53 protein-coding genes and 1 tRNA gene (1 of these 54 cut by a window edge) are annotated in these 55,852 nt (G+C 69.8%); 39 read left to right on the forward strand and 15 right to left on the reverse strand.

All coding sequences use genetic code 11. The annotated features are described in order from the left end of the window. The 3 genes from ACSDR0_RS29660 to ACSDR0_RS29670 all read left to right on the forward strand — a co-directional run. On the forward strand, positions 1 to 491 hold a 491-nt coding region (locus tag ACSDR0_RS29660; RefSeq protein ID WP_435292200.1), incomplete at its 5' end, for a tyrosine-type recombinase/integrase. 1,072 nt (positions 492 to 1,563) lie between these two features. Beyond that, entirely contained in the window at positions 1,564 to 2,151 is a 588-nt protein-coding gene (locus tag ACSDR0_RS29665; protein WP_435292201.1) for a DUF6461 domain-containing protein, read from the forward strand. Between the two features lie 28 nt (positions 2,152 to 2,179). Beyond that, positions 2,180 to 2,437, forward strand: coding sequence for a DUF6221 family protein (locus ACSDR0_RS29670; RefSeq protein ID WP_350911119.1), 258 nt, complete (start codon positions 2,180 to 2,182; stop codon positions 2,435 to 2,437). Between the two features lie 752 nt (positions 2,438 to 3,189). Here the strand turns inward: ACSDR0_RS29670 and ACSDR0_RS29675 are convergent. Continuing rightward, complete coding sequence (locus ACSDR0_RS29675) at positions 3,190 to 4,482, reverse strand: hypothetical protein (RefSeq protein WP_435292202.1); 1,293 nt, start codon at positions 4,480 to 4,482, stop codon at positions 3,190 to 3,192. Positions 4,483 to 4,829: 347 nt separating this feature from the next. Here ACSDR0_RS29675 and ACSDR0_RS29680 point away from each other — a divergent pair, with 347 nt between their 5' ends. Continuing rightward, entirely contained in the window at positions 4,830 to 5,120 is a 291-nt protein-coding gene (locus ACSDR0_RS29680; protein ID WP_435292203.1) for a hypothetical protein, read from the forward strand. A gap of 282 nt (positions 5,121 to 5,402) precedes the next feature. Further along, on the forward strand, positions 5,403 to 6,119 hold the full coding sequence (locus ACSDR0_RS29685; protein WP_435292204.1) for a GntR family transcriptional regulator: 717 nt from the start codon (positions 5,403 to 5,405) through the stop codon (positions 6,117 to 6,119). A 98-nt stretch (positions 6,120 to 6,217) separates the two neighbouring features. Here ACSDR0_RS29685 and ACSDR0_RS29690 read toward each other — a convergent pair whose 3' ends face one another. After that, positions 6,218 to 6,478: a hypothetical protein gene (locus ACSDR0_RS29690; RefSeq protein ID WP_435292205.1), complete on the reverse strand. Its 261-nt coding sequence runs from the start codon at positions 6,476 to 6,478 to the stop codon at positions 6,218 to 6,220. A 234-nt stretch (positions 6,479 to 6,712) separates the two neighbouring features. Between ACSDR0_RS29690 and ACSDR0_RS29695 the strand changes: the two genes are divergently transcribed. The 7 genes from ACSDR0_RS29695 to ACSDR0_RS29725 all read left to right on the forward strand — a co-directional run bounded on the left by ACSDR0_RS29695 (position 6,713) and on the right by ACSDR0_RS29725 (position 12,305). Then, positions 6,713 to 7,153, forward strand: coding sequence for a plasmid replication, integration and excision activator (locus ACSDR0_RS29695; RefSeq protein ID WP_435292206.1), 441 nt, complete (start codon positions 6,713 to 6,715; stop codon positions 7,151 to 7,153). After that, positions 7,153 to 7,437: a hypothetical protein gene (locus ACSDR0_RS29700; protein ID WP_435292207.1), complete on the forward strand. Its 285-nt coding sequence runs from the start codon at positions 7,153 to 7,155 to the stop codon at positions 7,435 to 7,437. Before ACSDR0_RS29695 ends, ACSDR0_RS29700 begins: the two co-directional genes overlap by 1 nt. An 81-nt stretch (positions 7,438 to 7,518) precedes the next feature. Further along, positions 7,519 to 8,958: an FtsK/SpoIIIE domain-containing protein gene (locus ACSDR0_RS29705; RefSeq protein WP_435292208.1), complete on the forward strand. Its 1,440-nt coding sequence runs from the start codon at positions 7,519 to 7,521 to the stop codon at positions 8,956 to 8,958. Then, positions 8,958 to 9,152, forward strand: a complete 195-nt coding sequence (locus ACSDR0_RS29710; RefSeq protein ID WP_435292209.1) for a hypothetical protein — start codon at positions 8,958 to 8,960, stop codon at positions 9,150 to 9,152. Before ACSDR0_RS29705 ends, ACSDR0_RS29710 begins: the two co-directional genes overlap by 1 nt. After that, positions 9,149 to 10,867 (forward strand): replication initiator, encoded by a 1,719-nt coding sequence (locus ACSDR0_RS29715; RefSeq protein ID WP_435292210.1) that lies wholly within the window; start codon positions 9,149 to 9,151, stop codon positions 10,865 to 10,867. The genes ACSDR0_RS29710 and ACSDR0_RS29715 overlap by 4 nt, the downstream gene beginning before the upstream one ends. Continuing rightward, entirely contained in the window at positions 10,864 to 11,118 is a 255-nt protein-coding gene (locus ACSDR0_RS29720; RefSeq protein ID WP_344890434.1) for an excisionase family DNA-binding protein, read from the forward strand. The genes ACSDR0_RS29715 and ACSDR0_RS29720 overlap by 4 nt, the downstream gene beginning before the upstream one ends. Further along, complete coding sequence (locus tag ACSDR0_RS29725) at positions 11,118 to 12,305, forward strand: tyrosine-type recombinase/integrase (protein ID WP_435292211.1); 1,188 nt, start codon at positions 11,118 to 11,120, stop codon at positions 12,303 to 12,305. The genes ACSDR0_RS29720 and ACSDR0_RS29725 overlap by 1 nt, the downstream gene beginning before the upstream one ends. A gap of 80 nt (positions 12,306 to 12,385) precedes the next feature. Here ACSDR0_RS29725 and ACSDR0_RS29730 read toward each other — a convergent pair. After that, a tRNA-Gly gene (locus ACSDR0_RS29730) sits at positions 12,386 to 12,459 on the reverse strand. Between the two features lie 125 nt (positions 12,460 to 12,584). Here ACSDR0_RS29730 and dcd point away from each other — a divergent pair. The 3 genes from dcd to ACSDR0_RS29745 all read left to right on the forward strand — a co-directional run bounded on the left by dcd (position 12,585) and on the right by ACSDR0_RS29745 (position 15,211). Next, positions 12,585 to 13,160 (forward strand): dCTP deaminase, encoded by a 576-nt coding sequence (dcd, locus tag ACSDR0_RS29735; protein WP_435292212.1) that lies wholly within the window; start codon positions 12,585 to 12,587, stop codon positions 13,158 to 13,160. Positions 13,161 to 13,588: 428 nt separating this feature from the next. Further along, positions 13,589 to 14,206: a DUF47 domain-containing protein gene (locus ACSDR0_RS29740; protein ID WP_030924556.1), complete on the forward strand. Its 618-nt coding sequence runs from the start codon at positions 13,589 to 13,591 to the stop codon at positions 14,204 to 14,206. After that, complete coding sequence (locus tag ACSDR0_RS29745) at positions 14,207 to 15,211, forward strand: anion permease (RefSeq protein WP_435292213.1); 1,005 nt, start codon at positions 14,207 to 14,209, stop codon at positions 15,209 to 15,211. A gap of 195 nt (positions 15,212 to 15,406) precedes the next feature. Here the strand turns inward: ACSDR0_RS29745 and mshD are convergent, their stop codons facing one another. Then, a complete protein-coding gene (mshD, locus tag ACSDR0_RS29750; protein ID WP_435292214.1) occupies positions 15,407 to 16,330 on the reverse strand; it encodes a mycothiol synthase in 924 nt (307 codons plus the stop codon). A 131-nt stretch (positions 16,331 to 16,461) separates the two neighbouring features. Here mshD and ACSDR0_RS29755 point away from each other — a divergent pair, with 131 nt between their 5' ends. Further along, entirely contained in the window at positions 16,462 to 18,267 is a 1,806-nt protein-coding gene (locus ACSDR0_RS29755; protein WP_435292215.1) for a bifunctional metallophosphatase/5'-nucleotidase, read from the forward strand. A gap of 285 nt (positions 18,268 to 18,552) precedes the next feature. Here ACSDR0_RS29755 and ACSDR0_RS29760 read toward each other — a convergent pair whose 3' ends face one another. Continuing rightward, on the reverse strand, positions 18,553 to 19,266 hold the full coding sequence (locus ACSDR0_RS29760) for a response regulator transcription factor (RefSeq protein WP_435292216.1): 714 nt from the start codon (positions 19,264 to 19,266) through the stop codon (positions 18,553 to 18,555). Between the two features lie 206 nt (positions 19,267 to 19,472). Between ACSDR0_RS29760 and ACSDR0_RS29765 the strand changes: the two genes are divergently transcribed. From ACSDR0_RS29765 to ACSDR0_RS29805, 9 genes are all read left to right on the forward strand, one after another. Continuing rightward, positions 19,473 to 19,724 carry a MoaD/ThiS family protein gene (locus tag ACSDR0_RS29765; protein WP_435292217.1) on the forward strand — a complete coding sequence of 84 codons (252 nt, stop codon included), beginning with the start codon at positions 19,473 to 19,475 and terminating at the stop codon, positions 19,722 to 19,724. A gap of 101 nt (positions 19,725 to 19,825) precedes the next feature. Beyond that, a complete protein-coding gene (locus ACSDR0_RS29770) occupies positions 19,826 to 20,506 on the forward strand; it encodes an LmeA family phospholipid-binding protein (RefSeq protein WP_435292218.1) in 681 nt (226 codons plus the stop codon). A gap of 48 nt (positions 20,507 to 20,554) precedes the next feature. Beyond that, the gene (locus ACSDR0_RS29775; RefSeq protein ID WP_350969222.1) at positions 20,555 to 21,067 is read left to right on the forward strand and encodes a sigma-70 family RNA polymerase sigma factor; all 513 of its coding nucleotides are present in this window, start codon (positions 20,555 to 20,557) and stop codon (positions 21,065 to 21,067) included. A gap of 2 nt (positions 21,068 to 21,069) precedes the next feature. Continuing rightward, positions 21,070 to 21,966, forward strand: coding sequence for an anti-sigma factor family protein (locus tag ACSDR0_RS29780; RefSeq protein ID WP_435292280.1), 897 nt, complete (start codon positions 21,070 to 21,072; stop codon positions 21,964 to 21,966). A 162-nt stretch (positions 21,967 to 22,128) separates the two neighbouring features. Next, on the forward strand, positions 22,129 to 22,485 hold the full coding sequence (locus tag ACSDR0_RS29785) for a TlpA family protein disulfide reductase (protein WP_435292281.1): 357 nt from the start codon (positions 22,129 to 22,131) through the stop codon (positions 22,483 to 22,485). A 91-nt stretch (positions 22,486 to 22,576) separates the two neighbouring features. Then, entirely contained in the window at positions 22,577 to 22,660 is an 84-nt protein-coding gene (locus ACSDR0_RS29790) for a putative leader peptide (RefSeq protein WP_350943563.1), read from the forward strand. Positions 22,661 to 22,722: 62 nt separating this feature from the next. Continuing rightward, entirely contained in the window at positions 22,723 to 23,121 is a 399-nt protein-coding gene (locus ACSDR0_RS29795; protein WP_435292219.1) for a DUF4395 domain-containing protein, read from the forward strand. Positions 23,122 to 23,136: 15 nt separating this feature from the next. After that, entirely contained in the window at positions 23,137 to 23,976 is an 840-nt protein-coding gene (locus tag ACSDR0_RS29800; RefSeq protein WP_435292220.1) for a sulfurtransferase, read from the forward strand. Further along, positions 23,976 to 24,272 carry a DUF1416 domain-containing protein gene (locus ACSDR0_RS29805; RefSeq protein WP_329089613.1) on the forward strand — a complete coding sequence of 99 codons (297 nt, stop codon included), beginning with the start codon at positions 23,976 to 23,978 and terminating at the stop codon, positions 24,270 to 24,272. The genes ACSDR0_RS29800 and ACSDR0_RS29805 overlap by 1 nt, the downstream gene beginning before the upstream one ends. Positions 24,273 to 24,489: 217 nt before the next feature. On the opposite strand, the gene ACSDR0_RS29810 is transcribed toward ACSDR0_RS29805, so the two are convergent. Continuing rightward, entirely contained in the window at positions 24,490 to 25,530 is a 1,041-nt protein-coding gene (locus tag ACSDR0_RS29810; protein ID WP_435292221.1) for a DsbA family protein, read from the reverse strand. A gap of 318 nt (positions 25,531 to 25,848) precedes the next feature. Between ACSDR0_RS29810 and ACSDR0_RS29815 the strand changes: the two genes are divergently transcribed. Next, positions 25,849 to 27,063 carry a hypothetical protein gene (locus ACSDR0_RS29815; protein WP_435292222.1) on the forward strand — a complete coding sequence of 405 codons (1,215 nt, stop codon included), beginning with the start codon at positions 25,849 to 25,851 and terminating at the stop codon, positions 27,061 to 27,063. Here the strand turns inward: ACSDR0_RS29815 and ACSDR0_RS29820 are convergent. The 3 genes from ACSDR0_RS29820 to ACSDR0_RS29830 form a co-directional block, all read right to left on the reverse strand. Then, positions 27,053 to 28,606: a hypothetical protein gene (locus ACSDR0_RS29820; RefSeq protein WP_435292223.1), complete on the reverse strand. Its 1,554-nt coding sequence runs from the start codon at positions 28,604 to 28,606 to the stop codon at positions 27,053 to 27,055. The two genes, ACSDR0_RS29815 and ACSDR0_RS29820, sit on opposite strands and share 11 nt — an antisense overlap. Further along, complete coding sequence (locus ACSDR0_RS29825; protein WP_435292224.1) at positions 28,606 to 29,175, reverse strand: hypothetical protein; 570 nt, start codon at positions 29,173 to 29,175, stop codon at positions 28,606 to 28,608. Before ACSDR0_RS29825 ends, ACSDR0_RS29820 begins: the two co-directional genes overlap by 1 nt. A 173-nt stretch (positions 29,176 to 29,348) precedes the next feature. Next, entirely contained in the window at positions 29,349 to 29,996 is a 648-nt protein-coding gene (locus tag ACSDR0_RS29830) for a hypothetical protein (RefSeq protein WP_435292225.1), read from the reverse strand. A 167-nt stretch (positions 29,997 to 30,163) separates the two neighbouring features. On the opposite strand from ACSDR0_RS29830, the gene ACSDR0_RS29835 reads away from it, so the two are divergent. The 4 genes from ACSDR0_RS29835 (at position 30,164) to ACSDR0_RS29850 (ending at position 37,664) form a co-directional block, all read left to right on the forward strand. Further along, entirely contained in the window at positions 30,164 to 32,110 is a 1,947-nt protein-coding gene (locus ACSDR0_RS29835; RefSeq protein ID WP_435292226.1) for a hypothetical protein, read from the forward strand. 343 nt (positions 32,111 to 32,453) lie between these two features. Then, positions 32,454 to 35,426, forward strand: coding sequence for an ATP-binding protein (locus ACSDR0_RS29840; RefSeq protein WP_435292227.1), 2,973 nt, complete (start codon positions 32,454 to 32,456; stop codon positions 35,424 to 35,426). A 245-nt stretch (positions 35,427 to 35,671) separates the two neighbouring features. Further along, positions 35,672 to 36,958, forward strand: coding sequence for a MurT ligase domain-containing protein (locus ACSDR0_RS29845; protein WP_435292228.1), 1,287 nt, complete (start codon positions 35,672 to 35,674; stop codon positions 36,956 to 36,958). Beyond that, positions 36,948 to 37,664, forward strand: a complete 717-nt coding sequence (locus ACSDR0_RS29850) for a type 1 glutamine amidotransferase (RefSeq protein WP_435292229.1) — start codon at positions 36,948 to 36,950, stop codon at positions 37,662 to 37,664. The genes ACSDR0_RS29845 and ACSDR0_RS29850 overlap by 11 nt, the downstream gene beginning before the upstream one ends. A 265-nt stretch (positions 37,665 to 37,929) precedes the next feature. On the opposite strand, the gene ACSDR0_RS29855 is transcribed toward ACSDR0_RS29850, so the two are convergent. Then, positions 37,930 to 38,292: a DsrE family protein gene (locus ACSDR0_RS29855; RefSeq protein WP_435292230.1), complete on the reverse strand. Its 363-nt coding sequence runs from the start codon at positions 38,290 to 38,292 to the stop codon at positions 37,930 to 37,932. 67 nt (positions 38,293 to 38,359) lie between these two features. Here ACSDR0_RS29855 and ACSDR0_RS29860 point away from each other — a divergent pair, with 67 nt between their 5' ends. The 4 genes from ACSDR0_RS29860 to ACSDR0_RS29875 all read left to right on the forward strand — a co-directional run bounded on the left by ACSDR0_RS29860 (position 38,360) and on the right by ACSDR0_RS29875 (position 41,568). Beyond that, positions 38,360 to 38,869 (forward strand): FABP family protein, encoded by a 510-nt coding sequence (locus ACSDR0_RS29860; protein ID WP_435292231.1) that lies wholly within the window; start codon positions 38,360 to 38,362, stop codon positions 38,867 to 38,869. Between the two features lie 156 nt (positions 38,870 to 39,025). After that, positions 39,026 to 39,331, forward strand: a complete 306-nt coding sequence (locus tag ACSDR0_RS29865; RefSeq protein ID WP_329089631.1) for a DUF2470 domain-containing protein — start codon at positions 39,026 to 39,028, stop codon at positions 39,329 to 39,331. A 264-nt stretch (positions 39,332 to 39,595) separates the two neighbouring features. Then, entirely contained in the window at positions 39,596 to 40,531 is a 936-nt protein-coding gene (locus ACSDR0_RS29870) for an NAD(P)-dependent oxidoreductase (RefSeq protein WP_435292232.1), read from the forward strand. 620 nt (positions 40,532 to 41,151) lie between these two features. After that, positions 41,152 to 41,568 (forward strand): Fur family transcriptional regulator, encoded by a 417-nt coding sequence (locus tag ACSDR0_RS29875; protein WP_435292233.1) that lies wholly within the window; start codon positions 41,152 to 41,154, stop codon positions 41,566 to 41,568. 156 nt (positions 41,569 to 41,724) lie between these two features. Here the strand turns inward: ACSDR0_RS29875 and ACSDR0_RS29880 are convergent, their stop codons facing one another. Further along, positions 41,725 to 44,940, reverse strand: coding sequence for a poly(A) polymerase (locus ACSDR0_RS29880; protein ID WP_435292234.1), 3,216 nt, complete (start codon positions 44,938 to 44,940; stop codon positions 41,725 to 41,727). A 2-nt stretch (positions 44,941 to 44,942) separates the two neighbouring features. After that, positions 44,943 to 46,859, reverse strand: coding sequence for an RNA ligase family protein (locus tag ACSDR0_RS29885; protein ID WP_435292235.1), 1,917 nt, complete (start codon positions 46,857 to 46,859; stop codon positions 44,943 to 44,945). A 341-nt stretch (positions 46,860 to 47,200) separates the two neighbouring features. On the opposite strand from ACSDR0_RS29885, the gene ACSDR0_RS29890 reads away from it, so the two are divergent. Then, on the forward strand, positions 47,201 to 48,184 hold the full coding sequence (locus ACSDR0_RS29890; protein WP_435292236.1) for a YgfZ/GcvT domain-containing protein: 984 nt from the start codon (positions 47,201 to 47,203) through the stop codon (positions 48,182 to 48,184). A gap of 317 nt (positions 48,185 to 48,501) precedes the next feature. On the opposite strand, the gene dtd is transcribed toward ACSDR0_RS29890, so the two are convergent. Further along, positions 48,502 to 48,927, reverse strand: a complete 426-nt coding sequence (gene dtd / locus ACSDR0_RS29895) for a D-aminoacyl-tRNA deacylase (RefSeq protein WP_435292237.1) — start codon at positions 48,925 to 48,927, stop codon at positions 48,502 to 48,504. Positions 48,928 to 48,984: 57 nt separating this feature from the next. Between dtd and ACSDR0_RS29900 the strand changes: the two genes are divergently transcribed. Beyond that, a complete protein-coding gene (locus ACSDR0_RS29900; RefSeq protein WP_435292238.1) occupies positions 48,985 to 49,935 on the forward strand; it encodes an asparaginase in 951 nt (316 codons plus the stop codon). A gap of 29 nt (positions 49,936 to 49,964) precedes the next feature. Here the strand turns inward: ACSDR0_RS29900 and ACSDR0_RS29905 are convergent, their stop codons facing one another. Further along, positions 49,965 to 51,782, reverse strand: a complete 1,818-nt coding sequence (locus ACSDR0_RS29905) for a DUF2207 domain-containing protein (RefSeq protein ID WP_435292239.1) — start codon at positions 51,780 to 51,782, stop codon at positions 49,965 to 49,967. Positions 51,783 to 51,976: 194 nt separating this feature from the next. On the opposite strand from ACSDR0_RS29905, the gene ACSDR0_RS29910 reads away from it, so the two are divergent. The 3 genes from ACSDR0_RS29910 to ACSDR0_RS29920 all read left to right on the forward strand — a co-directional run bounded on the left by ACSDR0_RS29910 (position 51,977) and on the right by ACSDR0_RS29920 (position 54,629). Continuing rightward, positions 51,977 to 53,005: a neutral zinc metallopeptidase gene (locus ACSDR0_RS29910; RefSeq protein WP_435292240.1), complete on the forward strand. Its 1,029-nt coding sequence runs from the start codon at positions 51,977 to 51,979 to the stop codon at positions 53,003 to 53,005. Between the two features lie 337 nt (positions 53,006 to 53,342). Further along, the gene (locus ACSDR0_RS29915; protein ID WP_435292241.1) at positions 53,343 to 53,969 is read left to right on the forward strand and encodes an SGNH/GDSL hydrolase family protein; all 627 of its coding nucleotides are present in this window, start codon (positions 53,343 to 53,345) and stop codon (positions 53,967 to 53,969) included. Between the two features lie 327 nt (positions 53,970 to 54,296). Further along, a complete protein-coding gene (locus ACSDR0_RS29920; protein WP_435292242.1) occupies positions 54,297 to 54,629 on the forward strand; it encodes a hypothetical protein in 333 nt (110 codons plus the stop codon). 176 nt (positions 54,630 to 54,805) lie between these two features. Here the strand turns inward: ACSDR0_RS29920 and ACSDR0_RS29925 are convergent, their stop codons facing one another. Then, a protein-coding gene (locus tag ACSDR0_RS29925) for a cellulase family glycosylhydrolase (protein ID WP_435292243.1) crosses the window boundary here: on the reverse strand, positions 54,806 to 55,852 show its 3' portion. It continues 513 nt past the right edge of the window; only the last 1,047 of its 1,560 coding nucleotides appear in the window; its start codon lies beyond the right edge, outside the window; it ends in the stop codon at positions 54,806 to 54,808.

A 55,852-nucleotide genomic window follows, 5' to 3' on the forward strand; every position in this document is an offset into this window, starting at 1 on the left:
TCGACATGCCGACCTCTCCAAGGGGGCGGAGGCATGTAAGTCAACCAAAGCGACTCCACGAAAGCCGGAGTACATCAAAGTCTCCACGAAACTCGGCGCGGTTCATTTCGGCGCTGCGGGAGCACCTGGCCACCTATGTCCAGGAGGATCCCGGCGCGCTCGTCTTCCCCGGTGCCAAGGGCGGCCCGCTTCGGCGCAGTGGGTTCAACACCCGCACGCGCTGGGTGGATGTGGTCAGAGAGATGGGTCTTCCCGGTCTCCACTTCCATGATCTCCGTCACACGGGCAACATGCTCGCCGCAGAGTCCGGCGCGGGGCTCAAGGATCTGATGGCCCGGATGGGTCATGACAACGTGCGCGCCGCGATGATCTATCAGCACGCCGTGCGGGGTGCCGACAGAACGATCACGGACGCGATAGACCGGCAGATCATTGGGCGCTACGACGAGGAGAAGGACGGCCCGGCGGGGATGCTGATCCCGGTGCGCTGATCGAGAGCTAATGGCACGCTAATGGCACGCGAAGATCAAATAGCTTTAGAAACAAACAAGGCCCGGGTCGGGAATCCATCCCTGACCTGGGCCTTCGCTCTTGGAGCGGGTGACGGGAATCGAACCCGCGCTGTCAGCTTGGGAAGTCTCTAACGCACCTGGCCGCTGAGCTGGGGAGACGCTGACCTGCGGGGGAGTGCTTCGGTTACCCGTGAGTCCCCCTTGCTCCCTCTGCTGACGGGCACGCAACGGGCACGGCCTGAGAACCCCGTGCGGACGCACCCACCCCGCCCGCCGGATCTTCCCGTCTGCCTCGTCCCACCCCGGAGGGGCAACAGCTCGGGGACGGAGGATCAAGGCCGTCTTCGCGTGTACGCCGGCCGGTAGACGTTCCTCGGCCATGGGATGCCAACGGTCACAGACGGCCTTGATCCGGAGGAGTCGAGATGTTGGGCTTGCCTGGGACGTGGCAGGCGGGAAGATCCGGCTTCCACCTCAACCATCTACGGCCTTCATGGTGCGACGTCGATCATCCCGGAGCCGAAGTGCCCCCGCCGGAGGCTTAGCGGTTTTCAAGACCGCCAGGAGCTATCAGAACAGCAGCCCATGACCTGGACTTATTGCCCTGCGATCAGCCTCGAAGCGGAGATCATCGCGTAGATATCGCGCAACCCGCGCATGACCCCTCGACTGCCGCGCCTTCCCACATCGATGCGCGCGCAAAGACACCGGGTTTAGGAAGCGCACCCTCACACGTCCGGAGAAAAGTCTCTGACCAGCGGATACGTCATTCGTAATCGGCCCTTGGCTGTCGGTTGGGCGAGCATTGGGCAGAGACACACTTGGGGCGAGATCTTCCTCCAAGGTGACAAGCCTGTGACCTGTCGGCTGTGATGGTTACAGGCGCCTTCTGATGGCTGCAGTCGGCCCCGTGCGCTCCTACTGTCGGTGCCTCGATGAGCAGGTCACGGGGGCGGAAATGCGAGCGTGTGCAGCACAGGTCGCTATGGATAAGTTGATCGCGCTCCCGGAGCGGCACGTTTCTGTCGGCGGCGACTGCCACCATGACGACATGATCATGCAGCCCATCGATGTCTCCTGGCTCTGCGGCGAATACGGCGAGGAGTGCTACGGCTTCATCTACCTCCGCACCACACCCGAACAGGCCATTGCCCGCCTCGGCGGCCACTACGCAGACTTCGAACCCGCCCGCCTGCCCGACGAACCCGACGACTGGCCACGCCCGGGGGAACCCCTCGGAGTCGCCTCCGTAGGTGACTGGAGCATCATCTTCTACCCCGATTGGATCGGCATCGAGGAAAAACTGATCACCCGGCTCTCCGAAGGCACCCGCCTCGTCTTCCACACCGCCCTCGGCGTCGAGGACACCGACGACTTCTACTGGTGCGAAGACGGCGAGATCAAATACCTCTACGGAGGCGACGACGCCTTCGTCATGGATCCCCCGGACGAACTCGCCGACGCCATGGAGGAGATCGACAAGCTCTATCCGTCGATTCCCCGTTTCTACAGAGGGCCGGCATTCCTCCTCATCGAATACCTGACCGGAATCAGGCCGACCGAGGAACTCCTGAAAAGCCTCACCTTCAGGTGGGGCACCGTGAAGCGGTCCGGGTCTGATGGAGGCTTGATCCCCTGAGAGGATCGAGTCATACGAAAATCAGCTCATGATCGACCTCCTACAATTTCTCCACGCCCGTAACCAGGCGGACAACCACGCCTATGCCGAGGTGGCCTACCGCTTCGGCGGTGACGCTCTCCTCGACAGCCACCTGCCGATGCTCGACCTGATCGACATGCTGGCACGGGAGTACGCGGCAATGGATCCCGCAGACGCGCGCTTCGCCGGTCTCACATACACCCTTCGAGTGCTCGCCCAGTCGTACTTTGAGCACCCTGAATACCGTGAGGAGTGGCGACCCTAGAACCTGTTCATTGCCACGGCTGTCTTGGTGATGCGATCCCTGTGCCGATAGGTAAGCCGTGCTTATCGGTGAGCCGGGGTGAGGAACGAATCCCGGATCTTCGATCGCCCCCGACCACGGCAGACTCGGCCACCCCGTGGCGATCGTCGTGCTGCATGAGGGCGGCGGCGCGACCAGTGGCCGGCGGATGACGTGGGTGCGGCGCAGCGGGCGTGCGGCGACGGCCCGGAGTCCTGCGCGCGTGCCGGGACCGGCCCCCAGGCCGCATGCCCGGCATGCGCTGGTAGGCGCAGGGCCGGGCGACGGCGCGCAGCGCCGCCGCCTCTTGATACCTACAAGAACAATTCGGCAACCTCTTTTCAGAGGCCGGTTTGTCTGAATGGCGAAGGAGCTGATCTGGATGGATCTCAGAGTGACGCAGGTAATTCTGTTGGGGGTCTCATGCCTGATTGCTGCGCTTGGCGTCTATACGTTGGTGGCCAATCGGGTGCCTCGTCTGCCCTTCCTTCCCCGTGACCCCCGTAAGCCTCGACGCTATGGGTGGGGAGTGATTCTGATAGCGGCCTTTGGCGTCACGGGAGCGCTGGGTCAAGACGTGATGGAGTCGGGATCTGGGCCGGACCTGGCATTGCTCGTACTGTCGTGTGTATTTTTTGTGTTGGGAATAGTGCTGGTGATGCTTTCGGTGAAGCGGTCTAGGTAGCCTTCGTGACTTTCGGAAGTAAACATCGGTCGGCTTCACCAGGTAAGCGTTAATCGAGTAGCTCGGGGCGGTGTGCGATAAGCGCTCTGCGGGCTGTGATGTACCGTTCGTGGAATTCCTCGGCCAGAGCCTCGCGTCGGTAGCGCCAGCGTAGTACTCGGTCGAGGTCTGCGGCACGGTTGACGAGGTCAGTGAGGGACTTGCGTTCGATGTCGAATGCGGCCATGCCTTGTTCCACTGCGGCGTCAAGGTCGCCGCGTCGGGCGTGGACGATGCCGAGGTCGATGTGTGCGTCGGCGACCCGCATGGGGGCGTTGGACGTGCCGTCCGGGCGGGTGTGCATCTGGATGGTTTCCCGCGCGTGTTCTTCGGCTCGGTCGTTGTCCTCAAGCCAGGTGTAGGCGGTGGCGGCGTAGAAGACCCACTTGGCGTGATCGAACACGAAGTGATGGTCGGGGTTGCCGGGGAGCGGGAGTGTGGCGAGTGCGTCGGCTCCGCGGGTGAGTGCCTTGTCGGCTTCGCGGCGGTCGCCGATTCGGGCCAGTCCGCGGGCCTCTTGCAAGGTGAGCTGAACCTGGGCGCTGGATTGGCCGGCGACAGCCTGGCCCATGCGGGCGGAGGTAACCACGTCCTCATAGCGGCCCTCGACCAGGGCGAACCACGCGGACATCTCGTGTGCCCATCCCATGAGTTCACCGTGCCCAACCTGGCGGCCCATCTCGTAAGCGGCACGTCGGGCGGTCTCGGCCTCTTCGCGTTCTCCCAGGTCGTAGTGAACGCACCCGAGCAAGGCCGTCAGCCATCCGGTGATGACGAGGAGTTCCCGGTGCTGAGCAAGGGTGATGCGTCCGCCGAGTAGGCCATTGACCTGGGAAAGACGCTTCTGGGTCCGGTCGCGCAACGTGGCGGCCGAAACGACGGGGTAGGCACGGCAGAGCAGGTCGACGGCCTCGGCGAGAGCTTCGAGCGTGCCGGTTCCGACGTCGGACGCCTGGAGCTGCTGGGCGAGTTCCATGGTGCCGTACAGGTCGGCCTCGGCCCGCAACGCGTCCATGGGAATGATGCTGGTGGCCTCGATGAGCTGGCCGGCCCCGCGTCTGTTCGGCCGGAATCCCAGGTCTTCGGGTTGAAGTCCGGTCAACTGGGTGATGGCGAGCCGGTACGGCGAATGGGGCCACCTGACCTCTCCGGCCTCCCAGCGCCGAATGCGCTCCTCATCGCACGCCAGGGACTCCCTGATGCCGGTCGGCGTCGCGTTGATCCGGTCGGCCAGTTCGGCGCGCGTCAGGCGGTGCTCGTTACGCCACGCTCGGAGCTGGACGTTGGGGATGTTGTCGGGCATCTAGGGCCTTCCTCCCGGCTGGGGGCTCAAGAGGGGGGATTCAGGGGGGCCGTTTGGGGGTCCTGCCGTTCTCGAATTGCCGGTGGACTTGCCATCAAGCAACACGGTACGTCAGCCCGCTTTCCGCCGCAGGGAACGCGGATCAAATTCGAGGAGATGGCGACGGTGACCCGGCCAGAGGAGACCAGCGAGACACGCCCCTGCCCCGCGTGCCGGGGACGTGGAACCAAGCTGCGCAGCTCGCGCCGTGCCCTTCTCGTCGGCGAGAGCGGTGGTGATCCCGAGACGCAGGGAGAACAGGAATGTCTCGACTGCCTCGCAACCGGCCGGGTCGAAAGGAACGTGAGATGAACCCGATCATGCAGACCGCTGCGGCCTGCCTTCAGCAGGAACGCCAGGAGAACGAGGCGCATGCCCTTACCCGGCTGCGGAACGCGCTGCTGCGGCTCGGCGTACGGGCCGAACTGCGCGACAACGACAGTGCGCTGATGATTCCCCGTCCACAGGTCGGCCTGCCGGTGTGGGTGTTCGTCGGCTACGGCGGTGCCTTCTACTCCTGGCAGTCGGCCGAGAAGCGCCACTCGATCAGCGACGTGGTGGGCGCTGCCCAAGTTCTGGCCGATTACGTCGGTCGATAGGCGGGCGCGGCGGGGTGGTGTCCTTTGGTGCGGAGGGCACCGAAGAGCGTTGCCGCTGCCCCGTCGCGTCTGATCACGTCCCGGCAGGTAGCAGAGACGGCGTATGCGGCCCCACCCGTGTAACCGCGGCGCCCTTCTTCCCTCTCTCTGCCTGCCGGGACCTTCTCTGCTCTCGCTCCCCTTGCCTTCCGGTGACGTGACAGGCAGGGGGAGGCCAGGTTACGCTCTGACTTGGTCAAACAACCTGTCGGGTGATGGACGGTCGTAATGTCATTAGAGTCCGTGCCTCCGAAGTACGCCCAGCTTGTTCAGGCACTTCAACGGCGCATCGAGTCGGGGGACTACCCTCCGGGCTCACTCCTGCCCAGTGAGAACCAGCTCATCAACGAGTTCGGTGTCTCCCGGCCCACCGTCGTCGCCGCACTGCGCGTGTTACGCGAACAGGGCTGGATCGACTCTCAGCAGGGCAAGGGCCGCTTCGTGCGTGGTCGCCCGGCGATGACCTCGATGGAACAGCCCCGCCCCGGACAGGCGTACCTGACCGGTCCAGAAAATGCCTCCGACGGTGAGGTGGTGGAGGCGGCGGCACTGGCCGTACCCAACCGCATCGCGGCCCTGCTGGACATCGCCCCGAAGAGCAAGGTGTTCCTGCGGCGTCGCCTGGTCAGCCGGAACGGCGAACCGACCGAAATCGTCTCGGTGTGGATGCCACTGGAACTGTCCGAGGGCACCGACCTGACCAGCGCTGACTTGCTGGCCGAGGGACTTCGCGAACATCTCCAGTCGCGCAAGGGGGTGCGCTTCGACCACATCGTGGAACAGATCGTCGCGCGCATGCCCACCACCGAGGAGGTCAAGCGGCTCGGCATGCCGAAGAACGTCCCGCTGCTGTGCGTCTACGCGGCGGTGCGCGATGCGGCCGGTCATGCCCTCGTCGTGGCGGAAGTGCTTCTTCCAGCCGATCGCCATGAGTTGGAAGATGCCTATCCGATCGCCTGAGCTTCTCCCGGGAAGCTACTTCTTACCCGCCGTCCGCTGCTGTGCTCAATGCAGTAAGCGGACGGTGCCGGCGTGCAGGACGGTGGAGTCGGGCCGCCCTAACTGCTCCCGATGAACAGCAAGACGATCATCAGGGAGAGAATCGCCCCGAAGCCGAACAGCCAGGGGGCGTTTTTTCGGTTGGTCTGCCATGCGACAACACTCGCTGCCATGGGTGCCACTACCATCACGATTCCGGCAGCTGTCATTAATCCTGCGGCCCGTTCGTGGTCGATGAAGGGGCGGTCCCAAGCGGCGGCGATCCCCTTGGCAAACAGGTACAGAGGGCCCAGTAACCAGACCAGGGCCAGGATGACCAAGAGGGCGCCACTCCAGACTCGCGACCTCGGGGCCTCTGACTCCATGATCTGAATTCTCGCTCGGATCTACGAGATGAGCACGGGCGCGGTAGCCAAGTGACATCGAGTCGTTGCCGCTTCGTGGCTGCCGTCCAAGACGAACACTCTTAGGCACTTGACCTACCAAGCGGGCTCTCTTATTCTCAAAGCACTTGATAGGTTAAGTGCCTGTCAGTTGATAAGAGGAGTGCCATCATGGCCCTGCAAGGACCCATCCCCGTCAGCTTCGCCCAGGTCTTCCCGCACGGCTGCTATGTCGTCGGGGAGGTCGAGGCGGTCAAGGACTTCGACGCCTCCACCAACGGTCGCTTCGTCCAGTCCCGCGACAAGACCACCGGAGAACTCGTCTGGCAGGTCGCGGTCATGGACGCCGACCCGACCGTCAAGCCCGGACAGAAGACCGTGGCCGTCAAGATCCTCGCTCCGGTTCAGCCCGTCCCGCCGGCCCCGATGCCGGATCTGCCCTTCACCCCGGTCGAGTTCGACCACGTCACCGCCACCCCGTACGTCAACGGCGCCGGACGCCTCGCCTACTCCATCAAGGTCCGCGAGATGCGCGCTCCGCGCACCGGTCCCGCCGCCTCCGCTCCCGCACCTGCCAAGTACACCTCCACCTCTGGAAAGGACGTCGCCTGATGACGCGTCGCAGGACTCACCGCATCAGCACCATCACCCTCAACACCGGCCGTGGCGCCCGCGCCACCAACCACCCTTACCCGGCCCGGACCCCGGTCCTGGCGCTCGACTTCGGCGCCGTCTCGCTCCTGGTCACCACCTCGGCCGGCGACCTCGTGACGGCCTCCGACGTCGAGTTCGCCCGCCAGCTCGCCCACGAGGCCGACCAGTTCGCCCGCTCGGTCGAGAGCAAGTTCACCACCCCCGACCAGGCCAACGAGTCCCCCCAGGGCAAAGCGGCCTGACACGTAAGCGGGGCCGCTGGAACTGGCATTCCGGCGGCCCCTCGTCTCCCCAGACAGCGAATCAAGAGAGGGCTCAAGCCTATGTTCAAAAAACTGCCCGGTGACGAGGCACAACACCTCGTCACCACGACCCCCGACACGGCTGTGGTGTTCCGCCCGGCCGTCCTCAAGACCCCCGCCATCGTCACCATCGTCATCTTCACCTGGCGGCTGCTGGCCGGTGCCGTGCGGCTGCTGTGGCGCTATCCGATCGCCTCACCCGTCGCCGTCGCCCCCGGCGCGCTGAGCTGGCTGTACGGCTGGCAGTGGGGTGTCGCGCTTCTCGTCCTGGTGCCCGTCGCTCTCACCACGTGGCGGCTGGTCGATCGGGCCTCGTTCCTGCGCCTGGTGGGCTGGCGGCTGCTGGCCTGGTGGCGTCGGGTGTGGATCTACCGGCGGCACTGGCAACCGGTGATGATCGTCTCCGGTCTCGGCCGTCACCTGCGGGGCCGTGACTACCTGCCCCGCCTCGTCCGTGTCACCTGCACCTCGTGGGCGGACCTGGTCACGGTGAAGATGCTCGCCGGACAGTCGGTCAAGGACTGGTCCGACCGCATCGAGAACCTGGCCCATGGATTCGGCGCCACCTCATGCCGGGTGACCGTCGCCCGGTCGGGCCGTCTGCTGCTGGCCTTCCCTCGGCGCGACCCGCTGGCCGTCCCCTTACCCGCTCTACCGATTCCCGCCGTGGCGTCGGTGGGGCCGGTCGAGATCGGCAAGCAGGAGGACGGCACCCCGTGGCGGCTCAAGGTCCACGGCACTCATGTCCTGGTCGCCGGGGCCACCGGGGCGGGCAAGGGCTCGATCATCTGGTCCACCATCCGGGGCCTGCTGCCTGCCGTCCGCGTGGGCCTGGTGCAGATCTGGGCGTTGGATCCCAAGCTCATGGAACTGTCCTTCGGCCGTGACCTGTTCGACCGCTACGCCGCCGACCCGGCCACGTGCGCCGATCTGCTGGAAGCAGCCGTGAAGATCATGCAGGAGAGGGCGGGCCGGTTCGCCGGAGTCCAGCGCAACCACGTCTCTACCGTCGATGACCCGTTCGTCTTGGTGGTGGTCGACGAGGTGGCGTTCCTGACGGCCTATCAGTCCGACAAGGGGCTCAAGCTCCGCATCTCGGCAGCGCTGGCGACCTTGACCACGCAGGGTCGTGCGGTGGGAGTCGGCGTCCTGGCGGCGTTGCAGGACCCGCGCAAGGACGTGCTGAGCATCCGCAACCTGTTCCCCGACAAGATCGCGCTGCGGCTGGACGAGTCCGAACAGGTGGACATGGTCCTCGGCGACGGTGCTCGGGATCGGGGCGCGCTGGCCGACCTGATCTCACCTCAACCGGACCTCGGCGCGGGCATCGCTTACACCCGTCTGGAGACCTCACCTGAGCCGATGCGTGCCCGTGCCGGCTACGTCTCCGATGCCGATATCCGCGACATGGTCGCCGTGTTCACCGCTGACACGCTGCCGCTGATGGTTGAGGGGGCCTGATGAGAGTCATCCTGTATGGCACCCCGGCCGAGATCGAGGGCTTGCCCTTCCGGCGGCTGCGGACGTCCAACGGCTCAGACCTCGCCGAAGTGACGGTGATCGTCGATCTCGACACCGCTCGGCTCCGCAAAGACCCCTACAGCGACGCCTGCCGGATCACCGCTGACGTGGTCGACCGAGAGGAGGCCATGTGACCGATACCCCTCCTGCTCCACCGTCCATCACCCCGCCGGATGGCTCCGACCGCACCCTGCCCCGCCTCGTCCGTGACACCCTGCCGTTCGCGTTGGACGTCGCGATCGAGGTCGCCAAGAACAACGGCGTCTGCATCCGCCCGATCGAACTGCGGCGCCTCGACACCCACACCGGCACTTCCGAGTCGTTCAACATCCCCTGCGGCGCCACGCAGGAGGCCAAGTGCCCGCCGTGTGCCAACCGCAATCGCCAGCTCCGCCGGGCACAGTGTCGGGAAGGTTGGCACCTCGACCACGAACCGATCGCCGAACCCAACCCCTCTACCGAAGACCAGCGGTGGCTGATCGAGTTCCGGGCCGACGTGCAGGCCAAGCGCGACGAGGCCGAGAGGGATGGGGAAGACACCCTTGACTGGGACGAGGCGATAGCCGGGATCGATGCGGAGATCAATGCCGCTGGGATGCGGGGCAACGTCCTGGGCGGGCGGTCGACTCCCAAGCGCTCGCGCTCGACGAGGCGGCGTCAGGACGCCCCGGACCTGCCCAAGCAGGCCAAGCAGGACACGACCCTCGGGCGGACCTTTATCGCCTCCGACGGGAAAGTCTACCGGCCATCCCTGTTCGTCACACTGACCCTTCCCTCCTACGGACGCGTTCGCAACGGCGTCCCGGTCAACCCGAGTGCGTACGACTACGCGGCGGCGGCTCGGGATGCCCTGCACTTCTCCAAGCTCGTCGACCGGTTCGTGCAGAACCTGCGCCGGGTGGCGGGCTATGACGTGCAGTACTTCGCCTCGGTCGAACCACAGAAGCGGCTCGCCCCGCATCTGCACATGGCGATCCGCGGGACCATGCCGCGTGCGGAGGTCAAGGCCATCGCCGCCGCGACCTACCACCAAGTGTGGTGGCCGTCCGTGGATGAGGTCCGCTTCGACGGTGACCATCTGCCGGTCTGGAGTGAGCGGGCCGAACGGGCTGAGCCCTACCCGGACGGGCAGGCCGGCGACTACCTCGACCCGGCCACCGGGGAACTGCTGCCCACCTGGGACGAGGCGCTCGACCAGCTCGGCACCGACGAGGCGGCCGAACCGCTGCACGTGGTGCGCTTCGGAACTCAGGTCGATGTTCAGGGTGTGCTCGCCGGGTCGCCGGATGCTGACCAGTGCATCGGCTACCTGTCGAAGTACCTGACCAAGAGCCTCGGCGACCCCCTCGACCCTGAGGACCCGGACAACCACGCTCGCCGAGACCACGCGACTCGTATGGTCGAAGCGCTGCGCTACGAACCGTGCTCGCCGACCTGTCCGAACTGGCTGCGGTACGGCGTGCAGCCCAAGGGTGCCAAGGCGGCCATGCTGCCGGGCCGGTGCAAGGGCAAGGCGCACAAGGCCGAACACCTCGGCTACGCGGGCCGCCGCGTCCTGGTCTCCCGTAAGTGGTCGAACAAGACCCTGCGCGAACACAAGCAGGACCGGCGGGCCTGGGTGCTCGACATGCTCGGCCTGCCCGACGAGACGGTGACCGACCCGCACCGCTACGTCTGGCGACCCGTCTCCTCAAAGGACCCCAACCGCACCCCGCTGGCCAAACGGCTGCTACGCGAGGTCGCCAACCGCCAGCGCACCCGCGCACGCCTGATCGAACTCCAGGCCAGAGCGGACGGCCTCCCTGTTCCAGACCTTTCGGCAACTCCGGGACTGGAGGTGGCGGCATGACCAGGAAGACCAGGCAAGAGCCTGCCTCGCCTCTCCCGGAACTTGCTCAAGGCCGGTTGCTCACCGTCGAAGAGGCGGCCGAACGGCTGAACACGTCGGTCCGCTTCCCTCGTCGCCTGATCGAGGAACGGCGGATCGCCTTCATCCACGTCGGACGCAACGTCCGCATCCCCGAAGCCGCGCTTGAGGCGTTCATCGCTGCCGGGCTGGTCGAACCGATCACCACCACACGACGCAGGAGGGCCGCGTAATGGCCAGGACCACACTCGCCACCCCTGAGGAGGAGCCCTGGAACTCCGCCAAGGGCAAGTCGGCCAAGAGGCGCTTCGGGCGCGTTCGGCAACTCCCGTCCGGCCGGTGGCAGGCTCGTTACAGGGGACCGGATGACATCGATCGGGCGGCCCCGGAGACCTTCGCGACCAAGCGCGACGCGGAGGTCTGGCTGACCAAGAAGGAGGCCGAGATCCTCATGGAGGACTGGAGCAATCCGGACCTCGGCAAGGTGGCCTTCAAGGAGTACGGCTCCGACTGGGTGAACGAGCGCCCCGGCCTGCGGCCCAAGACGGTCCAGCTCTACGAGGGCCTTCTCCGCCTGCACCTGGTCCCGACTTTCGGCAACCTGGCCGTGAGTGAGATCAAGGCGGCTCACGTGCGCAAGTGGCGCAAGACGCTCCTGGACGGGGGAGTCGGGCCGGTCACCGTCGCCAAGGCGTACCGGCTGCTCAAAGCGATCATGAACACAGCCGTGGAGGACAAGATGATCAAGTCCAACCCGTGCCAGATCAAGAGCGGCGGTAAGGAGGAGTCGCCCGAGCGTCCGACGCTCACCATGGAACAGGTCTTCACGCTGGCCGGTGCGATCGAACCACGGTTCCGAGCGCTGGTGCTCCTGGCGACGTTCGGCAGTCTGCGGTGGGGTGAGCTGGCGGCGCTCCGGCGCAAGAGCCTCAACCTGGATGCCCGCATGGTCCGGGTCGTGGCCTCCACCACCGAACTCAAGGACGGGTCGGTAACCGTCGGCCTGCCCAAGTCCGTGGCCGGTACGAGGACGGTCGCCCTTCCCGAGGTGGTGGTCTCGGAGCTTCGCGTGCACCTCGACACGTACACCGACGAGCATGACGAGGCGTTCGTCTTCCTCGGTGCGAAGGGCGCGATGCTGCGGCGGCCAGCCTTCAGCCGGATCTGGGCCAAGGCGCTGAAGGGGGCGAACCTCTCCGGCGTCCACTTCCACGACCTTCGCCATACGGGCAACACGTTCGCCTCGCAGTCGGGTGCGACGCTGCGGGAGCTGATGAACCGGATGGGGCACTCGACCACGCGGGCCGCGCTGATCTATCTGCACACCGAGAACGGGCGGGATCAGATGATCGCCGACGGCATGGGAAAGCTCGCCGAAGCCGCTCTCAAGAAAGAAGATCCACCGGCATCGGGCACGTAACGGGCACGGAAGATCGAAGAGGCTCAGAAAACAACTAAGGCCCCGGTTCGGATTCGCATCCTGACCTGGGCCTTTGTGTGTGGAGCGGGTGACGGGAATCGAACCCGCGCTGTCAGCTTGGGAAGCTGATGTTCTGCCATTGAACTACACCCGCGTGCGGCGTGCCGCGCGTCACCACTCTAGCGGAAAGTTGAGCGACTCTCGTCCCTCCCCGGAGCAAGATTCGTGCGTCTCTGCCGGGAGCGGGATTCACGGCCGCGGCGTTGGTAGGTTCCACACGTGCTGCTTTCCGATCGTGACATCGCCGCTGAGATCGAGGCCGGAAGGGTCAGGATCGATCCCTTCCAGCCGGAGATGATCCAGCCGTCCAGCGTTGACGTACGCCTGGACCGCTATTTCAGAGTCTTCGAGAACCACCGATATCCCCACATCGATCCGGCGGTCGAGCAGCCTGATCTGACGCGGATGGTCGAGCCGGACAAGGACGAGCCGTTCATCCTGCATCCGGGGGAGTTCGTGCTGGCGAGTACGTACGAGGTCGTCACGCTGCCGGACGACATCGCCTCGCGGCTGGAGGGCAAGAGCTCGCTGGGCAGGCTCGGGCTGCTGACGCACTCGACGGCCGGGTTCATCGACCCCGGGTTCAGCGGGCACGTCACGCTGGAACTCTCCAACGTCGCGACGCTGCCGATCAAGCTCTGGCCCGGTATGAAGATCGGCCAGCTGTGCATGTTCCGGCTCAGCTCTCCGGCGGAGTTTCCCTACGGTTCGGAGAAGTACGGATCGCGCTATCAGGGGCAGCGGGGGCCGACGCCGAGCCGTTCGTACCTCAACTTCCACCAGACCCCCATCTGATCTTCGCGGCCTCCGGCGGGGGTGCGGTGCGGCGCGCGCCGTCAGGGTGACCTGAATACGGTTTAGTGAGGGGCCGTGATGGAAATCACCCTGATTGTTCACGGGGGGTCATGGATCCGTTCGATCTTGGTAGATCTCGGAGAAACGTCGTGGAAGCGGGGGATCCGGAGGGGAGCGCGGGCAACGTACCGGACGGTGATCCGGGGGAGAGAGTCCCATACGTGACCTGTCTTCGGCATAATGTGGCCGAAAACTAGCAAAAACGGTCACCGGAAAGATGCTCGCAAGACTGCCTCAGGTTGTGTGTCGCCGGGTACCCGCCGGGTAACGACATCGCGAAGAGTGTGCGTCTAGCGGGTGAAGTTCGCATTTCCGCTGGTAACCCGTACCCTTCTCTGCGGACCATCCCCGCACATCTGGAGAACGACGTGCGCTTGCGTCTCACACCAAGTGAGGACAGCTACTACGACTTGTTCGCCGACTCGGCGAACAACCTCGTCACAGCGTCCCGTCTGCTGGTAGAGATCATCAGTGACGGATCGGACAGGGAAGCCCTGGCCGAGAAGATGCGCGCATGTGAGCACGCCGGTGACGAGCGCACTCATGCGATCATGAATCGGCTGAACGAGAGCTTCATCACCCCCTTCGACCGCGAGGACATCTACCGTCTCGCCTCGAACCTCGACGACGTGATGGACTACATGGAGGCGGCCGCCGACCTGATCGTCCTGTACCAGATCGACCACCTCCCCAAGGAGGTCGTCCGGCAGGTCGAGGTCCTGGAGCGCGCCGCGGAGCTCACCGCCGAGGCCATGCCACGGCTGCGTTCGATGAAGAACCTCAACGAGTACTGGATCGAGATCAACCGGCTGGAGAACCAGGCCGACCAGGTCTACCGACGCCTTCTCGCGAAGCTCTTCGGCGGGGAGTACGACGCGTTGACCGTCCTCAAGATGAAGGAGGTCATCGATCAGCTCGAGATGGCCGCCGACGCCTTCGAGCACGTGGCCAACACGATCGAGTCGATCGCGGTCAAGGAAAGCTAAGTGGATCTCACGCTCGCACTCGTCATCGGCGTGGTGGTCGTGGCGTTGGTGTTCGACTACACCAACGGTTTCCACGACGCCGCGAACGCGATCGCGACCTCCGTCTCGACGCGCGCGCTGACGCCGAGGGCCGCGCTGTTCATGGCCGCGGCCATGAACTTCCTGGGTGCGCATCTCGGTACGCAGGTGGCGGCGACCGTCGGCAAGGGCATCATCGACCCTCCACAGGGAAGCCACGGCCTCGTCATCGTCGGCTCAGGTCTGATCGGCGCGATCACCTGGAACCTCGTCACGTGGTACTTCGGCCTTCCCTCGTCGAGCAGTCACGCGCTGGTCGGCGGCCTGGTCGGCTCCGCGCTCGCCTCGACGAGCACCGTCTACTGGAACGGGGTGCTGGAGAAGGTCGTCATCCCGATGATCCTGTCCCCGCTGATCGGCTTCACCCTCGCCGGGCTCATCATGATCGGAATCCTGTGGGGGTTCCGGCGCTCCCAGCCCACGAAGACCAACCGGGGCTTCCGCCACGCGCAGACCGTGTCCGCGGCGGCGATGGCGCTGGGCCACGGCCTCCAGGACGCGCAGAAGACCATGGGGGTCATCTTCCTGGCCCTCGTGGTCGGCGGCTACCAGAACGACGGCGACCCGATTCCCCAGTGGGTCATCCTCTCCGCCGCCACGGCCATCTCGCTCGGCACGTACGCGGGCGGCTGGCGGATCATGCGGACGCTCGGGCGGCGGATCATCGCGCTCGACCCGCCGCAGGGATTCGCCGCGGAGACGGCCGCGGCGACCGTGCTCTACACGGCCGCCATCGGCTTCGGCGCCCCCATCTCCACCACCCACACGATCACCAGCGCGATCATGGGCGTCGGCGCCACCAAGCGCCTGTCGGCCGTGCGCTGGGGCGTCGCGGGCAACATCGTGACCGCCTGGATCCTCACGATCCCAGCCTCCGCGTTCGTGGCCGCGCTGTCCTACTTCGCGCTCCACTGGATGGTCGAGTAGTCCTCGGGCGACCGCGCCGGACCGGGGGTGAACCCGGTCCGGCGCGTCCCGCGTCCGGGGTGAGTCCCCGCTTCACGTCCGCTACGTCGCGCGGGGACACCTCTCTACTTCCGGTATGTCACGCGGGGACGTCTCTACTTCGGGTACGTCACGCGGGGACGTCTCTACGTCCGGTACGTCACGCGGGAGACGTCCCTACTTCCGGTACATCACGTCGACGTCCCACCGGGTGAAGCCCAGCCCCTCGTACAGGCGGATCGCCGCGGGGTTGCTCTCGTCCACGTACAGCATCACCTGGCTCAGGCCCCGCGACCGCAGGTGGGCCAGGCCCGCGAGGGTCAGTGATTTCCCCAGGCCGCCTCCCCGCTCCGCGGGGTCGACGCCGACGACGTAGACCTCTCCCAGGGGTTCGTGCGCGTGGTCGCCGTCACCGTGGACCTTGGTCCAGTGGAAGCCCACCAGCCGGTCGCCGCCCCCGGGCTCACCCGTTCGTACGGCGAGGAAGAATCCGGCCGGGTCGAACCAGGGTTCCCGTTCGCGTCGCTCCAGGTCCTCGGTCGTCCACGCCCCCTGCTCGGGGTGCTGGGCGAAGGCCCTGGCGTTGAGCGCCACCCACGCCTCCCGGTCGGAGGCGCCGGGCTCGAACGTGCGCAGCCGCACCCCCTCGGGAAGGTCGAAGCCGGGGATCTCCGAGGCCAGGGAGCGGCGCATCCGCCACAGGGACCTGATCTTGTCGAAGCCCGCCGACCGGGCGAGGGCCTCGGCGGCCGGGTGCCCGCCGTGCGCCCACAGGCGCAGATGCCCGCCGGTGTGGTCGAGCACGGCCTCCAGCAGTCGCCGCCCGTATCCCCGCCCGCGGAACGCCGGGTGGACGACCAGTTCCCCGCTCGGTCCCTCGACGGGGTCGGTCGGGTCGACGTGGGCGTAGCCCGCGAGGTCGTCCCCGGCGTACAGCAGCACGGCTCCGGCCCGTTCGTCGCCGCCGTAGCGCAGGTGCAGCATCACATGTTCGTTGAGCGGTCTGACCTTGTCGGCCTCCGTGGCCGCCTCCACCACCGCGAGGACGTCGGACACCTCTTGTTCGCCGAGCGGCCCCCGGTACTCCACACGCACGTTCATGCTGTGGACTCTAAGCGGGCACATGTTTCCGGAGTTCACCGGGGACTGGCAAAAGGCGCCATGTGCCCGCCGGGTGAATCGTTACCTCTCGGTCATTCCTTGCACAGGTAGTCCCTTTAGTGTCGTGGTTCATGATGTCTCGTTCCTTCCAGCGGTTGGCCATGGCGGGCGTGCTCGCCGGGGCCAGTCTCGTGCTCGCGATGGGACCGGCCCAGGCGGGCAACAAGCCCGCCAAGCCCGCCAAGACGGTGCCGGTCCGCCTGCTCTCCCTCAACGACTTCCACGGCAACCTTGAGCCGCCGACCGGTTCGTCCGGCCGCATGGTCGACGAGACCGGAGCCACGGTCGAGGCCGGCGGTGCCGCGTTCGCCGCCACCCACCTCAAGCAGCTCTCCGACAAGAACACGCTGAAGGTCGCCCAGGGAGACCTGATCGGCGCCAGTCCCCTGATCTCCGCGGCCTACCACGACGAGCCCGCGGTGGAGTTCCTCGGCAAGGTGGGCGTCACCGCCTCCGCCGTGGGCAACCACGAGTTCGACGAGGGGTACGCCGAGCTCAAGCGGATCATGAACGGCGGCTGCCACCCGGTGGACGGCTGCTCGCCCGCCGGTGAGTGGAAGGGTGCGAAGTTCAGCTACATCGGCGCGAACGTCATCTTCAAGCGGCCGGCGCGGGGTGCGGAGAAGCAGGCGCTGGAGGCGCTGGGCGGGACGAACAGCAGCTCGCTGCGGAACCTCCTCAAGGACTACGGCATCCCCGCGCTGCCCCCGGTCGCGATCCGCTGGATGAACGGCGTGCCGATCGGCTTCATCGGCCTGGTCACCCAGACCACCCCGAACATCGTCACCTCCGAGGGCATCAAGGACCTTGAGTTCATCGACGAGGTGAAGGCCGCGAACGTCGCGTCCAAGCTTCTCCAGATCGTCGGCGTCAAGGCCCAGGTCGTGCTCGTGCACGAGGGCGACCAGGTCCTCGCGGGCCAGTCGCCCGACGCGTGCAGCGCCCAGCCGGGCGCGGGCAACCGGATCGCCACGCAGGTCGACGCCGAGGTCGACATGATCCTCAGCGGCCACTCCCACCAGGCGTACCTGTGCACGGTGGCCGACCCCAGGGGCGGCACCCGCCTCTACAGCCAGGGCGGCTCCTTCGGCCGGGTCATCACCAAGGTCGACTTCCAGGTGGACGTCAGGACCCGCGACGTCGTGCGCTCCTCGGTCGCGGCCGACAACCAGGTCGTGACCAGGACCGTCACCCCCGACCCGGAGATCACCGCGTTCGTCCAGACGTGGAAGGACCGCGTCGCGTCGGTGGCCAACAGGCCGATCGGCAGGATCACCGCGGACATCACCAACTCCGCCGTGGCCTCCGGGGAGTCCCCCCTGGGCAACCTCATCGCCGACGGCCAGCTCGCCGCGACCAGGACCGGCGGCAACGCCCAGATCGCCCTGATGAACCCGGGCGGCGTGCGGGCCGGCCTCACCTACGCGGGCTCGCCCGCCGGCGAGGGAGACGGCGTGGTGACCTACGGCGAGGCGTTCACGGTCCAGCCGTTCAACAACCTCATGCAGGTGGTCACGCTCACCGGCGCGCAGCTCAAGACCGTTCTGGAACAGCAGTTCGTCGGCGGTCCCAACGCCCAGGCGTTCACCAAGATCCTGCAGCCGTCGTCGAACTTCACCTACACCTACAGCGCGAGCGCGGCGTGGGGCTCGAAGGTCTCCGACATCAAGATCGACGGTGTCGCCGTGACGGACACGCAGACGATCAGGGTCGCCGCCAACAACTTCCTCGTCGGCGGCGGCGACGCGTTCCTCGCCTTCAGGGACGGCACCGACCTGTGGAGCGGCCCGCTGGACATCGACGCCTTCGCCGCCCACTTCGCGGCGAACCCGTCGATCACGCCCCCGGTGCCCAACCACATCACGGTCGTTCCGTAACGCGGGCGGAAGGCACGCCACGCCGTGGTGATCGCGGTACGTCGTAAGGCGTGACACACCGTGAAGGTGTGAAACGCGCGAGAGGCCCACCGGACGCGTCCGGTGGGCCTCTTGTGTGCCTCGTGATCGGGGCGTCTCGCCGTACGTCGTGAGGCGTCCGGCGCATCCCGGCATACCCGGGCGTGCCCGGTTCCCGCCCTCGCGAGAACCGCCGCGGGGCGGGAACGTGCCACGATCGTTCCCGGCGACTCCTGGGAGCCCTGAGACTCCCGGGAAGCGGAATCCCTAGTGGCGGACGGGCTCGCGCTCCTCGACGGGCTCGTTGCCGCGCTCGGGGACGAACCGGTAGCCGACGTTGCGGACCGTGCCGATCAGCGCCTCGTACTCGGCGCCGAGCTTGGCGCGGAGCCGCCGGACGTGGACGTCCACGGTGCGGGTGCCGCCGAAGTAGTCGTAACCCCAGACCTCCTGGAGGAGCTGGGCGCGCGTGAAGACCCTGCCGGGGTGCTGGGCCAGGTACTTCAGGAGCTCGAACTCCTTGAAGGTCAGATCCAGCGCGCGGCCTCGGAGCCTGGCGGTGTAGGTGGCCTCGTCGATCGACAGGTCACCGTTGCGGATCTCGTCCGGCACCTCCTCGGCGGCGGACAGGTTGAGCTTGCCCACGGCCATCCTGAGCCGCGCCTCGACCTCGGCGGGTCCTGCGGTGTCGAGGATGACGTCGTCGGCACCCCACTCCGCGGTCAGCCCGGCGAGACCGCCCTCTGTGACGATCACCACCAGGGGGCAGGCGACGCCCGTGGTGCGCAGCAGCCGGCACAGGCTTTTGGCCTGGACGAGCTCGCGGCGCGCGTCCACCAGGATCGCGTCGGCGGGCGGGGCGTCGAGCAGGGCGGATGCCTCCGCGGGCGCGACCCGTACCGAGTGCAGTAGTAGCCCCAGCGCCGGAAGCACCTCAGTTGAGGGCTCAAGGGCGTTGGTGAGCAGCAGGAGATTGCTCACGATGCCTCCTTCCCGCGTCATGCCGGCGATAGCCGTACAAACACGTAAGGACCCGGGGGCTACGTTGCCCAGGTCCCGTAGTAGGTGAGGATAACCCACAGGGCCACAGCGTCCAGCGAACGTCCACCTGGTGAACACCCGTTCTCCGGGTGAATTCGCCGTAATGGCACGGTAACCCTACGTGTGTTTGGGGAGTTGATTCGTAGATGGCGAAGGTCGTTGTCAGATATTGGGCTGCGGCAAAGGAGGCGGCGGGCATCGCGGAGGAGCATTCCGAGGCCGCAACTCTTGCCGAATTGATGACCAAAATCACATCTAACCGTGACAGGCTCGCTCGTGTGATGAGCCGATCGTCGTTCCTGGTGAACGGGGATCCGGTGGGCAGGAGGGCCCACGAGACGATCGTCCTGACGGACGGGGCGACGGTCGAGGTGCTTCCCCCCTTCGCGGGCGGCTGAGCGGGTGGACGCTACCACCGGCGCGGCGTTTCGGACAGGATTGCGAGGGGAGGTCACGCCACTGGCCCCCCTCTCGGGCCAGGGAACGAACAGGGAGTCGGATGCGCAAGCTGATCGGTTTTCTCCTCGTACTTCTCGTTCTCGTCGTGATCCTCGACAGGGTCGCGGTCACGGGAGTCCAGCGCGAGATCGCCACGCAGGCCACGGCCAAGTACGACCTCTCGGCCCCGCCCGAGGTCACGATCGAGGGCATCCCCTTCCTGACCCAGGCGATCGCCGGGCGTTACGAGGAGGTCAAGGTCGCCGCGGGCAGGATGACCGTCTCCGGTGTCCGGCTGGCGAGTGTCGACTTCACCCTGCAAGGCGTCACCGCCCCTCTGGAGGACCTGGTGCTCCGTCCCCAGCAGGTGGACATGCGCGCCGAGCGCGTGGAGGGGACGGTGGTCGTCTCGGTGGAGACCCTCAACCAGCGAGCACCCAGCGGGATCAAGGTCGCCGTCGCGGGTGACGCGCTCAACGTCAGCGGGGAGATCACCGTGCTGGGGCAGAAGGTGCCCGTGAAGGCGGATCTCAAGGTCAAGATCGTCGAAGGCGGCCTGCAGCTCGTCCCCGGGAAGGTGACCCTGGGCGGAGGCATCCCCGTGCCCGATCCCGAGCGGTTCATCAACTACCGCATCCCAATCGGGAAACTGCCGTACAACCTCAAACTGACCGAGGTCAAGGCCGTTTCCGAGGGGTTGCGCATCTCGGGCGAGGCCTCCGACGTCCCCCTCCGAGGCTGAACGTGTCCCGTGCCTGAACCGGATCGTCCCGCCATACGTCGTGAGGATGTGAGCCAAGCCGGAACCGCCGACGAGCAACTCGTCAGGGCGCTCTTCGACGAGCACGGCGGGCCACTTTACGGCTACGTGCTGCGGCTGACGGGCGACTCGGGGAGAGCGGAGGATGTCGTGCAGGAAACGCTGCTGCGGGCCTGGCGCCATCCTGACGCGTTCGCCGGCCGCTCCATCCGCGCGTGGCTGTTCACGGTGGCCCGCAACCTCGTCGTCGACCAGCACCGTGCCCGCAAGGCGCGCCCCCCGGAGACGGGGGACGAGGCACTCGCCGTGGTGCCCGCCGACGACGAGCTGGAGCGGGCCGTCGAGTCGTGGGCGGTCGCCGAGGCGCTGGCCGCGCTGCGGCCCGAGCACCGCGAGGTGCTGGCCGAGGTCTACTACCAGGGGAAATCCGTCAAGGAGGCCGCCGAATCGCTCGGCATCCCCGCTGGAACGGTTAAATCGCGCACGTATTACGCGCTTCGGGCGCTCAAGCTGGCGCTGGAGGAGCGGGGGCTCGCGCCATGATGATGACCTGTGACGAAGTACGGATGTCGCTCGGGGTGTACACGCTCGGCGCTCTGGAACCGGACGAGCGCGTGCTCGTCGAGGCCCATCTCGCCGAGTGCGCCGAGTGCCGGGCCGAACTGGAGGAGCTGGCCGGGGTGGCGACGTTCCTCGGCAGGGTGTCCGAGGGCGATGTGGTGCAGGTGGCGAGCCCGCCCACGGCGGTGCTCGACCGGCTGCTCAGCGCCAAGGTCAAGCGGCGGCGTACGAACCGCCTGATGCTCTCGCTGGCCGCCTCGGTCCTGGTGGTCGGGCTCGGCGGCGGGACCCTGTGGGCCGTCACCCAGACTCCGCCGGACGCCACCACGGCGTCGGCGCCCCTGTCGTCGGACCAGTCGGACCAGTCGGACCAGTCGGACCAGTTGGACCAGCCGGACCGGTCGGCCCGGGAAGACAGGGCGCCGGGCGCCGCCGAGGGCCGTCAGGAGAGCACCCACTCCTTCTCGGACTCGACCGCGCCCGACGCCAACGCCAAGTCCAACGCCACGTCCGGTGCTACGCCCGAGGCCGCTCGATCCCCGATGGCCAGCCCGGCCCCGGAGGTCCTGCTCGCCCCGAGCGAACTGCGGTTCGAGGGGGCGGACGGCATGGTCCGGGCGGTGGTGACCGCGTCCGCCGGGGAAGGGGCGACCACGGTCAAGGTCGTGCTCACCGGGGTGGCCAAGGGCACGCACTGCCGGCTGGAGGTGATCGGGGAGGGCGGGCTCAGGGAGACGGCGGGCAACTGGGTCGTCAACCGGGCCGCCTATGACAAGTCGGGCGTCTTCCGGGGGACCACGACGATCCCGCCGGAGCGGATCACGGCGTTCGAGATCACCACCGCCGAGGGGCGGGTGCTGCTCAGGGTCTCCGCCCCCTGAGACCGTCCCCTGAGACCCGCCCGGTGATTCCGCCCGCCGGATCCGTCCCGCCGAGGGCCCGCCGAGGGAATGGCTCGGGGCGCACCCCTGTTGTCGTGTTCCGTGACCGGTTTGATGGTGGTGGTCGTCACCCTCGCCCTCGCCACGCTCGTGGGCGTCGTGATGCGGCGGCGGAACGGCGTGGCGCGAGAGGTGAGGGGCGACGTGGAGCGGCTCACATCCGGCGACATTCACGCGGAGCTGGGAGAGCGGGCCACGCTCGTGCAGTTCTCCACCTCCTTCTGCCAGCCGTGCCGGGCGACCCGGCGGATCCTCGGCGAGGTGGCCGGGCTGGTGCCCGGCGTCGCGCACGTGGAGATCGACGCGGAGTCCCGCCTCGACCTGGTCCGATCACTGAACATCCTGCGCACCCCCACCGTCCTCGTCCTCGACGCGTCCGGGCAGGTCGTGAAACGTGCCTCCGGCCAACCCAGGAAAGCCGACGTCATCGGCGCCCTCGGTCTGGCGGTCGGCGAATGAGCGGCGCACCCTATCGCCCATTGAACGATCATGTCTCAGAAATTGGACAGGGATGTGACAGATGGCGGGACGCCGGGGTAATGTCGTGGACATGAACTCCACGACAGAGCTGCTCACGAAGCGGCGCGCGGTTGATTTCTGCCGCGTGACCACCGCTCTCTGTCGCATTTCCTAAGGGCGATCTCAAGCGGCCGTCGAGCCGCACCGATCTGCACGACCCTTCAGGAGCATCAGGCGATGCAAGTCGATTCCCGAGCCCTCCGCTTCGCAGCGGCCGTCACCACCGGCGTGCTCGCACTCGTCCTCGTGACGGGCAGCGCATGGCTGCTGGCCGCACAGGCCGTCGTGTTCGCACTGGGCGTTCTCGGCACCTCGCCGTACGGGATGATTTTCAAAGGGATAGTGAAGAGCCCGCCGAGGGAATTGGAAGACGCCGCCCCGCCGCGCTTCGCGCAGGGGGTCGGACTCGTCTTCGCTCTGGTGGGTTTGGTCGGATTCGTCACACAGATCACGCCGCTGGCCCTCGGCGCCGTCGCAGTGGCACTTTTCGCCGCATTTCTCAATGCCGCTTTTGGTTTCTGCCTTGGCTGCGAGATGTTTTTGATCATTCGCCGTTTACTACCCGCCGTACGATGATCCTGGAGGATCAAAATGAGCCGCTCCGCCGTCCTGGTCGATGCTGACTGGGTCGAGGCCAACCTCGACACCCCCGGCGTCGTCCTCGTTGAAGTGGACGAGGACGCCAGCGCATATGACAAGGGCCACATCCGTGGTGCCGTGAAGATCGACTGGAAGCAGGACCTTCAGGACCCGGTCCGTCGTGACTTCGTCGACCGTGAGGGCTTCCAGGCGCTGCTGTCGGCCAGGGGCATCGCCAACGACGACACCGTGGTCCTCTACGGAGGCAACAACAACTGGTTCGCCGCCTACGCGTACTGGTACTTCAAGCTCTACGGCCACGAGAACGTCAAGCTTCTCGACGGTGGCCGCAAGAAGTGGGAGCTCGACTCCCGAGAGCTGGTCAAGGACGTCACCGCGCGTCCCGGGACGAGCTACCAGGCCAAGGACCAGGACCTGTCCATCCGCGCCTTCCGTGACGACGTCGTCGCCGCGATCGGCAAGCTCAACCTGGTCGACGTGCGCTCACCCGACGAGTTCACCGGCAAGCTGCTCGCGCCCGCCCACCTCCCGCAGGAGGCGGCGCAGCGCGGCGGCCACGTTCCCACCGCCCGCAACATCCCGTGGTCGAAGACCGCCAACGACGACGGCACCTTCAAGACGGACGAGGACCTCAAGGCCCTCTACGAGGGCGAGGGCATCGACTTCGCCAAGGACACCATCGCCTACTGCCGCATCGGGGAGCGCTCGGCGCACTCGTGGTTCGTCCTCCACGAGATCCTCGACCAGGCCAGCGTCAAGAACTACGACGGATCGTGGACCGAGTACGGCTCGCTTGTCGGCGTGCCGATCGAACTGGGAGAGGCCCGATAATGACTCAGGGATGCGCTGCTCCGGAACAGACGGTTGCCCTTCCGGCCGGGATCGATCTTTCGAGCCAGGCCGTCATCCAGGGTGTGGTCTCGGGCGCGGGCACGGCATACGCCCGCCTGCTCGACCACGCGGGAGAGTTCACCGGCGAGGTCGTGGTGTCCGACGAGGGCATCTTCCGCTTCTTCGCCGCCCCCGGTGACTGGACCGTCCGCATCATCGCGGGCGGCGGGGTCACCAAGGACATCCCGGCCCAGGCCCGCCTGGGTGAGGTCACCCAGCTCGCCGTGGCCGTCTGACCTCTCGGGTCCGGCCTCACCACAGCGAATCGGCATGTTGACCGACCAGCATTGACAGCGAGAATCAGCACGTCGAAAGGACCGGCCCTCTCGGGGAGGCCGGTCCTTTCCGTTGTGCCGGATACGCCGGAGGTCCGCCCTCCCGGAGGGCCGCCGTCCCCGAGAGGGCGCAGTGGTGTTCCCGCTTCCCGTCTCCCCGCGTTTCCGCGTCTTCGGGTCAGACCGTGAGACGGTCCGCCAGACGGCTCTCGACGCGGTCGAGGGCGTCGACGTAGTCGGGTTCCGGGAACATGGCCGCCGCCAGGCGCAGGTGTGGCAGGGCCTCGAGGTGGCGGTTCGCGCGTTCGAGGGTCCTGCCGAGCAGGAACCGGGCGTAGTGGTCGCCGGGGGTGCGCTCCAGGAGCGACTCCAGCGTCTCCCTCGCCCTGCCGAGCTGGGCCGAGCCGAAGTAGGCGCGGGCCGCCAGCAGCCGGACGGCGGGGTCGTCGCCGTGATCGGCCAGCAGCGGACGCAGGGTCCGCAGGGCGCCGAGGGGGTCTCGGGCGTCCAGCAGGGCCTCGGCCTGGCGCAGCCACCTGACCTCGTCGGGGAGTTCCCGCCGGGGAGCGGCGTGCCGTACCAGATCGGCGAGGACCTCGGACGGCTGCGCGCCCGAGATCGCCGTGTCGCCGACCACGAAGGTCGGCGAGGTGGCGACGCCCTCGGCCTTGCCGCGCAGCAGCCAGGAGCGGACCTCGTCCGCGCCGTCGCCGCGGTCGAGCGCCTCGGCCATGCCGTCCAGACCGGCCTCGGCGGCGAGCGCCACCAGGGTGGCGCGGTCCCCGATGTCGGAGCCCTCGGCGAAGTGGGCGCGCAGGATCCGCTCCACGACCGCGTCCTGGAGCGCGGCACCGCCCCGCTCGTAGGCGAGGGCGACCACCCGGTGGGCGTCGAACGTGTTCGCCCGCCACACGGCACCCCGCCGTCCGCCGTCACCGAGCCGTTCCCCGGCCGGGGCCGGGATCGAAGCCGGCGTCGAGATCGAAGCCGGGGTCGGGGTCGGGGTCGGGGTCGGGTGGAAGGCTCGCAGGGCGCCCTCGGCGACCGGGTCGCGCAGCTCATCCGCCAGCGGCTCCGACGGCACCGGAGCCATCGGGTCGATGACGTACGGGCGCCAGACGATCTCCACGTCCTCGCCGATTCGCGCCTGCTCCAGGCGTCGCTTGCCGATGTAGGCCCACGCGCAGGCCATGTCGGCCCAGACTTCCATGCGCTTCATTGCCGCTGCAACAAAAGGGGCCGGTCGTTTATTCGACGGGTCGCTCCGGCCTCGATCGGCCCGGGTGACGGGCGTGGGTCCCTCCGAAACGGCCGGCGTTCCGGTGCCTTCGGCCTGGCAGGGGGCGGGCAGGATCGCGACGGCCGGTGACGGTCGGCGGGGGTGCCGGGAGCGCGGTGCCCGTTGGCCTGGCGGGTCGGGCTGCGCTCCGTCGGGGGAGTCGTTAGCATGCGTCGGGTGCCCGAAACGCCTGTTATGCCCGCGCAGTCGCCGGCAGTCGGCCGGAGGCCCGCCTCGCTTTCCGCGGCCTCACTGCCCATGCACACGCTCAGGATCTTCGGTGCCTGCGCCCTGTCGCTGATCCTCTGGTTCTCGCTGGGCAGGCTGGTCCGGGCACTGCTGATGGTGGCCGCCAGCGAGATCTCCCACGGTGACTACCGGCAGGTACGGCTCGTCATCACGATGTTCATCTTCACGCTGATCGTGCTGAACGAGCTCCTGGTCATGGTCGGCATGCTGCACTCGGTGCGCGGAGCGCTCCGGGAGATCCAGGTGCGGCGGGAGGGAGGCGAGGCGGACGAGAGCATGTTCGGCGCGCTGAACCGCGCCACCCTGGTCTTCGCCACCATCTACCTCGCCTGGAGCTTCCAGAACGCGGACGCCAGGGAGTTCATCGCCGTCGACACCGCCAGGCGGGTCGACCAGGACTTCGCGGCGAGCCTCGCGGGAAACGAGATAGAGGGCGGCACCGGCCTCTCCACGCTGGACGTGCGGGTCTCCATAGGGGTCGCCGTGGTCGCGTACCTGCTCAAGACGCTGTTCAGCTGGTGGCACGTCAACGGCAAGGTCAGGGGCAGCGGCGTGTTCGCGACCTTCTTCGAGCTGGCTTTCGCCTTCTACAGCCTCAACGCCCTGTTCGCCTTCGCCGAGGCGCGGGCGGACTGGCTGGACCACCGGACCGCCGTGGCGACGGTCAAGGGCTGGGCCGAGGCGGCGGGCGAGGCCCTGCCGTGGTGGAAGCCCTTCTGGGACGCGGTCGGGGACGTCTGGCCCCATGTGGTCGACGGCCTGGTCGTCCCGCTCACCTGGTTGACGGTCGCCTCGCTGGTCTACGGCGCCTTCGCCGAGGACACCCGGGCCGTCGTACGGGGAACCAGGCTCGACAACGTGGCCACCCGGATGGAGCGGACGCACAACCTCACCCAGACCACGATGACCCGTGCCACGGCCGGGTTCCAGGAGCGCTGGGTTCCCCCGGCGAACGCCTTCCGGCTCGCCGCCAGGGGCGGCCCCGCGCTGTTCGGCCTCTTCTGTCTGGGATACGTCGGGATCAACGTGGTGACCGACTACGCGGACCGGGGCGTGCGGATGCTGATCGGCAACGAGGACCCGTTCGTCTGGATGGCGCTGAGCGGGCCGGTGACCTTCGTCAGGGAGATGGTGGCGCTGACGCTGACCGTCTGCCTGCTGGCGGCCACGTTCGACATCGCGGCCACCCGCAGCCGTGAGGCGGGGGAGACGCTCACCGCCTGAAGCGCAGCACCTGGTCCTGGACGGGGTCCTTCTTCTCCGCGGCCTCCTTGAAGATGTCCTTCACGGACTGGTCCTCCACGACGTGGAACGTGGCGGGGCGAACGTAGACCTCGACCTGCCCGGCCAGCTTTTTGGGCACCATGCTCACCATGTCGTAGGAGTAGGCGGTACCGATCTTGTGGTCCTTGACCTCGTCCGGGAGGTCGTCGCTCTCGGGGAGGACCTTCCACACGCGGCCGTCGGAATGCCTGACCTCGACCTGGGGATCACCGCGCAGGCTGACGCCCTCGGCGTCCAGCGAGGTCCTCGTCACCTTGATCTTCAACCACTGGCGGTCGGGCTGGATGGGCTTCTGGCCTGCCAGGCTGTCCACCTGCTCGACCGAGGCCTTCCACGACACGTGCATCAGCGTCATGGAAGCCCCGGCGGCGACGGTGTAGATCCTGTCGGCGGGGTTGCCGGTCCTGTAGACGGCGTAACCGCTCCACGTGGAGGCCGCGATGGCGAGCCCCACGGCCACGATCGCCCCGCCGATCCGCAGCGCCGTACGGCGCCCCCGTGCCGGTGGGGTCTCCGGCGTGGTCTCCGTGGCCGCCGTGGCCTCCGTGGTCTCCGGCGCGGAACGTTCCCCGGGAGGCGCGTCGGCGGGGACGGCCGCCGGCATGGCCGCCGCCGTGCCGGTCCCGGTGGCGGACGCTCTGGGCAGCGGGGGCCCGGGGACGGAGGGGAACGGCTGGGTCGAGGCTCCCGGCGGCTCTTCCACGGGCGGCTTCGGGGGCCAGACCTGCTCGTCCGGGAACATCCGCGGGGGGCCGGGCGTCCACTGGCCGCCGCTCTGGGGTCGCGGGCGCTGAGGCGGGGTGGGGCGGCGGCTCCGAACAGGGGCGGGGACCGGGGGCGGCGCGGGAGGGAAGCCCTGGACCGGGGTGGGAGGAGCGGAGGGGAAGCCTTGGGTCGGGGTGGGAGGCGCCGGTGGTGCGGCGGGCCGCGGCCGGGGGGTGGGGGGCGGCTGCGGCGGAGTGGGGAACCCCTGCCCGGCATGGCGGTTTCCCGGCTCGGGCGGGTTCAGCCGCCGGGCCCGGGGAGGCGCGGGCCGTTCCGGATTCTGCCCGGTACGGGGCCGCTGGGCCGCGGGGGGTTCCGCGTGACGTCCGCGAGGCTGCGTGGGCGCGTTGTCGTCGAAGCCGGGCGGCGCCGGATGCTCGCCGGGGGCACCGGAAGCGGCAGGGGCGCCGCCGGGGGTACCGGGAGCAGCGGGGGCGCCGGGGGGACGGGGGCCGGGGACACCGGGAGCAGCGGAGGCGCCGGGAGGTGCCGGCCAGGTGCCGAGGGTGACGGGCCAGGGGCTGCCCTGGTAGGGATCGGGAGACGGCGCGGAAGGATGATCCTCCGGGGCGGGCGGGTCCTGCCGTACGGGCCGGGTCCCCGTCGCGGGCCGGTTCTCTCGCGCGAGCTGTTCCTCGTACGCGAGCCGCTCCTCCCGCGAGGCGAACCAGTCGCGGCCCTGCTCGTCCTCGGGACCTCCCCGGTGTGGCGTCTCCATCAGTTCCTGCCCGCCAACTCGTAGACGTCCTTCGCGGTGGAGGTCAGCCGTCGCGCGGCCGCCTCGTCCAGGCCCAGGTCTATCTCGATCTCGGGGCCGTTCGGCTCGATGATGAAACCCGATGAGGGGGCGAGCAGGATCCGGGAGTCCGGGAGTTCCCCGGGCGGGATCTCGAAGACCGTCACGCCCTCGGTCCACCAGCCCGGCTGGATGTAGGGATGGGTGATGGTCGAGGTCTGCTCCACCCTGTCGGAGGCCACGTAACGGCGCCCGCTGCTCGTCAGCAACCGTGGCGGCCCGAACTGCTGCGGCTCCCAGGTCGCCGTGGCGCCCACCTCGACGATGACGAAGATCCCCTTGGCGGTCACGCGTTCCTGCTCACCTCTGGCGTTCTTGGCCGCGATGGCCTTGGCCGCGTGCACCGCCTTGACCCGCGCGGAGATCCGGGAGCCGGTGACCTCCTCGTTGATGTCACCGGTCGAGGTGAGGGGCGCGTCGTGGTCGGCGATTCCCGAGCCGAAGGCCTGCAGCCCCACGGCGGAGGCCGCCAGCGCGACCCCGGCCAGCATGGCACCGGCGGTACGCCACCGGCTCGGCCGCGCGGCGGTTCTGCGGCGGGCGGGCCTCCCGGCCCGGGGCCGGGGTTCAGGCCGGGGATGGTCCTCGGGCCCGGGACGGCTCTCGGAGCGGGGAGGTGTCTCGGGCCGGGGGTGGGCCTCGGGCCGGGGGTGGGAGGAGACGTTCACGAGCGCGTTCCCCCCTGCGCGACGGGAAGCGTGACCTGGGCCGTCACCATGGGCTTCTCCTTGCCCGCGTCGTTCTCCGTCACCACGAACCAGCCCGGCGTCAGGGTGATCCCGTCACGCCACTCGTACTTGCCGACGTCGATCGTCAGCTGTTTGGGAGCCCGCTGGTTGTCCTCCAGCTCGTACCTGACCAGGACGTTGGTCGGCAGGGCCGGATGCAACTGGCCGCTCTCGCCCCCTCCGGTGGTGGTGAACACCGACGCGCCGTACTTGCCCTTGATCGCCGGGGTTATCTTGAGCAGGGACGAGCCGAAGGACGAGCCACCCGGCCCGCTCTCGTAGGGCAACCCCATGTTCGCGGTCTCGTCGCCCTTGTTGGTGACCCGGAGCTCGATCTCCAGGAAACGCTTGGCCGGGCTGCCGAACTGGCCGGGCTCGCTCAGGGTGCGGGACCCGACGAATGTGGTCGTGAACTGTTCCTGGTCCACGGTGGCGCCCTGGCCGAGCCGCTGGGGAGGCTTGTCCGGGGCCGTGGCGAAGCCGCCGAGGGCGGCGGTGACTCCCAGACCGGCGGCCGTCACCAGAGCGACGAGCGGGACCGCGATGGGACGCCGTCTGCTGGGGCCCTCGGGAGGGGGAGTCATGAGAAATGATGTTAATCGCTGACGTCCGTCTCATCCGACTCATCCGTCCCTTAAGTACTGGTAAACCTGGGGAAAATACAGCGGATTGACGGGAACGCTGCCCGAATACGATGGTGAACTCTTACGCTGTCTCCGAGGCTTTCGATGAGCCCGATGGCGGAGGTTCCGTGGCGGACGTGCATCCCGAGCATGCGCAGCTCCAGGCGGACCGGATCTACCTGGGCTGGCAGTACGCCTTGTTGCACCCTGATCCGGGTCCGGCTCCCAAGCGACCCTCGCCCGTCGAGAATCCTCCCGAGCCACTCGACCCCGAGTGGGTGCGCAGGGAACGCCTCAACGAGGACCTCCTGAACCGGCCGGTCAAGATCGTCCGCGCGTTCATGACGGCGCTCGCCACCCTGATCCTCGTTCTCGGCCTCACCGAGATGCTCAGCTGGTCGTTCGCCGTCGTCGGGGTGATCGCGGCCGGTGGCATCGCGGCGTTCTGCAGCTACGCCGTCCACCAGGGCGACCGGGCGGTGCGCCAGCGGATCAGGGAGCGCGAGGTGGCCGGTGACCGGCTGCGGGAGGAGCGCGACAGGGAGCTCTTCCTCGCCCAGGAGGAGCACGCCGCCCGCTACCGGGAGTGGGCGGAGAAGAAGGAGCGCCACGACCGCCAGCTGACCTGGTACGCCGTGGCCGTGCCCGACGAGATCGACCGGATCGACGTGGCCGGGGGCACGCTGCCCGGCTGGTCGGCGCTGATCACCCTGCTCGGCGCGACCCGCCTCTACAGCGGCGGCCACCTGACCGTGCTCGACCTGTCCGAGGGCGCGATCGCCAAGGACCTGATCGAGCTGGCGCGCAGGGGCGGCGACGACCCGCTGGTCTGGGTGCTGCCGGTCGACCTGCCCCGGCTCGACCTGGGCGCCACGCTGGCCCCCGAGGCCTTCGCCGACGTCCTCGCCCACGTCGTGAGCGTCAGCGAGGAGCACCGGACGACCAGGGACCTGTCGTTCGACAACGCCATCCTGGAGCGGGTCCTGGAGGTCCTCGGCGAGAGCGCCACGATCAACCAGGTCACCGCCGCCCTGCGCGCCCTGGCCCAGGTCGGCGACCCCCGCGAGGACCTGAGGTTCGGCCTGATCACCGCCACCCAGCTGGAGCGGATCGGCACGCTGTTCGGCCGGGGCGTCAGCGACCGGGTGGTGATCGAGCGGGCGTGGGCGCTGGAGTCGCAGCTGCGCAAGCTGGAGACCCTCGGCTCGGAGGCGGTGCGCCTGCCGCCCGCGCGCCTGCGGGTCGTGTCGATGGACCGCCAGGCGGGCGTTTTCGGCAACCGCGTCCTCGGCACGTACGTGGCGACCGCGCTCACCCACATCCTGCGCCAGTCGCCCGCCTCCGAGCGGCCGTGGTACCACACGATCATCGTCGCGGGCGCGGACAAGCTCCGCGGCGACGTGCTCGACCGGCTGATGGACGCCTGCGAGACCTCCAGGACCGGCCTCGTGCTCACCTACCGGGCGCTGACCCCGACCGTACGGGAGCGGCTCGGGCGCGGGCACGCGGCGGTGACGTTCATGCGGCTCGGCAACGCCGAGGACGCCCGGGTCGCCAGCGAGCACGTCGGCACCGAGCACCGCCTGGAGCTGGCCCAGCTCACCGAGACGATCAGCGCGGCCGGGGCCGGGATGGACGGCGGCTACGTCTCCACGGTCGGCCAGGCCGAGGAGGGCGACGAGGAACGCGACGTGAGCCACACGGACCTCAAGGAGGACATCACCGAGTCCACCGAGTGGGGCCGCCGCGCGACCAAGGCGATGGGGGAGACCGAGCGGGTGTTGCACCGCTCCAGGGAGTTCCTCGTCGAGCCCCACCAGCTCCAGCAGCTTCCCACCACCTCGGTGATCGTCACCGACGCCACCGCCGAGGGCCGCAGGGTCCGTCTCGCCGATGCCAACCCGGCCATACTGACCTTCCCCAAGACGACGCTGGGCGAGTTCGACGAGATCAAGGAAGCCGCGCTGGAGCACGTGCAGGAGAAGAAGGCGGAGCCGCGCGTGCCGAGCGCGTTCGAGGACGCGCCGCCCAACCTCGGCCCGCCCCCGGCCAGGCTCGACTGGCGCCGCCGCTAATGGGAGCCCGGCCCACGCCGACGAGAGCCCGGGCCGTGGAGGCGCGGGCGGGGTCCTCGGCGGCGGGAGCCCGGGTGGAGAGGGTCGCGGCCGGGGAGATCCGGCCGGTGGAGACCCGGGTGAGGATCGTTCCAGCGGTGACGTTTTCGCCGGGTGCGTCAACGAGGCGTCCGCATGTCGTAATGGGATGGTCAATGCCGGGGTGCGAGCCCCGAGTCAGGTTCGACCGTGGTCGCGGGGGTGACCTACCCTCGATCTCGATCATGCGTCGGCCGGTACGACGGAGCGATCCGTGAAGCGTCAACCCTCCGGCCTGGAGCCGGGTCCCCCGGGTGGAGACCAAATGCAGCCAAGTGTGTCCCGTCCGCCCAACACCCTGAACGGTCCCTGGTACAGGATCCAGGCGATCACGGCGCCCTCGCGCAGTTCCTCCGCCGAGTGGGACTTCGTCACCGTCCTGCCCGCCGTGCTCTCCACGGCCCAGCGGAACCGCCCCTTCGTGGTCGGCTGGCTCTCGCGGGGGTCGGGCGCCCCGCTGGAGCTGATCACCAACGCGGGGCCGCTGACGCCGCCGCGCCCGCCCCGCAGGGCCGCCACCGAGGTCGAGAGCGCCCCCGGCGGCCCCGAACCGCTGCTGTTCCCCAGTGGCGCCCGTGGCGTCAGGATCGGCGACGAGTGGCTCCGCGACCTGTCCGACCTCGCCTGGACCGTCTGCCCGGGACGGCAGGCCCCGCCGCTCGGCGGGCGTCGCGAGCCGGACGCCGACGAGATCAGGCGGCCCACGCTCTTCGAGTCGACGCTGGTCACGCTCATGTCCCGGCCGTTCGCCTGGCTGGTGGTGGCCGAGCAGACCGACCTGCTCGACGCAGAGGTCGCGCACCTGCGCACCCAGCTCAACGTCCTGCGGCAGTACGGCGACGCCTCCGAGCGCTCCCGCTACGACGCCGAGCGGGCCGAGCGGCGCATGCAGGAGCTGGACGCCTTCCGCGAGGCCGGGCTCTGGAACGTCCGGGTGCTCGCCGGGGCCGCGGGGCCCGAGGAGCTGCGCCAGATCGCCCCGGTGCTCGTCGGCTCCGCCGAGATGAGCCACCACCCCTACCGCCTGCGCAGCGCGCTGTCCGGCCCCGTGTACGGTTTCGCCGAGGCGCTGGCCACCACCCTGCAGGACCCGGCGGACGGCGCGGCCTCCCCGTTCGCGGCCACCGCCGGGGCGCTCGCCGCCCTCGCCGGGCTGCCGCACCGGGAGGTGCCGGGGGTACGGGTCCTCGACGCGGGCTTCTTCGACGTGACCAGCGAGGCGGACACCGTGCCCGGCGCGCTGACCGTCGAGCTCGGGTCCATCCTCGACGGCCAGGACAGGCCGGTCGGCTCGTTCAAGGTCCCGCTGGCCACCCTCAACCGGCACGCGTTCATCACCGGCGCCACCGGCTCCGGCAAGTCCCAGACCGTCAGGCACCTGCTGGAACAGCTCACCGGCGCGGGCATCCCGTGGCTGGCCATCGAGCCCGCCAAGTCCGAGTACGCCTCGATGGGCGGCCGGATCGAGCACCTCGCCCCGGTGACCGTGATCAACCCGTCGGCCCCGGAGAGCGTGCCGTTCAGCGTCAACCCGCTCGCCCCCGAGCCCGGCTACCCGGTCCAGGCCCACATCGACATGGTCCGTGCGCTGTTCATGGCGGCCTTCGACGCCGAGGAGCCGTTCCCGCAGATCATGTCGCTGGCCCTGCAGCGGGTGTACGAGGCCAACGGCTGGGACGTGGTCACCGGCTGGGCCGCTCCGGGCGCCGCCGTCCGGCCCGCCGTGCCGACCCTCGAACAGCTCCAGCAGCACGCGATGGACGTGATCAAGGAGATCGGCTACGGCCGGGAGGTCCAGGCCGACGTGGAGGGCTTCATCTCGCTGCGGCTGCGGTCGCTGCGGGTGGGCTCCGCGGGCCGGTTCTTCGAGGGCGGGCACCCCGCCGACATCGGCGACCTGCTCCAGCGCAACGTGGTGCTCGCGATCGAGGACGTCGCCAACGACGAGGACAAGGCGTTCCTGATGGGCACCTTGATCATCCGTATCGTGGAGCATTTGCGGATGCGGGCCAGGAAGGAGCGCAGCAGCGGTCTCAAGCACGTCATCGTGATCGAGGAGGCGCACCGGCTGCTCCGCGACCGGGGCGCGGGGCGGGCCAGCACGCACGCCGTCGAACTCCTGGCGGGCATGCTCGCCGAGATCCGCGCGTACGGCGAGGGCATCGTGGTCGCCGAGCAGATCCCCACGAAGCTGGTCTCCGACGTGGTGAAGAACACCGCGCTGAAGGTCATCCACCGGCTCCCCGCCGAGGACGACCGCCAGCTGGTCGGGGCGGCGACGAACCTGAGCGAGGAGCAGTCCCGGCAGGTCGTCTCGCTCCCGCCCGGCGTCGCCGCGGTCTTCGCCGACGGGATGGACCGGCCGCTGCGCATCCAGGTGCCGCTGGGCGAGGACCGCGAGCGTCCGGTCCCCGGCCACATGCCGCCCATCTGCGGGCGCCGGTCGGCGGCCTGCGGGCAGGAGTGCCGCAACGGCCGGGCGTGCACGCTGGTCGAGCTGCGCGAGGCGGACCTGCTCGCCGGGGGCTCCGAGTGGGCCTGGCTGCGGATCTGGGCCGACACGCTGGTGCTGGCGTTCTGCACCAACCGGCCGGTGCCCGGGGTGCCCAGGGCGCTGGCCGACCTCTGGGCCGAGCTCCCGCCGCGGCGGCGCGAGTGCCTGCTGGCCACGACGGTGGAACGCTGCGTGGGCCGCCGCGCGTGGTCGCTGCGGACCGTCAGCGACCCGACCAAACTGACCGAGCAGGTCGCCGCGATCGCGACCAGGCTGCTCGGCCCCGACCGCGACCCCGGCGAGCGGCCGGGGCCCGCCTGGGTCATCCCGCAGGTGCGGTGGCTGCACGAGGTGGACAGGCTCTTCCCGCACGGCCAGCCCGCCCCCAACCCGCGCGGCTCCGCGCCGGTCATGGAGTACGCCCTGTTCAACCGTCCCGCGGGAGGCACCGAGCTGCTCGGCCACCGGGCCAAGGCGCTCCGCCACCACCCGCTGTCCATGGAGGTGGACAGGAACCGGGAACTGGCCTGGCGGGTGATCCTCGGCGACGACGAGCGCGAGAGCGTGGAGCGCGACATCCTCACGGTCACCATCGGCCTCGACCCGGCGGAGCGGCTGCGGCACGTGTCCCAGACCATGGGGGCGGGCTGGCTGGAGAGCGTGCTGTCGTGGCCGCACCGGTTCGTGCTGCCCTTCGACGCCGACTCGCCGGAGCCCGCGGAACTCGCCTTCGCCGAGCAGTGAGGGAGGTCCGCTCCGTGAGCTTCTCCGAAGGCCTTTGCCGGAGCTTTTTCCGGTGCTTTCGTACGGTTTTCGAGGGCTTCCCTGTCTCGCCGTCACCGGGGGGTGCGTGTGACGTGCCGCCGGGGGTGACGGTGCCGAAGCAAGGCTAAGATCTGCGGCATGAACGATTCGGTGATTCCGGGCCCGAGGCCGGGCCGGTCGGCCGCCGGGTCGTCCCGCGACGGGTCGCCAAGCGAGGAGACGGCATGACTCAGCTTCCGCTGCGGGCGCAGCTCGCCACCGCTCTCGGCCGGACGGCCGCGACCCTGTCCCGGGTCACCGGACGCGGAGACGGATCGGTGATCGGGGGCAGGGTCAGCCTGGTCCTGGAGCCCGACCTGCTGCGCAAGCTCGCGCACGATCGCAAGCTCGCGCTGGTGAGCGCGACCAACGGCAAGACCACGACGACCCGCCTGATCACCTCCGCGCTGTCGGAGCTCGGCGACGTCGCCACCAACGCCTTCGGCGCCAACATGCCCGCCGGGCACGTCTCGGCGCTGTCGTCGGCCAAGCACGCCCCGTACGGCGTGCTGGAGGTCGACGAGAAGTACCTGCCCGAGGTGATCGACACCACCGGGGCCGGGGTCATCTGCCTGATGAACCTCAGCCGCGACCAGATGGACCGGGCGGGTGAGATCTGGCTGCTCGCCCAGAAGTGGCGGCGGGCGCTGGCGGGAAAGAACACCCACGTGATCGCCAACGCCGACGACCCGCTGGTGACCTGGGGCGCCTCCACCGCCGCCTCGGTCACCTGGGTCTCGGCGGGGCAGCCGTGGAAGGAAGACTCCTGGTGCTGCCCCCAGTGCGGCGGCCCCCTCGACCGCAAGGGCATGGAGTACGTCCCGCCCGGCAGCATGGGCGCCGGAGCCTCCTCCGGCGCGGGGGACAACGACTGGGCCTGCCGCGAGTGCACCTTCCGGCGGCCCGAGCCGTCCTGGATCCTCGACGACGACGCGGTGATCGACCCGCGCGGGCAGCGCTGGGTGCTCGACATCCAGCTTCCCGGGCGCGCCAACCGGGCCAACGCGGCGATCGCGCTGGCCACCGCCGAGGTGTTCGGCCTGCCGGTCGAGCGGGCGCTGCCCCGGCTGCGCGAGGTCAGGTCGGTCGCCGGCCGATACACCACGGTGGAACGCGACGGCCGGCACGCCCGGCTGCTGCTCGCCAAGAACCCGGCCGGATGGCTGGAGGCGTTCGACGTGCTCGACGCCTCGCTTCCGGTGATCCTCTCGGTCAACGCCCAGGGGCCCGACGGCCGCGACACCTCGTGGCTGTGGGACGTCGACTACCGCGTGCTGCGCGGCAGGCCGGTCTTCGTGGCCGGCGAGCGGCGGCTCGACCTCGCGCTCCGGCTGGACGTGGCCGACGTGCCGTTCCAGCTGGCCAACTCGTTCGAACAGGCGCTCGCCGCGCAACCGTCGGGCAAGGTCGACGTGATCGCCAACTACACCGCCTTCCAGCAGATCCGATCGGAGTTCGGTCGTGCAGTCTGACAGCGCCCTGCGCCTTGTCTGGATTTATCCGGACCTATTGAGCACGTACGGCGACCAGGGCAACGTCCTGGTCCTGGAGCAGCGCGCCAAGCGCCGGGGCATCCCGGTCGAGACCGTGCACGTGCGCTCGGCCGACCCGGTCCCGGAGGGCGGCGACATCTACCTCATCGGCGGCGGTGAGGACCGGCCGCAGATCCTGGCCTCCGAGCGGCTTCGGCGGGACGGCGGCCTGCACCGGGCCATCCAGCGGGGGGCGGCCCTGCTGGCCGTGTGCGCGGGCTACCAGATCATCGGTACCACGTTCGGCGGCGAGGAGGGCCAGCCGGTCGACGGCATCGGCCTGATCGACATCTCCAGCGGGCGCGGCCAGGGCCGGGCCGTCGGGGAGCTGGCCGGGGAGGCGGATCCGGCGCTCGGCATCCCGACGCTGACCGGCTTCGAGAACCACATGGGCGTCACCCGGCTCGGGGCCGGCATCCGGCCGCTGGCGCGTACGGCGGTCGGTACGGGCAACGGCGACGGCACCGAGGGCTGCTACACCGGCAAGATCGTCGGCACCTACCTGCACGGTCCCGCGCTCGCCCGCAACCCCGGCCTCGCCGACCTGCTGCTCACCTGGGCGGTGGGTGCCCAGCTGCCGCCGATCGACGACTCCTGGTTCGACCGTCTCCGCGAGGAGCGTCTGGCCGCGGTGCTGCCCCGCTGATCAGGGGTTTCCCGCGGGCCGAGGCGTCTCGCCGACAGGGGCGCCTCCCTGACAGGGGCGTCTCGCTGACGGAGGCGTCTCCTTGACGGGCGCTTCCACCGGGCGGGTATCTCCCTGACGAAGGCGTCTCCCTGACGGAGTGCGCCTCCCTGACGGGCGTCTCGCCGGCGGGGGCGCCCCACCGGCGCGGGAAACCGGTTGCCCGGCTTTGCCGGACGGCCGGTGGCTCGACGCCGAGGGCTCGGTGGGCGGTGTCTCGGCGGTCTCAGTACACGAGGGCCTGGACGCCCTCGCCCAGGACCTCTTCCACGAAGGTGGGGGCGCCCGCGATGCGGATGCCCTCGATCAGGTCGTCGACCGTGATGCCCCGCCGGGCCGCGCACTGCGTGCACAGCGTCACCCTGCCGCCCGCGAGCACCGCGTCGAGCAGGTCGCCGAGCTGGGCCGCGTGCGGGAGAGTGAACTCCTTCGCCCGTCCGGGAAGGGCGAACCAGGCGGATTCGCCCGTCAGCCAGAGGGAGACGGGAACCCCGCTCGCCAACGCCGCCGCGGCCACCGTGAACGCCTGATTGCAGCGCTCGGGTGAGTCTTCGCCTGCGGTAACCTTGATCACCAATGATCGTGCCATGGTCGAAGCCTATGCGGCCCGGTGTCACCGGCGCGAACCATGGCGGAGCGGCTCTAGGCTCGTTTCCATGGACGTTCCCGAACTGCATCCTGATCTTGAGCCGATCGCCTTCCTCGTGGGCCGATGGGAAGGCGCGGGGGTCGGGGGATATCCGACGATCGAGAGTTTCAACTTCGGCCAGGAGATCGTCTTCGGTCACAACGGCAAGCCGTTCCTGACCTACACCAGCCGCACCTGGCTGCTCGACGAGGCGGGCGGCAAGGTCCGCCCGCTGGGCACCGAGACCGGTTTCTGGCGCCAGCTCCCGGGCCGCCAGCTTGAGGTGTGCCTGTCACATCCCACGGGCATCGTGGAGATCTACGTCGGTGAGGTGGTCTTCAACAAGATCGAGCTTCAGACCGACGTGGTGGCCCGCACCGCGACCGCCAAGGAGTACACGGCGGGCCACCGCCTCTACGGACTCGTCAACGGCAACCTGATGTGGGCGTACGACATGGCGGCCATGGGTCAGCAGCTCCAGTCCCACATCTCGGCCGAGCTCAAGCGGGTCGGTGACTTCGTACCCGACGCGGAGTGAGGCCCGTCCCCGCCGCCGGATGAGCCGGGACGCCATGGCGCGCACCCGGCGTCGGGTGCGACCCGGGTTCCCGGCCGGTGCCCGCGACCGGGTGAGGCTGGGGTTCCCGCCCCACCTCCGACCGGGTGGGGCGGGGCGCTGGTTACGCTCTGGGGCATGAGCACCCCCTTCACCCCCGACGTGGTCGAGGCCATCAAGCGCCACATGAACGACGACCACGCCGATGACGCGCTGTTGATCTGCAAGGGTCTCGGCGGGCAACCCGAGGCCACCGGCGCGACGACGACCGGCGTCGACGCCGAGGCGATCGAGTTCGCCGCCGTGGTCGGCGGGCGGGATGTCACGGTTCGCGTTCCCTGGAGCACCACGCTGACCGAACGCGCTCAGGTCCGCATGGAGGTCGTGCGCCTCTACCGCGACGCCTGCGCGGCCCTCGGCGTCCCCGCCCGCGGCGAGCACTGACCGGCCGGTTCCCGCCGGACAAGGGGACGCCGCCCGCGCGCCGAGCCGGGGTCCGGCGGAGGCGATGATCCCGCACGGCCCATGCCATCCGGGGTGGTGTTCGCCGGGAGCGTCCGGGTCGGCATTCACCCGGAGATCGTCTTGCCGGACGGGAAACGGGAGGAGCCTGCGGGCCGGTTGATGACGGTCCGATCACTGTCGAGACCGATCGTGGCGTTCGTGGAAAGCTCCCAGATACCTAAATTTCCTGAAAAAGGAGGCGCGGTGAAACCACGAGCACTCGTACTGGCGCCGATGCGAGGTCAAGAGTGGAATCGCCTGAGAGAGCTGATCGACGTCCACTACGACCCGGCCGAGCATCGCCCCCACCAGGCGGCCGAGCTCGCCCGGCAGCTCGCGGACACCGGCGCGCGCATCCTCATCACCGAGTCCGACGAGGTCGCCGGTCCGGTTCTTGACCTTCCCCTGCTGGTGGTGGGCTGCGCCCGCAGCGAGGCGGGGAACGTGGACCTCCCGGTCGCCACGGCCAAGGGCATCCCCGTCGTCTGCGCCCCGGGGCGCGATGCCGACGCGGTCGCCGAGCTCACCCTCGCCCTGATCCTCGCGGTGACCCGCCGGGTGGCGGTCGGCGACAGGGAGATCCGGCGGGGCATGGCCTCCTACCGGGGGCACCGCGCGTGGGAGCTCGCGGGCCGGACCGTCGGCCTGATCGGTTACGGGGCGGTCGGCCGCGCCGTGGCCTGGCGGATGAAGGGGCTGGGCATGCGCGTCATGGTCCACGACCCCGAGGCGGCGGAGAACCGGTACGGGCTCGACGCCCTGCTGACGCAGGCCGACGTCGTCTCCGTGCACGCCTCCCCGTCGGTGGGCCCGCTGGTCGGCGCGGTGGAGTTCGCCGCGATGAAGCCCGGAGCGATCTTCGTCAACACCGCGGACGAGGCCCTGCACGACATGGACGCTCTGGTCGGAGCCCTGAGGGCGGGCCATCTCGGCGGCGCGGCCCTCGACCGGTTCGCCGGGGAGTGGCTCGACCCGGCCCACCCGCTCGCCGACATGGACAACGTGGTGCTGACCCCTCATCTGGGCTCAGGGACCTACGACACCGAGATCAACCACACCCGGATGATCTGCGAGGACATCGTCAGGATCCTCGGCGGCGAGCGCCCGCTGCACTGCGCCAACCCCGACTTCCAGAATTGACGGCCGACTGAAGGGAAGCCCCCGGAAGGAAGGCACTGGAAAGACTCTGGAAAGGCTCTGGAAAAGGGAAGAACCCCGGGCCACTTCCCCCTGCTCGGCAGGAGGGCCGGTGGACTACAGGCGGGATCGCCCGCCTCCGGCGGCCCGGGGTTCCGGTGATTGTCATGGATTCGCCGAACGTCGCCAGACGCCCGGACAGAGTCCGGTCGCGGCGTCCTAGCGGACAGCCACCTCGCTAGCCCAACTATGATCAACCATCGTTCGGACCACCTCCTTTCGGCGTGCCTGTACGTTATGAAACTCCGCGCCCCCAGGGCAAATGAATTTTCCCGGCCCGTTGCCGTCTCCGAAGTCAGCCTTCTGACCAGCCTCGATGCGGCTCGACGAGCAACCGGCGGGGCGGTTCGCGAAGTCGGCGCACACCGGTTTCCGCCCGTCGGCCTCCGGCTTCCGCCCGTGGCGGCGACCGGCCCTCATCTGGAACGGGCGACATCGACGGCGAAACCGTTGTAGATGTCGTGTGCCGGAGGCGGAGCCCGGTTTCCGGCACCGGGCCGTCGTTCCCCGGCCCCCCGGCCGGAGAACGACGAGGACGGCCCCGGTGCTCATAGACTCTGGACATGACCGAGACGTCATGGCATGAGGAACTGCGGGCGCGCGGTTACCGCGTCACTCCGCAACGCCAGCTGGTGCTTGAGGCGGTCAAGGCCTGCGAGCACGCCACCCCCGAGGAGATCTGCAACCGGGTGCGGGAGACCGCGCGCGGGGTGAACATATCAACCGTTTACCGGACCCTTGAGCTCCTTGAGGAGCTCGGCATGGTCACCCACTCCCATCTCGGGCACGGCGCCCCCACCTACCACCTGACGGCCGAGGCCGATCATGTGCACCTGGTCTGCCGTGGCTGCGGGGAGATCAGCGAGGTCAGCCCCGACCTGGTGGAGAATTTCGTCGACAACCTCGACCAGAAGCTCGGGTTCCTCACCGACGTGCACCACCTGACGGTCTTCGGCCGCTGCCGCAACTGCCGTGACTGACGGTTGGGCCGAGGGCCGCGACGCCCGGCGCGTATCGGTGGGGGCGCTGGGGAGCACCCGCCGGCGGCGCCGGACACGGGTGCCCCGGTGATTTCCGGCGCCGGCGCGTGAGGACGAGGGTTCACCTCCGGCCGCGCCACCCGGGCAGGCGCGTGATCAGCGAAGTGTCGGCACCTCGCCGCCCTCCGTCCACTCGACGCCGACTCCGCGCAGGCCGGCCGCCCACGGAGCGGTGATCTCGGCGAGTCGGGCCGCGTCCGGTGGCGTGCGGCCGAGTCCTACGGCGTACCGGGCCGTTCCCGGGCCGGTCTCGAACGGCCGGGGCCAGGCGTGCGCGTCCCGCACTCCCGCGCGTTCCAGGGAGGTGAGCAGCGCGCGCATCCGGCCCCGTACGCGGCCCAGCGTCACCTCGAACCCCTCGGACCGTCCCACCCGCACGGTCACCACCGCCCAGGCGGTGTGCCGCCGGTGCGACGGCGGTGCCGACAGCAACTCGGGCCGGGGGTCCCGGCCGGTCTCCGCCGCCGCTTCCACGATCTCCCACGCGTTGTAGAGCTCCTGGGTCAGGAGGTCTCGCCCACCGGCGCCGACCTGCTCGCTGCACAGGCGGACCGGGGCCGTGGGAGTCATGATCGACACAGCCGCGCCAGACCTTCCGTCCTGCGGTCCGTACGGGGACCTGGCCGATCCGTCCGGTTTCTCCGGCTCGTCCGCCCTGTTCGGTGGTTCGCCCAGGCCGGTCGACGCGCTTTCCGTTCCCGGTACGGGAGCCTCCGGCCGGAGGACGATCGGCCGGTGCCAGTCCCATGCGGCCCAGGTGCCGAAGAAGTGGCGGAGCAGGTCGCCCGGCGGAAGATCCCCGGCCTCGCGCACCGTCCGCGCGGAGAGGATGGTCCAGGCCAGACCCGGCAGCCCCCCGAACGGAGCCGAATCGAGCCCGCGCGCCCTCGCCCATGCCTTCACCTCCCGGGCCAGCCCGACGAAGGCGGCCCGGCGCTCGCCGACCGAGGCGAGCACGGCGTCGGCGTCGCTGACCGCGCTCAGCGCGATCGCCGAGGCCTCGTCCAGTTCGGTACGGCGCGACACCGCCTCGGCGGGAGTGACGTCCACGGTCCCCGCGATGTTCGCGGCTCCCGCGATGTCTGTGACCGCCGTAATGTCTGTGGCTCCGGCGGTGTTCGTGGCCGCCGTATCCTCCGTGAACTTCGTGATGTCTGTGATCCTCGCGGTGTGCGTGACCTCCGTGACACCCGTGACCGGTACGACGACCAGATCGACGTCCAGGTCGCCGACCCGGAACCGGAGGCCGGGCACCCTGGCGCCGATCACGCGTCGCAACCCGGTCGCCTCCGGCAGGGCCGCCCTCACCCGCGCCTCGACGTCCGCGAGGTCGGCCGTCGAGGGCAGCGCCACCACCAGGTCCAGGTCCGCGTCGGCCAGGGCGCAGCCCAGGCGCCGTGACCCGGCGACGTGGACGACCCCCTCCGTCAGCGAACACCGCAGCCGCTCCACGACCTCCCGGGCTCGGGCCTCCCCGGAATCGTCCTCCGGGGTAGGCGCCGGGGCCGGCGGGGAGCCGGGCAGGTGCGTCCCATGGTCGAGCCAGCGCACCTCGCCCGTTCCGAGGGCGACGGCCGCCCGGGGCCGCATGGGTTCCTCGCCCCGGCGTGACAGCAAGACCAGCTCGCCGACCTGCGCCGTTTCCCTGCCCAGTTGTATCTCCCAGTCGGCGGCGAACCGTTCGGGATCCCGGCCCCTTCCCAAGGTCAGATGCGGTGTGTAGCCGTCGGGGCGGCCCAGGCAGTGTGGGAAACCGCGCTCCAGCGCGGCGCGTAGCGCGGCCCAGGGTTCCGGCCCGCCCGATGCCGGGTCGAGCCAGACCGTGGAGCCGTCACGATGGGAGAAGGCGCGAACGCCTTGCAGACGGGCGGTGAACGGGGGGATCGCGGCCGTGGCGGCGGACAGGACGTGAGCCGCCTGCTCGAAGGAGGATTCCGGTACGAAACCGAACATCACCGTGACGTGCGGCGGCCACCGGCGGCTCTGGGGGTCGTGTTCCCGGCGGATCTCCTGGATCGCCGGCCAGAGTTCGGCCGGGGGGATCCAGACCACCGCCGTCCGCGCCGTCGGCCGCGCGTCGAGGACGCCGGGGAAGCCGTGCGTCTTCGAGGAGTCGGGGATCCCCGAAGCACCGTGCGTCCCCGAGGAGCCGGAGATCCCCGAAGGGCCGTGTGTCCCCGGGGAGCCGGGGACATCGGAGGAGACGTACCCGGTGGCGACGTCCACGACGACGCCGTAGTGGTCCGACACGAACAGGCCGCCGGCCGCCGGGGAGTCGCCCCGCAGAGCCGCGGCCGTGACCCGCAGGTCGTGGCCGCGCAGCAGCACGCGATCGAGCCGGGACGCGCGGCCGGAGAGCGAGGAGAGGGCCGCCAGCGGGTTGACCCGCGGATCGAAGGTGGCGGTCAGGTCGCCGGGGCCGTGGATCTCGGTCCAGGCGTCCCGCAGGCCCAGCACCTCGGCTGGCCCGCTCCCGCCGTCGTTGAGGTCGCCCGCCAGGATCACGTCCCCGTCCACGCCGAGCAGCACCTCGGCGAGCCGGGCGAGTTCGGCTCCACGCCGGGCGGGACCGTTGTCGGAGTGGTCGCTGCTGAGATGCGTGACGGCCACCACGATCGGTCCGGCGGCGGACCCCACCGTGACGGCGGTGACGGCCTTGTGCGGGCCAAGGGCGTGCGCGCCCGCCTCCAGCACGGGCAGGCGGGTGAGCAGGAGGAGTCCGTCGTCGTCGACGTCCCGGCCCGCGGGGTCGGTGCTCAGTGTGTAGGCGGAACGGATCCACGGGGCCCGCAGCAGCATGCCGAGCAGCTCGGCCTCGACCTCCTGCAGCGCGATGACGTCCGCGTCCGCCCGCTCCAGTTGCTCCAGCAGCAGCGGACGGCGCCGCGCGGTGTCCAGCCGGTCGCTGTCGTAGCGGTCCCACAGGGTGTTCCAGGTCAGCACGCGCAGGCACGTCGCGGCCGGAGCGTATCCGGCCGGTACGGGTGGCGCGGGACGCCAGCCCGCGACCGGATCCCAGGCGAACGGCGTCTTGGCCGTGAAGAACGGCGCCCGGAGCCTGCGGGGATCGCGCACCCGGCCGGCCTGCGACGAGTCGATGAGGTCCAGCCCCGCCGACCGGTCCCAGACCGTCTCGCCGTCGGCCTCGACGAACAGGATCCGGTGCCAGGGGATGTCGCCCCCGGGGACGAACGCGGGCAGCGGCAGGCGCTTGGGCGAGGCCCCGCGCACATTTATCCCCAGGACGAACCGCGCCGGGTCGAACCGCGGATCCCAGCGGATCCGGTGGAAGATCTCCTCGCTTGTCCGCATGCTCACACCTCGTCGCGGTCGAGGGCTCCGGCGACGTCGAGGACGGTCCCCTCCGGCCCGATGTACCAGGTACGGTGCGTCTCTCCCGCGTACGGCGGGGAGAAACGGCGAAGCTGGGCCGAGAGCACCTCCGGCGGCACCGGGTGCGCACGGCTCGCGTTGCGCCGGGCCAGCAGGTCGCCGGGGACCAGCATGACCGCCTGCGTCGTCAGCGCGTCGCGCCCCCGGGCCACGGTGTGCACCAGGGAGCGCTGGTGCCGGTTCAGGGCCGTGGCGTCCCACACGACGGTTCCGCCGGCGGCGAGGAGCGCGTCGAGCCGGTGCAGGCCCTCGCGGAGGATCGCCGGATTGGCCCGCTGGTCGGATCGGGATCCACGCGCCTGGCGCAGGTCGTCGAGCGCGACGACGGCGCCGGTGTTCGTGAGGTTTCCGGCGAACGTGCTCTTTCCGCTGCCCGACGGGCCGACCATGACGACGAGCCGGGGAAACCCGCCGGAACGCCAGCGTCGGCTCAGCGCCAGACCTTCCTCGGCCGTGGCGATCCGGCCCAGCGCGTAAGCCTCCCGGGTCTCGGCCCAGCACCGGTCCGCCACCTCGGGTTCGCAGCCGCCGAGCGCCTGGCGCAGGCCCAGACGAAGCGGCTCCAGCGGCGCCTCGCCGAGCAGGCCGGCCTCGTCGGCGTGCAGCTCCGACCACGCGACCTGCTCGCGCGCGCCGGTGGCGTCGCCGTCCGCGCTCCCGGTCAGCGCGGCGGCGGCGACCGCGTGCAGGACTCCCAGGTCGGCCGCGACGGCCAGCCGCACCAGGCCGGTCCTGCGCGCCTCGTCGGGGAAGTCGCGGTGCAGGCGGGGGTGCAGCTCGACGAGGTCGGCGATCCGCCGCGCCAGGGGCATGCCGAGGGGGGCCACCAGGGCGGGCGCCAGCCAGGACCGGCGCGTGCCACGGAACAGGGCGGCCATGACGCCCGCCAGCCGGGCGTCCCCCGTCCGGTCCAGCAGGTCGAGCCTGGCGGAGACGTCGGCCACGGCCGCCTCGGCGCGCTCGACGGCGGTTTCCGGTGGTGCGGGCCTCGCCGGGCCGCCAGTCGTCACTCCCCATCCGGGCGGCGCGGTGGCGGCGCGGGTGTCGACGGCCGGTATCGGGGTGGTGGCGCGGGTGTCGAAGGCCGGTGTCGCGGTGGCCGCGCGGGCACCGGCGGCCGGTGTCGCGTGTCCCGCCAGGTCACCGGTCGTCACCCCCGTCGCGGCGAGGAGCGCCGGCACGTCCGGATCGGCTCCCGAACGCACGTCCCACAGTGCCGCGCCCGGCCCCAGGCCGTTCTCGACGACGGGCGCGAGCATCCAGTGTTCGGTCGTCTGGACATGGCGTGGACGCACCCATTTGGCGATGCGGTGGGGGAACTCCTCCCGGTGGAACCCGTCGACGGTCCGCACGACGTACCCCTCCCGCCGCGCCGGGTCCAGGCGCAGGGCCCGCAGCGTCCGCTCGTCGAAGGTGCCGCGCCACAGCACCGGCGGGACCGGGACCCCCAGCCGCCTGGTCAGGCGCACCGTCCTGTCCCAGTCGAGGCAGTGGTCGCCGTCCCAGACGGAGAAGGCGTAGAACCAGCTCTCCAGGTCCCGGTACTCGATGGAGTGCCGGGCGTAGAGGTTCTCGCCGCACACCCGCCGGCCCGGCGGGATGAACCTGGCGATCCTGCCGTGCAGGGCCTTGACCCACGCGCGGGACGGATGGTGCGCCGAGTCCAGCGAACGGGCGTGCGTCCCGTCCGGGTACAGGGTGGTGTTCTCCCCGTCGAGCTTCTCGGTGACGACGACCTCCCGGCCCACCAGCCCCGACAGGCTCCCGGCACGCACGTCGTCCGAGGCGGCCCCCGGAGACCAGGGCAGGTGAGGAGTGCGGGGATAGTGCACTCGCATGATCTGCTCCCGATGACGAAGTCGCGCTGCGGCGACTGTATGGGAGGCGGCAGGGCAGATCCACACAATAACCGCGCGTCTCGACCGACCCCCGCTCGAACCGCGTGACGAACGGGGCGGCCGATCTCACCGCCAAGGTGGGTGGACGACCCTGTCGATCCTCCGATCGTGTGGTTCGACCGGGCTCGTGTCCGGATCATGTGGCGACCGCCGAGGTGGGCGGAGTCCCGGTGATCCTTTCGTTCCCGAGCCGCCGGAACAGGTGGGTACCCCGGAATCCGCCTCGTGAGCGGGGCGGAGCCGCTGCCGTTCGCACCGGCGGGGCCTCGTAGGCTGTGTGTATGCGAAGCCCTCTGCTGGACACTCCCGGCGCGGTCGCGGCTGAGACCCCCGACGCCGACGTCGCCGGACACTACGGCGACCCGTTCGCCGAGCAGCGCGCGCTGCTCGCCGGAGAGGCGATGGTCGACCGGAGCAACCGCGAGGTCGTCCGGATCTCCGGGCCCGACCGTCTGAGCTGGCTCAACAGCCTCAGCTCGCAGAAACTCGACGACCTGAAACCCGGTCAGCCCACCGAGACGCTCCTGCTGGACGCCCAGGGCAGGGTGGAGCACCACCTCGTCCTCGCCGACGACGGCGAGGCGGTGTGGGCCCACGTCGAGCCGGGCACCGGAGCCGAGGTGGCCGCGTTCCTCGACAAGATGCGGTTCATGCTGAGGGTCGAGGTCGCCGACGTGACGGAGCGCTACGCCGTGGTCTCCGTGGCGGGGGAGGCGCACCCCGGCCTGCCCGAGGGCGCCGTCGCCGTCGGGCGGGACATCCTGCTCCCGCGCGACCTGCTGGCCGGGCGGCTCGGGCTGAGGCTCGCCGGGCTCTGGGCGTACGAGGCGCTGCGGATCGAGGGGCACCGTCCCCGCCTGGGCTTCGAGACCGACCACAAGACGATCCCGCACGAGGTGGGCTGGATCGGCTCGGCCCTCCACCTCAACAAGGGCTGCTACAAGGGGCAGGAGACCGTGGCCCGCGTCCACAACCTCGGTCACCCGCCGCGCCGCCTGGTCTTCCTGCACCTGGACGGCAGCGTCGACACCCTGCCCAAGCACGGTGCCCCGGTGACCCTCGACGGCGCGGAGATCGGTTTCGTGGGGAGCTCGGCGCGTCACCACGAGCTGGGCCCGGTCGCGCTGGCCGTGGTCAAGCGGACCGTGCCGGTGGACGCCACGCTGGAGGCCGGAGGGGTGGCCGCGTCCCAGGAGGTCATCGTGCCGCCGGACGCCGGGCGCAACGTCCAGATCGACCCGAGCCTGCGCCGCCGCATCCGCTGACGACCGACGACCGACGACTGACAACTGACAACTGACGACCAACGACGTCGCGCGTTCCGGGCGGGCCGCTTCGGCAGGCCCGGATGTCGCGTCACGGTGTTCGACCGCTCCGGCCCTCCTGTTCCGCGTGCTCGGACGTCCCGTGTGCTCGGACGTCGCCGTCACGGTCTCCGGCCGCCCCCGAGGTCGCGTCCCGGGCCGTTCCGGCCTCCCCGGGGGCGTACGTACGGTCCCAGGAGGCGCCGGACCCCTGTGATGGGCATGGCCGTTGACAAGCTCCCTGGGTGCCGTACGGTCCCCAGGAGACTTCGGGGGGTTCAGATGTCCAGGACCAGGGTGATCGGGCCGTCGTTGGTCAGCCCGACCTTCATGTCGGCGCCGAACACCCCCGTCTCCACGCGGGCGCCCAGCCCGCGCAGCTCGGCGCAGACCGCCTCCACCAGCGGTTCGGCGACCGGACCCGGAGCGGCGGCCTGCCAGGTGGGACGGCGGCCCTTGCGGGTGTCGCCGTACAGGGTGAACTGGCTGACCACCAGGAGGGGCGCGCCGATGTCGGAGCAGGACTTCTCGCCGGAGAGGATCCGCAGGCCCCAGAGCTTGGCGGCGAGCCTGGCCGCCTCGGCGGGCGTGTCGGTGTGGGTCACGCCGACCAGGACCAGCAGCCCCGGCTCGTCGATCGCCCCGACCGTCACGCCGTCCACCACCACCGACGCTGAACTCACCCGCTGTACGACCGCACGCATGCCCCCATCATCCCGTGTTCCCGGGCATCCCTAGACTTCGGGCGAAAGGAGACAAAGGTGTCTGCTGAGTCATTGTTCGTCGAGGTTGTCCGCTCGGGGTTCGTGGAGTCCACCCATCGGGCGCGAATGCTCGCGGTGGCCGCCGACGGGTCGCTGGTGAGGGTTCACGGGGAGGTGGACGCCCTGGTGTCGCCGCGCTCGTCCATGAAGCCCCTGCAGGCGCTCGCCATGGTGCGCGCCGGGCTCCCCCTGGAGGGGGAGCTGCTCGCGCTGGCGTGCGCGAGTCACGCGGGGGAGCCGTTCCACGTGGACGGGGTACGGAGGATCCTGGCCGGTGCCGGGCTGGACGAGGGCGCGCTCGGCTGTCCGGAGGACCTGCCGGAGGACGTCGCCTCCCGCGACGAGGTGCTGCGCTCCGGCGGGGGTCGGGCCAGGGTCTACATGAACTGCTCGGGCAAGCACGCGGCGATGCTCGCCACCTGCGCGGTCAACGGCTGGCCGCTGGAGACCTACCTCGACCCGGCGCATCCGCTGCAGCGGGCCGTGCGCGCCACGGTGGAGGAGCTGACCGGCGAGCGCGTCGCCGCCAGCGGGGTGGACGGCTGCGGTGCCCCGCTGTTCTTCGTCTCGATGCTGGGCGTGACCCGGGCGTTCCGCGCCCTCGTCAGGGCCGGCCAGGACAGCCCGGAGCGCCGTGTCGCCGACGCCTTCCGCGCCCACCCCGAGTGGACGTCGGGTAGCACCCGCCCGGAGGCCCGGCTGATGCGGGCGGTCCCCGGGTTGCTGGTCAAGGCCGGGGCCGAGGCCTTCGACGCCTTCGTCTTCACCGACGGGCGCTCGGGAACCGTCAAGATCGAGGACGGCGGCCAGCGCGCCCGGGTCCCGGTCACCGTCGCGGCCCTGACCGCCCTCGGCTTCGAGGCCCCCGGGCTCGACGAGCTCGCCGCCGGGGTCCTGCTCGGCGGAGGGCGTCCCGTGGGCGAGATCCGCCTGAGCCGGGTGCCGTGACGTGACGGCCCCGGCTTCCCGCGGGTCGCCTACAGGGAGCGGAACTGGCGGGTGGTGGAGATCGCCCCCGAGGTGGTCATGGTGAAGGTCCGCATCGAGTCGGCGAACCTGGACAGGTCCCACTCGGCCGGGCCGTGATACCAGTACAGGTGGTCGGCCTGCTGGCCGTTGCCGGTGACCGAGGAGACCACGCGGGCCCAGCGGTCGACGCTGTCGAAGATCACGGCGTAGGGCAGGTAGCGGGAGAACAGCTCCACCCGCTGGGCCACCGGGACGTCCCCGCCGATGTCCGCACCGGACAGGTACTCCCTGAAGCCAAGGGTGTGGGCGAGGGCGCCCGCGCCCTTGGCGGTCTTGGCGGGCATGTACTGGCCGCCCACGGCCAGGGCGGCACCGGCGATGATCAGAGCCAGGCCGAGCACCCCGTACGTGGTGAACCAGGCCAGCGCGACGGTGGCGAGGACGCCGAGCCCGGTGAGGACCACGCCGAGGGTCGTCCAGCGGGTGCGGACGGTGTCGGGACGGCGGGCGAACCAGCCCTGCGTGACCACGTCGCGGTAGAGCGCCTCGCGGACCTTGCCCAGCTTGGCCCCGAACGATCCCTGGAGTTCCGAGAGCAGCACCGTGTCACGGCCGTCGAAGATGGCGTCGTAGAGCTCCCGCTCGTAGGGCATCAGCGAGACGACCTGGGCGGCCGGCATCCGTACGAGCCTCCAGTCGGGGGTCTCGTACGTCTGCCGGGGCTGCTCGTCGATCCTGAGGTACCCCCGGACGGCCAGGTCGATGATCGTGGCGGTCACGTCGATCACGTCGGCCTGCTCGTCCATGAGGGTGCCGATCTGGCCGGGGCGGACGCCGTCCGGCGGGGTGAAGTGGCCGTTCTCGACGCCGCTGAGCGAGCCCGACTCGTGGCCGACCACGCGGGCGTCGCGGCCCCGGGTCCGGTAGAGGAGGGCGAGGCCGCCGAGCAGCAGGAACAGCAGGCCGGCCAGCGCGCCGCCGGTGACGGCGTTCAGGGTGAAGGCGTTCGACAGCTCGAAGCGGCGCTCCAGGATCGGCGCGCCCTGGGTGGCACCGGTGGGATAGCCGATCACCACGGTGAGCACCTCACCGGCGCCGAGGTCCTGCTGCCCGAACTCGGCGGTGACGCCCGTGTGGTCCATGGAGGCCTCGGTGCAGGCGATCGCCGAGCTCAGGGGACCGGCGAAGCACGACAGGCTCTGCATCGTGGCCGGCCCGGTCACGCTGACCTTGGCCTGATCGACCGGGACGGACCAGGCGCCCACCGCGTACCACCGCAGCTCCTGGGCGTCGGCCAGCGGCGTGACGGCGCCCTTGACGTCGTACTCCAGGGTGGCGCTTCCGGTGCCCTTCAGGGTGATGGTCTCGCCGGTCAGCGTGGCGTCGCCCTTGAGGCCGGTGACCTGGTAGAGCCGGTCGTTGCTGTCGTCGTATCGGGTCCGGTCGACGATGCCGCGCGAGGGCGCGTCACCCTCGAAGGTGACCTCCTCCTTGACGTGGAGCACGCCGTCCTGCCGGAGCTCCAGCTGGACCGTCGTGCTCGTCACCTTGCCGGCCTGCGCGGACCGTGCGGCCTGCCCGGCCTGCCCGGCCTGCGCGGTCCGTACGGCCCGCGCGGCCTGGGCGCTTCGCCCGGCGTGGGAGGACCCCGCCCCGGCCTGCCCCGCCCGGGGGGACTCCGCGCCGGTCGGGCTGTTCGCCAGGGCCGTGGACACGAGGGCCGTGGACACGGGGGTCGTGGACGCGAGGGCGGGGGACGCGCCGAGTGCCAGCGCGAGGATGGCCGTCGCGGCCAGGCTCCCGGCTGCTCGGCGCGAGAAAGTCACTCGGCGCGAGGGGGTCACTCGGCGCGAGAAAGCCGCTCGGTGCGAGAAAGATGCCGCCATGTGTCGGGAGCTTAGCGAGATCCACTGGCCCGTGACGGCCGACTCGGTATCCATTTTTTCCTACTCATAAACCCATATGTGGCTACATCCGCTAGATTGCCGCCCGGAGATCCACTCTTTGGAGAGGCGGTCGCATGCGCCCACGGGGGTCGAACCCGCTGGCCTTCGGCGTACTCGGTGTCCTGGCCTTGGCGTTCGCCGCTGTCGTGGTGATCGCGGGTCTGGTCGGCGAGGAGGAGGCCGATGTTCCCGCCGGTCCCGGGACGGCCCCGGTGGCGACGGGGAGCGCGCCTCCCCGGCAGACGGGTGACACGGAGATCACCACGCCGGACTTCACCCCGCCGGAGAAACTGAACCTCGGCTCGCTGGGCGACGTCGAGATCACGCCGGTCGCCGCGCGGCGGAACATGGCCGTCGACCTCCGCTACATGCGGCGCTCGGACACCTCGGCCCGGCTCAAGCGCAACCCGCTGTACGGCACGGGCCTGATGCGGCCCACCTCGTGCCGCGCCCCGCGGCCCTCGACCCAGCCCCGCGACATGCTGTCCTATCTCAACGCCGTCACCGACTGCCTGGAGCGGGCGTGGTCGGCGAAGTTCTCCCAGGCCGGCGCGGTCTTCCTCCCGGCGCGCAAGGTCTACTGGTCCCGTCCGGGACGGGGGCCCTGCGGCACCTACCCCGACGCCGGCGCCTCCGCCTACTACTGCCCGTCCAACCGGGGCATGTACATCGGCCTGAGCCATGTGATCGAGCAGAGCGGCGACGTCGACCCCGCCAGGAACCACGTGCCCTACCTGGCCGTGCTCGCCCACGAGTACGCGCACCACGTGCAGAGCATGGCGGGCATCGGCGGAGCCTGGTGGTGGGAGGTGTCCAACAAGTCCCGTACCGCCCAGGACTCCCACTCCCGCCGCCACGAACTCCAGGCGCAGTGCCTCTCCGGGGCCTTCGTCCGCACCGTACGGGTCCCGCTGGGAGTCACCAACGCGCGCTGGCAGGAGGTCCTGCGGACGGAGTTCGGGCGCGGCGACGACCAGAACGGCAACCCCCGGCGTGACCACGGCAGCGGAGATCACTACGCCGCCTGGCTCCACCAGGGCTGGAAGTACGCCAGGATCGCCTACTGCAACACCTGGTCCGCCAGCGCGTCCGATGTCAGCTGACCCGTCCCCGTCCCCGTCCCCGTCCCCGTCCCGGAACGTCACCCCTGTCTGATGGCGCCAGGCCGGGCCGTCGCGGTCCGGACGGTGCCGTTCCGCTCCGATGGTGCCGCTCTGATCTGATGGGGCCGAACCGGACCCGTGGGTCTGGTCGAGCCTGTGGGGCCGAGTGGCCACGGTCACCGGCGGACATCTGCAATCATGTCGGGAGTCCGACGTTTCCCGAGGTGGCATGCGCGCGCCCGTACGTAGACGACCGTGGGCGTCCACGGTCGCATTTCTTGTAGCGGTTTCCTCCCTTGTTTCTGGATGCAGCCTCGGAGGTGGCGCGACCACGCCGATGACCGGCGGTGCGGAATCCCCGTCCACCTCACCGCCCCCGGCCCCGCTCGTCATGATCGTCGGCGACAGCTTCACGGTCGGGTCGGGTCCCGTACGGGCATGGGACGGTTACGCGGCCCGGGTCGCGCGGCAGCTGGGCTGGCAGCTGATCACCGCCGGCGCCGCGGGAACGGGCTTCGTCAACCCCGGCAGGGTGGGCCGGACCTTCCAGGACTCCTTCGTCAAGGAGCTCTCCTGGCGCCCCGAGCCCAACATGCTGATCATCTCCGGCGGGCGCAACGACCGCCGGATCGGAGCCGCCAGGATCGAGAGCGCGGCCGTCCACCTGCTGGAGCTGGTCAGGCGGCGATGGCCGCACACCAGGATCGTGCTGGTCGGCCCGATCTGGATGACCAAGGCTCCCCGGTGGGCCTACGGCGTGAGGGAGGCCGTCCTGCTCGCCGCCGATCGGCAGGAGGTCCCCTTCCTCGACCCGTTCGAACCCCTCGGCCCGCACGGCCGGGGCTGGGGTCGCGGAGCGGTCCTGCCCGACGGTGTCCACCCCACCCTCGCCGGTCACGCACGCCTCTCGCGCTGGATGGTCTCCGCGCTGCACAGGTACGGCATCGACGCGCGTCCCTCCTGAGAAGGGCGGGCCGGTCAGCCGGTGGACGCCGCTCTCGCCACCGCGAGATCCGGGGCCGAGAGCGTCCGGGACGCCGCCGTGGTCTCCACCGGCCGCGATTCCTCATGGAACATAAAGGACATTTCGCCACAAAGCGACCCATAAGAGTTTAACGACAACAATAAGTGGACAATCGCCGTGTAAAAGGATCGAATTACCGTTTATGGGCAGACATGGCAGGAAAGCATGACAAGCAGGGATGGCTCATATATGGCCACCTCTAGTGATTTCCGGCCGATCCAGAAATGCCGGTAATCGGGGTAATTGAACCTTTCGAGGGGAAAAGCAATGCCCAAGTTCAAGAGTGCTATCGCAGGGCTCGCGTTCACTGTGGCGCTGACCGGCGGGGCCGTCGGTATGGGTGCGGCGACTACGGTCGCGAGCGCCGGCGCGACGACCGCCACGATCACCGCCGCGGCCTTCCCGACCTGGGGTGGCGGTGGCTGCGGTCGCCGCTGTGGTCGCGGCTGCTGCGGCGGCGGCGGCTGGGGCGGCTGGGGCCGGCACCGGCACCACCACCGACAGAACTTCAGGATCCGTATCAACAACCACAACAACAACTTCAACCGCCTGGAGAACAGGAACAGCAGCGGCTGGGGCGGCTTCGGGTTCGACGACTGACCGGGTCTCCCGATCGCCGGACCACGCCCGCGTCCCGATCCGGGCGCGCTGCGGGGGAGCCCCGTGGCCGGTGTGAACCGGTCACGGGGCCGCGGTGAGGCCGCCGGTGACGGCGGCCTCACCGCCCGGCGTACGGCGGGAGGCCGCCGGCGCGGGGGTAAGGCCGCCGGGTACGGCTAGGAGATGGTGGGGGTGGGCGGGGTGCCCGTGCCGGACCAGGTGCCGATGAAGCCGAAGGTGGTGGATCCCCCGGCGGGGACGGACCCGTTCCAGGCGGCGTTGGTGAAGGTGAAGACCGGGGGGGCCGCGGAGAGGGTGGAGCTCCACGACTGGCTGATGTTCACGCCGGAGGGATAGGTGAGGACGGTTCGCCAGCCGATGACGGCCGCGGTGCAGCGGACGGTGACCTCGCCCTGGAATCCGCCCTGCCAGGAGTTGCCCGTGCGGTAGGTCGAGGTACAGCCGCTCGGCGGGGTCGAGGTGGTCGTGAAGGTCGTCGCCGCCGAGGCGGTCGAGGCGTTCCCCGCGGCGTCGCGGGCGACGACGGTGACGGTGTAGGCCGTCTGCGCGGTGAGGCCGGTCAGGGTGATCGAGTTGGTCGCCGACGAGCCGATCCTGGTGGTTCCCCGGAAGACGTCGTAGCCGGTGACCGCGCGGTTGTCGGTGGAGGCGGTCCAGGACAGCCGGGCCCCGGTCGAGGTGATGTCCGAGGCGGTGGGTGTGCCGGGCCTGGTCGGCGCCTCGGTGTCGGGGGTGCCGGTGCCGCCGTAGATCGTGGCCTCGACGGAGGTCTGCGCGATGCCGTTCGCCCCGTTGAACAGGCGCTGTCCCCAGGTGGTGAGGCTGGCGACGTTGAAGTTGGTCACCTGGTCGAGATACTCGACGCCGCCGCCGTTGCCGCTCCACGACCAGCCGAGGTAGCCGACCCCCCTGGCCTGCGCCTGGGCCATGATCGTGTCCTCGTCGGGGTTGCCGTCGGAGTGGTTGAAGCCGAACTCGCCGATCACCAGCGGCAGTCCCGCGGTCTGGAACGCCTGCAGGTAGGAGGTGACCTCCGCGGCCGTGTCGAACACCCCGTACATGTGGACGGAGAAGACCGTGTTGCGCTGCGGGTCGGCGGCGAAGACCGTGGCCGCGTTGTCGCGCATGGTGAAGCCCCAGTCCTGGCCCCAGTTGGGCGCGTCCGCCATGATCAGGTGCTGGAACCCGTTGCTTCGCAGCCG

This window comes from Streptosporangium sp. G11, assembly GCF_051192615.1.
Classification (GTDB): domain Bacteria; phylum Actinomycetota; class Actinomycetes; order Streptosporangiales; family Streptosporangiaceae; genus Streptosporangium.

Bases quoted from the DNA above. Each gene is read 5' to 3' on its own strand.
- ACSDR0_RS29920 (WP_435292242.1), top strand. From the start codon at position 54,297: ATGCCCAAGTTCAAGAGTGCTATCGCAGGGCTCGCGTTCACTGTGGCG.
- ACSDR0_RS29675 (WP_435292202.1), bottom strand. From the start codon at position 4,482: ATGCCCGACAACATCCCCAACGTCCAGCTCCGAGCGTGGCGTAACGAG.
- ACSDR0_RS29805 (WP_329089613.1), top strand. From the start codon at position 23,976: ATGACTCAGGGATGCGCTGCTCCGGAACAGACGGTTGCCCTTCCGGCC.
- ACSDR0_RS29830 (WP_435292225.1), bottom strand. From the start codon at position 29,996: ATGACTCCCCCTCCCGAGGGCCCCAGCAGACGGCGTCCCATCGCGGTC.
- ACSDR0_RS29915 (WP_435292241.1), top strand. From the start codon at position 53,343: ATGACCGGCGGTGCGGAATCCCCGTCCACCTCACCGCCCCCGGCCCCG.
- ACSDR0_RS29725 (WP_435292211.1), top strand. From the start codon at position 11,118: ATGGCCAGGACCACACTCGCCACCCCTGAGGAGGAGCCCTGGAACTCC.
- ACSDR0_RS29700 (WP_435292207.1), top strand. From the start codon at position 7,153: ATGACGCGTCGCAGGACTCACCGCATCAGCACCATCACCCTCAACACC.
- ACSDR0_RS29785 (WP_435292281.1), top strand. From the start codon at position 22,129: ATGCGGCGGCGGAACGGCGTGGCGCGAGAGGTGAGGGGCGACGTGGAG.
- ACSDR0_RS29780 (WP_435292280.1), top strand. From the start codon at position 21,070: ATGACCTGTGACGAAGTACGGATGTCGCTCGGGGTGTACACGCTCGGC.
- ACSDR0_RS29890 (WP_435292236.1), top strand. From the start codon at position 47,201: ATGCGAAGCCCTCTGCTGGACACTCCCGGCGCGGTCGCGGCTGAGACC.
- ACSDR0_RS29665 (WP_435292201.1), top strand. From the start codon at position 1,564: ATGATCATGCAGCCCATCGATGTCTCCTGGCTCTGCGGCGAATACGGC.
- ACSDR0_RS29875 (WP_435292233.1), top strand. From the start codon at position 41,152: ATGACCGAGACGTCATGGCATGAGGAACTGCGGGCGCGCGGTTACCGC.
- mshD (WP_435292214.1), bottom strand. From the start codon at position 16,330: ATGAACGTGCGTGTGGAGTACCGGGGGCCGCTCGGCGAACAAGAGGTG.
- ACSDR0_RS29865 (WP_329089631.1), top strand. From the start codon at position 39,026: ATGAGCACCCCCTTCACCCCCGACGTGGTCGAGGCCATCAAGCGCCAC.
- ACSDR0_RS29885 (WP_435292235.1), bottom strand. From the start codon at position 46,859: ATGCGAGTGCACTATCCCCGCACTCCTCACCTGCCCTGGTCTCCGGGG.
- ACSDR0_RS29810 (WP_435292221.1), bottom strand. From the start codon at position 25,530: ATGAAGCGCATGGAAGTCTGGGCCGACATGGCCTGCGCGTGGGCCTAC.
- ACSDR0_RS29790 (WP_350943563.1), top strand. From the start codon at position 22,577: ATGAACTCCACGACAGAGCTGCTCACGAAGCGGCGCGCGGTTGATTTC.
- ACSDR0_RS29800 (WP_435292220.1), top strand. From the start codon at position 23,137: ATGAGCCGCTCCGCCGTCCTGGTCGATGCTGACTGGGTCGAGGCCAAC.
- ACSDR0_RS29825 (WP_435292224.1), bottom strand. From the start codon at position 29,175: ATGCTGGCCGGGGTCGCGCTGGCGGCCTCCGCCGTGGGGCTGCAGGCC.
- dtd (WP_435292237.1), bottom strand. From the start codon at position 48,927: ATGCGTGCGGTCGTACAGCGGGTGAGTTCAGCGTCGGTGGTGGTGGAC.
- ACSDR0_RS29845 (WP_435292228.1), top strand. From the start codon at position 35,672: ATGACTCAGCTTCCGCTGCGGGCGCAGCTCGCCACCGCTCTCGGCCGG.
- ACSDR0_RS29710 (WP_435292209.1), top strand. From the start codon at position 8,958: ATGAGAGTCATCCTGTATGGCACCCCGGCCGAGATCGAGGGCTTGCCC.
- ACSDR0_RS29720 (WP_344890434.1), top strand. From the start codon at position 10,864: ATGACCAGGAAGACCAGGCAAGAGCCTGCCTCGCCTCTCCCGGAACTT.
- ACSDR0_RS29820 (WP_435292223.1), bottom strand. From the start codon at position 28,606: ATGGAGACGCCACACCGGGGAGGTCCCGAGGACGAGCAGGGCCGCGAC.
- ACSDR0_RS29765 (WP_435292217.1), top strand. From the start codon at position 19,473: ATGGCGAAGGTCGTTGTCAGATATTGGGCTGCGGCAAAGGAGGCGGCG.
- ACSDR0_RS29755 (WP_435292215.1), top strand. From the start codon at position 16,462: ATGATGTCTCGTTCCTTCCAGCGGTTGGCCATGGCGGGCGTGCTCGCC.
- ACSDR0_RS29795 (WP_435292219.1), top strand. From the start codon at position 22,723: ATGCAAGTCGATTCCCGAGCCCTCCGCTTCGCAGCGGCCGTCACCACC.
- ACSDR0_RS29705 (WP_435292208.1), top strand. From the start codon at position 7,519: ATGTTCAAAAAACTGCCCGGTGACGAGGCACAACACCTCGTCACCACG.
- ACSDR0_RS29880 (WP_435292234.1), bottom strand. From the start codon at position 44,940: ATGCGGACAAGCGAGGAGATCTTCCACCGGATCCGCTGGGATCCGCGG.
- ACSDR0_RS29670 (WP_350911119.1), top strand. From the start codon at position 2,180: ATGATCGACCTCCTACAATTTCTCCACGCCCGTAACCAGGCGGACAAC.
- ACSDR0_RS29680 (WP_435292203.1), top strand. From the start codon at position 4,830: ATGAACCCGATCATGCAGACCGCTGCGGCCTGCCTTCAGCAGGAACGC.
- ACSDR0_RS29695 (WP_435292206.1), top strand. From the start codon at position 6,713: ATGGCCCTGCAAGGACCCATCCCCGTCAGCTTCGCCCAGGTCTTCCCG.
- ACSDR0_RS29840 (WP_435292227.1), top strand. From the start codon at position 32,454: ATGCAGCCAAGTGTGTCCCGTCCGCCCAACACCCTGAACGGTCCCTGG.
- ACSDR0_RS29860 (WP_435292231.1), top strand. From the start codon at position 38,360: ATGGACGTTCCCGAACTGCATCCTGATCTTGAGCCGATCGCCTTCCTC.
- ACSDR0_RS29910 (WP_435292240.1), top strand. From the start codon at position 51,977: ATGCGCCCACGGGGGTCGAACCCGCTGGCCTTCGGCGTACTCGGTGTC.
- ACSDR0_RS29770 (WP_435292218.1), top strand. From the start codon at position 19,826: ATGCGCAAGCTGATCGGTTTTCTCCTCGTACTTCTCGTTCTCGTCGTG.
- ACSDR0_RS29855 (WP_435292230.1), bottom strand. From the start codon at position 38,292: ATGGCACGATCATTGGTGATCAAGGTTACCGCAGGCGAAGACTCACCC.
- ACSDR0_RS29815 (WP_435292222.1), top strand. From the start codon at position 25,849: ATGCACACGCTCAGGATCTTCGGTGCCTGCGCCCTGTCGCTGATCCTC.